Below are 57,671 nucleotides of genomic sequence, written 5' to 3'. Positions count from 1 at the left end.
CAATTTCACGTTGTCTGCCTGAAGCTTACGCAGATGCGCCGTCATGCCATAAAAGGAAATTGAAAGCAATAAAGGTAAGACCAGCCAGAAAAGCAGGCCCCACGCCACCGTGTCGGCATGCGTTTGGCTGACGTAGATGACGATCAAAATCTGAGCAAACATAAACGCTAGGTTCAGCAACAACCCCGTGATAACCCCCCAAAAGTACGTGAATAAGATCAGACAGATGGTCACAGCTAAAAAGGTCACGTTGATCATCAGGTAGTGCGTCTGCGTGGCGGCCATTCCCAGTGCCAGGCCACTGACCATCATCAAAAAAACAATCAGATAAATATCCGTGAGCCACGTTTCCCGATTAGAATTTTTTGCACGATTAGTCATGCCGTGCCCCCTTTCGCCGGCGATGCAAACTGCCATGCTTCCACAGTAGGAGCAATAGCGCAATCGTCACGACCATAATCATGATGAGCCCCAGCCCCAAGTACAGCAATTGTTGCGAATGCCGGCTAATGGCCTGTTTCGTGTTCAACGCCGTATTGATCAACTTATTTTTCTTAAATCGATACCCATTGTGATTATTGTCAGGATCGACCACAATGGCATCCCCCGTGTATTGGGCGATGTTACGCTGATAATTGATCTGCGTCGAAGCCAGATACGTTGCCGTGTCGGTGGCGCCCGTTACGACCAACAACCCCTTCTTAGCGTTGTACGGCGACCGCAATAACTGGGCGCTTCCAATCGTCTGGCCGTACTTCTGTTCAATGCTCAGCTTTTCATTCGACAAGAATCCGGTCTCTGCTGCGTTGTATTTAAAGTATAGCTGATGATTCAATCGATGAATCACCTCGTTACGCCGCGGTGTCCCAAAGGCAATCACATTAGCATCGGCCATGACCGCCTTGCTGGGCTGATGCTGATAAAAGGTGATCTTTCCCCGGTTATTCTCCGCATAATTGCCAATCAGATTGAAAATATTGGTCAACGTCTGGTAGTCCGTCGCGGACATCGTCTGCGGGCGGACTACCGCCAAATCATCGTAGGTCGAATTCTTCAAAAATAAATTCGGATAGTTACTAAAGAGCAGGTCATTGCCCGGTGCCGATTTGATTCTGGCAACCGAGTCGGGCTCGATGCTGGCCCAGGGCGTCTGATTATTATTTTGCGTGGTCGCCGAGCCTTTTAGCGGTAGGTCTAGGGCAACCCGAACGGTGAAGCTATTGCCCAAGGCCATCCCTTTAGGCAACGCCACCGTCAGCGTATCGTTGTCCGCCCGGGCGGCGCTTAACCGCTCACTCCCCACGGCCGTATCATTCACATATACCGTGGCCAGTGAATTTTTAAAATCCAGATTACGGGCATAGCGGAAATGAATGCTGATGGTCGATCCATCAGCATTATTGCGATCGACCGGGAGGCTGACAAAATACTGCCGTTCCTGATGATCCGCGCCAGTGATTTTATCCGCGCTGGTCGTCAACTGATATTTGCCATCATAGTTCAGCGTTGACGTAAAAGTCTGTGTTGCGAGGGTAATCCGCTCTGTTGGATGCTTAGACTCTTTCATCAGCTCGGAATTAGCCACGAACCGCGCGGCTTTTTTCAACAGTGCCCCCGTCGTCGCCGTGACTACTAAGTAGTGTTTATGCTTCAGGTCAACTCGCTTGATTTGCGCCGCATTTTTCAGGTCAGCGGTCCGAAATAGTCTCTTAAATCGTGTCGGCAAATGTTGGTACTCCGCCATCACCAGTTGGTAATCGGCTTTTTGCCCATCCGCGCTACTGAATTGGACCACCGGAATCTGTTGATTTTCCGTGGTGATGACCCGTGATTCCCCCGTTAACGCGTACATACTTGCAGCTAGTTCCGCATTGTTAGCAGCGTTAGGCACTGTAATATAGGCATTCCGGTTCACGATAGTATCCGGCCCCGAGAAATGATCATAGAAGGAATCGATGTTACGCGTCGGTGCCTTCAAGGCGTATTGAAAATTCACGTCTGAACGATTATCTACTGTCAGCCAGTTGGCCGGCGTCTGCGTCAGCCGATAATCTTGTTTGCCGGCACGATTCAACACCTGACCACTGATTTTCAGTTCATTTTGACCGGCCAAGAGCCGCAACGGGATGCGAATCGTCTTGGTCTGCAAGCCCGTTTGTTTTTTCGGTCGAAACGAGGCAAATTTCACGCCACCCAAAGAAACCGTGATATCCGATAACTGCCGACTAGAAAGTTGTGACACCTGATAATTCAGATTCAATGTCGCTTTTTTCACGTCCCAATAGTCCATTTTGATAAAGTACGTACTCATCTCAACGGACTGACCAGACAGACTAGTGGTCGTGTTTTGAAACGGCTGCGTGTAGGTCTTTAACGCCGCTTTGGCACTGGCAGTCGTCGTGGTGCCTAACACCCCACAAGCCATCAGAATAAAGAGCATACCGGCTAAAATCACCCGGCTACTGATAGCGCTTGGTCTTATACCATTTTGCTTGTTGATGAAAGACTTGTTCACGAATATACCCCACCATTCCATAAGCAGCTACCGCTAGCCACATTTGACTATAAACGACGTACATAAAAATAATAACTAACAAGTTTCCCAGTGTCATTTCCCCTTTCTCAGTGGTAATTGTCACAAAGGTACTAATGACGAACAACAGAATCGCAAAGGCCCACAGGAAGTTATTGAATCCCAGAAGATTGGAATGCGCCACCCCGGCAACCGAAAGAACAAACACCGAATCGGAAAGAATCAGTGAAGTCATTAAGAGAAAGTAGACCGACAGAAAATACAAGAGATCAAATCGGATTCGCCGGCCACTCTTACGAAAAATCAGCGGCAAGTTCTTCAAAATCACGTAAATGTTGCCCTTGACCCAGCGTGTTCGCTGATGAAACCAAACGTCTAGTGTTTGCGGCTCCTGTTCCCAGGTAACGGCCTTGGGTTGAAAATAAATTCGGTAGCCCAAGCGATACACCCGAAAGCTGATTTCGGTGTCCTCGGCTAAGGCCTTGGTGTCCCAACCACCAATTTTATCTAGCAGTGACCGGCGAATCACGTAGTTGGTCCCGGGAATCGTACACAGCTTAAACAATCGTAGACGACCGGCCTGAGCCATCCATTGAAATGAGAGGGTCTCGACGTTGATGAACCGCGTCAACAACGAAGCATTCTTGTTACGCGTCCGAAATTTACCAATGACCGCACCGTATGTATCATCTTGCATCAACTCAGCCACTAGATACCGTAATGCTGGCCGCTCCGGCGTATTGTCCGCATCGTAAACAGAGATAATGCTGCCCTTGGCTTGTTTCAACGCAATATTTAGGGCATTGGATTTACCCTTGCCCCCCGTGACCTTGTCTGTGTTGATGACTTCCAAATTACGTTGCGGGTAGGTGGTTTGAATCTGCTTGAGTAAAGTCGCCGAGTTATCACTGGAGTTATCATTGATCACAATAATTTCGTACCGGTCATGGGGATAATCAAAGTTCAGTAGCGACAAGACCGTCTTCACAATGACGATACCCTCATTGTGCGCGGGAACCATTACCGAAACGAACGGTACTTGGGTAGGCAACTGCGGCGCTGGCGTACGCGCGTCCTTCAAGTACTGCGTGTACCCCGCCATCGTTAAAATCAAATTCACCACCAAGATGCCCCAGATGATTAAAATTGCAGCAAAGACAAAGTAATCTAAAATGCTCATGACACACCCTCTTTTCTTAACAACTAAAGGTTGGAAGTAGCATTAACGCGGTAATTCCCGGAACAACAGTGTTCTGTCCACTAAAATTAGCGAAACCAAGAGCCTGCGTCTGCCAGAGATTACCAACACCATTGTATTGGCCAAAGACTGGTTGCCAAATTAGCTGCTAACTGGGGCTAAGCTGACTTCCACTGGTACGCACTCTTGTAGCCGGGAGTCTGCCAACTATGGGTTCAGCCGCTTAGGCAACTGGCGTCTTTGAGACGCGATTCCCGGCTCAAAGCGAGGCCGAGACCGCTTCTCAGGATCGGTCCGGTCCGCCCACCGCGTTCCAACCCATAGTTGGCGGACGGTAGGCGACCAGTACCCACTACGAAGCTGTAAACGACTCATTTTTACATCATGAGTCACCTGGTGACAATAGTCATAACCCAATTTCCATCAGCTAACCCGTCAACGCTTGCCGGCAAGCTTACTTACGCCGAAACATTTGGCGATAGATTCGTCGCCCCAGAAATAAGAAGACCACCAATACAATCGTAGTTATCGTAAAGAAAACGAAGAGAATATTTCCTTGAACCTTGAAGTAGCGATCTAGTGCCACATGCCGGGTTTGGGAAAAATGATAGTTCGGTACGCCAGTTGCCTCGGTGCCCACAGTGACCGGACTGCCGTTCAGATAATAGATACCGTCACGGTACCCAAACGTGGCCGATCCGCTGGTGATTTTGGCCCGCAATTGTGCCTGCGGCTGATACCAGCCAACATCTAATCTCGTGACCTGTCTGAGCATGGCGACTAATCGTTTCTGGTTAGTTGGAAAGGCCACGGTCAACGCTGTTCTGACGGGAAATTTCAACTGATTAACGGCAATCTGCTGGCCATTTTTAACCGTCAATAAACTGTGGAGACTGAGCCCCGTCCACGTCCGGGGATACGTGGCGCCCCGATTATCTTGGGCCGCAAAAGTTGTGGTATCCGGATTAGGCAAAAATAACACGTTATTAGACCGCGCTAAGCCGTAACGCCGAAAGAGCCTATCTTGATTCCAATAGATTGGTGCACTGATGCCCACCGGTATGACTTGGCGTTGCCCCAACTGATTAAGTTCTTCAACCATTGTTTGTTCCAGCAACGAGCCGCTTTGACGATTAGCTGCGCCAACGATGGGAACCTGCAAGAAAATGACGCCTTGGTTGTTTTCCACGACACGCAACGCTTTGGTGAACCGTGAAAAGGCCCTTAAAGACGTGTTGTCAGCAACCGACGTGGTACTCACGGCAAAGGGAATCCCCGCTGCATTGAGTTTGATGGCTAGTTTGGTCAGCCGCGCCAGATTACTATAAGGGGTTACTCCCGTAATGGTCAATAATGGCCGTTGCTGAGGAGCCCGCCCAAAGAGTTGCGCAATCGTTTGGCCTGCCAAGACTTGGCTAAACCCACTGGCTTCAAAGTAGGGCAGATAGCCAGCGTGACCGACCACCGTGCCATAGGGGTAATGGCCGATGCCTTGATTTTGCGGTTGCAACTGCCCAAAATGACGGGCGCCGCGTTTCACGCGCAACACGGTGATGTCCTCACTAAATGGCAGTAATTGCCGCTGGCCTCCCGCCGTCACTGTCAACTGTTGGTGATAAATATTGTGCCGAACGGCATGTAATTGGCGGGCTTCCGCGCGACTCAGTTGCTGGCCAATATGCAACTTCTGACCCGCAAAGGCCTGACGATCCCGGGTAAAGGCCGCATTGTGCGACTCTCCCTGAGGCCAATTAATTAAGGTGACCACCCCCGCATATTTTTTGGTCGTTAACTGTCCCGCATAATAATCGCTCAGTTTTTCTGTCTGCGTTGTCGCCCCCGTACTGGCTAACAGTTGCTGAAGGCCTGCTAACTTCTGTTGCCCGTCAACCGTTGGATTTAACGCGTCATAGACGATCAGAACTCGCCTACTCGCGCCCTGGGCCGTTACCGGCAAAGCCCCCAGAAGCAAGCCACCTAGTAACATCACCATGAATAGGAATAGTCGTTTTTTCACGCTTCATCCTCCTCAATGTTTCCATCCGAATGCCACAGCCGATGATTCAACAAGTCGGCAACAAACATGACTAAGATCAAGTCCAAGCTGACCGGCACCATAAATAAGTGCTTTGCCAAATCAGCATCGCCATCCCCAATGATGGAAATGATCGGGACGAAGATAAAGACGGTCAATAACCCCATGACCAAGAAGAAGCGCACAACATTGGCTACCCGCTTATGGACTAAATCGTTATAAGCCCCAATACCAAAGACGACCAATAAGGCAATGGTCAACAGAATATCAAAGGAGAACTTTTGCGGGAAGAAGGCTCCCGCTAAATTACTAAAACCAGTGAAGTAGGTCACCTGGGCGCCGGCCGGCTTACCACTCGCCTGCTGATAATCCCCTACCGCCTTGACCTGCGTAATCATCATATCCCCGGCTGCGACGTCCAATAGCGTATGAAATTGCGGATAATGGTGCAGATAATACCCCATGATCCAGCCAAAGCCTGTCCGATCATTGAGACCACGTTTGACCGACTTGGCACTGGGATTGATTGCCGCAAAGTTTTTCGGGTAATAGTCCTGATTACGCATCAGGGCGTACTGTTCGTCTACCCCCCGTTGGGCAATCTTTTTACTCGGGTCATCCGTATGTAAGAGCACCCCATGTGTAAATGCCTGATACTGATTAATATCGTTAAATTGTTGCGTAATGAGTGTGTACGTCAGAACTCCTGTCACCAAAATACCGGCAATGCCGCCCAGAATCCAGAGCCACTGCGCGCGCTTTTTAAAGATGAAGAATAAGCCAATGCTGGTGACGGCATAGCTCAGGGCCAAGGGGGCATTCTGCTGTTTATTAGCAATCAGTAGCATGATGCTGACAAAATAGACCACCGTCAAAACGCGCGGATGCCAGTCCGGTCGGCGGGCCACCAACATCAATGCGGCAAAAGCATATAACATCAAAATCAGCATGCCCGGTTCTGCAAAAAATGAATTGAAGTATAAAGTAAATGAAGAATCCGCAAAGACAAAGACAATCAGTAGCGCAATCAGATAGCTACGCAGCTTTCGGTAGGGTGCCGTCATGGCCGTAGTCAGTAGATAGATACTGCCCAAGTAAGGTAAATAGTAGACCAACCCCATAAAACGCAAGTCAAAAACCGTCTTGCTATAGACTGCCTGATTGAGCAGGATGGCCAATTTAACAAAGAGCGGCTGGGAAGAAAAGACGGCGGCAGTCGTATCGTTGTAATACTGCATAATTCCCAGCTTAGGCGTCACAAAATCCAGCATGCTGTAGCCCTTCAAATGATACAGACCATTGACAAATTGGGCACGGTAAAAATCGCCATTATCAGCCAAGCCGTGAAATGGCGGCACGAAAAGTAAAACACCCGCAATCACTGCAGCCAGTAACGTTGCCAGTAAGGCCGGTGAACAGTGTCGCGCCCACCATCCCCAAAAGTTTTGCCACTTTAGTTTGAGTCCATCGACGGTCACACTGCTCCTCCTTTCCACTCACCTAATCAGACGCGGCATTTAGCGCCGTCAAATTGCTGTAGGAATAACTCTGGTGGCTCTTAGCATCCCCGATACCGCCGCTGATTGGCGACTGTCCCGTCACTTGTCCGGCCCACACCAACCGCATGGCCACCCGATAATTGGCCTGATCTTTAGCGGCAGCAAAAATCATCGCTGCTAAGGCATAATTAGCCGTTGATTGGCCCCGATTAGTCACACTGCCAGCGGTTGAATAGCCGTTGTACAACTTCTTGCCCTTAACCTGCTGCGCTAGCCAGGTCCGGCTGGTCGCTTTTAACTGTCCGACCTCAGCCAAATGTAGGAGAACTTCCAACGCCTCTGACGTGTTCAGATTCTTAGGCGAATACGTTAGCGTTCCCCAGTTAAAGCTCGCCGCATATAGGGGGAAGACGTTGCCTAAGTATCCACCGCGCACGACCTTCAGTTGTTCGTTATAAGCCCGCCGACCAGCCCGGGTCTCCCGTTCGTAATACCGCAATGTTTTAAAGTCAAAATACGCCAAGCTACTCGTCTTCGCCGTCCGCCTAGACTGCGGATCATAATAGTCATAGAGCTTACCGTCCTTGAGTGCGCCGACTTTTAGGGCCGCGAAATGATCAGCTGCAGCTTGACGGTAATGTTTCGTATGCATCTGGGCATCATATAAATTTAATGCCCGAATAATTCGTAGATCATCCAGTGTCGCATTAACGGCAAAGCGCTTGTGACTACGCGGATCATAGCGATAACTAAATTGTCCGTGATCCCCAAAGGTCTTGATTGTGGCACGATAAAATGCCCGAAATTCCTTGTCCTGGTGACTTTGTGCCAAGTACTGTAGCCACATCCCTGCTGATTCGCTCAGTAGTTCGTGCCCCGTGGCTGTCCCACTTTGTCGTGTCTTGGTATCCACGTAGTTGGTATAAATTCCCTGTTTGTTCTGTAATTTAGTCTTGATAAACTGCGCCAGTCGCTGTTGATGGCGTTGGTCCGCCGCAGTATGCAGGGTTGGTGACTGAATAAATCCGGTCGGAGAGGTCGTCGGCGGTGTCATGGTCGCGGGCTTGGCTTGGCAACTACTAAGCAGTAGCGCCACGAAGCCGACTACTAGCACCCACCAATGTCGTTTCTTCATGGTCCTCTCTCCCCTCCGCGTTGGTACTTTCACTGGTCAAACGCACCTTCATATTACCATGATTTTTCGCCAAAATTATACTGATCATGTATAAAACTCAGCATTTACATCATTACCTATCATTATTTAACATATACTGTCGTCGGCACTGTCTAACGACTGGTTTTTAAGCAGCCAACGGTCACGCAAAAAGCAGCCAGCCGAATGGGAACCGTCCCTGCGACTGACTGCTTGCTTGTTCATTTGTAAAATCATAAATGCCTTAATCACTAAAAGCTACTGGCCGGATCACCATACTGACTAGTCCCGGTACTGTAGTTGATTTTGACGCCCGCTTGGATATTGAAAATATAAACGTTATATGAGATACCCGTGTTCTTCACGGATTTGGCCTGCATGTGAACCCCACGCGCGACCAACTCGTTGCCACGAAAGACCGGTTGGACCTGGTAACGTACGTAATCGTTGGGGTGGCTCTTCAGGTAGCTGGCGACCGGATTTTCATACGCCGTCATCCCCGGATCGTTGAGCGACCGTGTGCCCGTCATCAGGTTTTTCAGGTTGTTATTTTGCCCCGTCAGCTGATAGCCGATCAAATGGCTGCGGTTGTATAAATACCCCTTCTTGCCGTTGACGGTGTATTCCTTATTCTTCCAGCCGGTCGGACTGACGTACAACGGCTGCCGCTTGGCCGTGGGCATGGTCCCCTTACTCAGCAAAGCATTGGCCGTGGTCACCCGGTTCAAGCTGTCCAGGTCGCCGTACGTGGCCCAGGCGCCCTTCTTAGTCGACAGTTCTGCCGTGGTAAAGGTCGGCTTGTTGTGGTTGACCGCCACGATTTGCGTGCCCGTGTATTTCTGCTCAGCCAACGCCTTGGTGGCAACTGACTGCTTGGGTGTCGTCGTGGTGGACCCGGCATGCTGACTGCCACTGGAACTCCCCACCAGACTAGTCGCGACGTCCGTGATTTTCCGAGCCGTCGGATTCCCCTGACTACTTAGCGCGCCCACGGCCCCAATCAAAATCACCGCAATAGCCGTATAAATGGAGACTTTCCCCCGGCGACGGCCCCGATAACGTTTGCTCATTTTTCCGCTTCCTCTCATCTCTTCTAAAGTGATAGGTCTAGTTTACCAAAAGAACATACGTTTGTCTTCTTTTATTAGTTATTAATAATTATATTTTAATAACTAATAATGATTGTTACTGGCTGTTACCGCAACTTAACACTTTTTTAACTGGGAGAAGGCCCCTTGCCCGCGGCCCCATGCTATACTATCAGTGGATAGAAGTAGGCGGTTTGTGTGTCTCGCATAAAACTGTTATTATTTTGGATGAGGTGATTGAGATATGAAGAAATCCCGTATTATTGCCGCCGCTCTGAGTCTCGTGGCCGTCATGGCTGTGGGCTTAGCCGGTTGCAGCTCGAGTAGTCAATCGGGGAGCAATCAACAAGCTAGTTTTAAAAACAAAACGACGAAAAAGTCAGACGTGAAGTCCACGTTAACTAGTTCTAAGCAACTCTGGTACGTCACGGGTTCCGTGAACGCCAAGAGTAATTCCGGCCTGGAAGCCTACCGTTTCAACAGCAACGGCAAGGCCACGGTCTACAACGTCAACAAGATCTACAAGTCTTACAGTGCCGCCAAGAAGGACAATGCCTTGAGCAAGGTCGGAACGTTAAACACGACCTTCAAGACTAAGGGTGACGATACCGTCATCAACTTCAAGGGTAAGCTGTCTGACATTCCTATGACGCAAAAGTTTACCGTCAAACAGACGTTGACGGGTAAAAATAACGCCGCTAAATTAAAGGTTGCCGGCTACCACATCAACCGTGATGTTGATGACGACGTTACGAAAGCTGTTTTGGTTAAGGTCGCTGAATAACCTATCCACCCAACGGTGCCGGAATTTTCGGTGCCGTTTTTTCTTGGAGGAAAACTGATGACTAAACACTTACTACCGTGGGGCGGCGGCCTGCTAGTGCTCGGCGGCGTCTTACTTTACCAGCAACATCGTCATCTCAGTGGCGTCGTCATCTTAGAGACCGGCCTGCTGGGTATCGCCGTGATCCTAGGACTCCTACACCTTTGGAGTCTGTGGCGCCACCGTCGCTAGAAAAAACCGTTCGTTACTGACAGCGCTTTCCTTTTGGGGTATGATAGGGCCAAAGGAGCGTGATGAATATGTTTAAAGACAAATTAGTGACTCCGCAATTGTCGGCCGAAGAGCTGCAAGAACACCGTGACCGCTTTTCCGCCCTGATTGCCGAATACCCGTGGCTGATTCCTGCGACCGTCTCGCTAGAAATCATCCCCGTTACCGTGATGATCCACGGCTTCTGGAAGAATCGGCAACTGAAGAAACAACTCCTGATTGAAAAGGAACATACGAAGCAACGCCAACTCGGAGGTGGCTGCCACCACGGCCATGGCGGCCATTGCCATCACCATCCCGGCGGCAAGCCCCAACTACTAGCCGGTCCACACCACGGTCATGGCCATCACTTAGACTAGGCCAACTTAGCTGAAAATAATTAAGACATTCAAATGGACTGGGCGATTGCGTGCCCAGTCCATTTTCTTAATAAAATCTTAACTTTTTAAGTTATAGTTTAAATGTTATGCATTCCATTAGAAATATAAAATTTGTTCAATATAAATCCCTAAATATTACGGAATTCATATAAAAATACACCTTAAACGATTAGAAAAAAGTAATCCAACCCCCTTTCAATTCCCAAAATCACCGAAAACGGCTAACCGTTTAGGTAATTCTGATGGTAACTATTACTAGTATGTAAATATTATTCACACTTTCTTCACAATTACCAGCTAGGATACAAGCATACCAATAAAAACCTATTAACCAACCTTTTTTCATTTTATTCACCAAATAAAATGAACGACTTGCCCTAACCAAGCGAGTCGCCGCCGTCCTCTAACCAGGGACGGCTTTTTTTGTCATCTAACCAGCTAAAGAGTTTGGGATAAAACCACCCAAACTCTTTTTGTGCACCAACTTTAAATGGCTGAAACCTGCGCCAAAAGGCAGCTAACCGCCTTTTGTCCCACTCGCCCACTTGCTGTGCTTATTTAAAAATCGTTAACAATTCGCTTGGTGTCTGCAACAAGTACGTCGGCTGTTCTGCCTTTACGGAAGCGGGATCGGCGGCGCCCCACATTGCAGCGGCCGTGGCGATGCCCGCGTTATTGCCCATCTGCATGTCATACTTGGCATCCCCGATCATGACGCTTTGCTTGGCGTCTAAGTCGAAGCGCTGTAGCAAGCTTAAAATGCCATCCGGCGCCGGCTTGTAGTGCGCCACGGTATCCGAGCCACTGATGGCCTCAAAGGTCTGGCCCAAACCAATCTGATCCAAGTTCCGCTGTAAAGGAACCGAATGCTTACTGGACACGACGAACAACCGCGCTCCCTGATTCTTTAGCGTGGCTAAGGTCGCCCCCATCCCGGCAAACAAACTGATGCCCAACTTCTCCGCCTCGTGATACTGCGCGCGAAACTCCGTGTATAGGTCGGTCAGTGCCGCCTCACTCAGAGACTCCGTCGCCATTTTGGCAAAGGAGACCTCAATTGGCACTCCCATGTAGCTCACCACGGCTTCGCGGCTAGGAATCGCTAAGCCCTTAGCTTCATAGGCCTTCTGGGTAGCCATTACGGCAACATCGCGGGTATCCGCGAGGGTACTATCAAAATCGAATAAAAAGTTATGCATGCCATCACCTCATCAGTTTGTCTTGTCAGCGTCTGGTCTAATTCTACGCGTAAGCCCCTGGTGATTACCAGCCCTAACATCTTTTTTAACGAAATTTCCGCGCGGATGTTTCACATGAAACATTGGTTGAACCCATCAAAAAGCCTGGGACAAGCCATCCCAGGCTCCGCGTACATCTATTTTAACTAGCCGAAACGTGCGCCACGCTCTTCACTAAGATAATGAATCCCACGGTGCCAATTCGTGTGGTTCCGTGTTTAAGAGTTCGCGTTGGGCCGGCGTCAAGAAGCGCTTGTGCACCACGACCTCGTAAACGAAATCATCGAGCCATTCGTCGGTCATGACGAAGTACCCCTTGTCGCCATTCTTCTCACCCCAACTGTTTTCGACCTTCCAGCGGTTCGGTTGGTCATCAACCAGGTTGACGCCGGTCAGCGTCATCGCATGGGACACGCTGGCCTCACCTGTGGCTAACCGTTGAGCCTTGGTCAAACTCAGGTCAACGCCAAACAAATCACTGACTTGGAACAAGTGGCTGTCCAAGAAGCCGCGTTCCCGACTCATTTGTTGGAGCACGTCATTGCCGAACCAGACCGCTTCACCACTTTGGAGCTGGGCCACGGCGGCGCGTTTCATATCGGCCAATGGCAAGTTCAAAAAGGTAATGTGCTTGCCACCCACGATATTTTCCTCGCTAGCCAGGCGGTATTGCCGATCAAAGGCCTTGTCTGGCGAGTTAGAAACGACCACGTAATCGTCCAGATCCACGTCAAAGTAATCGTGGAAGAAGCCCTGCGGCGTCAAACCTGCGGCCCGGTGGAGCTTGTGGTCGTCATCCTTAAATTCCAGGTCAAACGTTGCGGGCGGTTCACCAAACGCGTAGGCCGCCATCCGGTAGACTTCCTTTAAGGCTTGGGCCCGCGTCGCCGCAATTTTTTCTTCATCGGCCCCGTCGGCCACCAATTGCCGTAGCGCCAGCGCATCCTTGCGTAATTTCAAATTCAACGCCGCCCCAATCCCGGTGGTGTCATTACTGTTAAAGGATTCTGGCATGGCACTGGTGGGAACGACGCCGTACTTTTGGACCAATGCTGCGCCCATCGCCCATTGGCCGCCGTCATCGTCTGGACTCTCTAAAATATCGGCGACTTCCCGGTCATCTAAGGGGCGGTCGGCCGTCCGTAAGATTCGGTCGTAGAAAATGTTGGCCCGTTCAACGCGGTCCCAGAAAAATAAGTAGTTCTGCGACAACTCAAAATCCTTGACGTGGTACTTGGCCGCAAACTGATGGCGAATCACATTCAGCGTCGCAAAGAGCCAGCAACGACCGGAATGCTTTTGGTTGGCGACCTTGCCGGTTGGCAATTCCACGGAGAAGGTCCGGTTCAACCGCACGGCGGCTTGCGGGTCCTCGGACGCCGCAAGTACCCCATTTTTAATGGTCGCTCGACTGATAACTTGGTGCGCCGGCTGGGCCTGTAAATCGGCCTGTAACGCCGCAATCTCGGTAGTGGTTAGTTCATGATCTAATTTTGTTTCTGGCATAAAACGAACTCCTTTCCGGTACCCTCATGAGAATTCTCATTGTAATCTCATAAATTAGTTGATTTCATTCTAGCGCTTTCGCTAGCTAAAGGCAATGCTTGTTTTAGCTTACCAAACTGTAGCCAGAAAAAAACGACTCCCGCACGCAGCAGGGGTCGTTAAGCAGGTCACTTGGCATTTCCAGCCACCTACTTTTTGTAGTAGTAGAAATGGATGATCTTATTTTTAATTGGGTTAAACGCATAGGACTTCAAGGCCTTTTTCCCATGGTGCTTAACTGGCTTGAATCGTTGTGGCATATCACCGGATGCTAGCCCCAACATGTAGTAGCCCGCCTTCGTTTTGCCCTTAACACAGAACTGACGATCTCGATTCTTCGTCTTCATTGACAGCGTACTGCCACTCTCTTTTTCCGTATACTTAGTCAGCTTCAAATAGACGGGTTTTCCCCAGTGCTTCGTGTACCAATTCCCGCGCAAGGCCGTTGGTACCGCGCGGTAGGTCTTCATCTTAGCATTGGCCGTCTGGCCACCAAAGTTTAGCCCCACCAACACCGTCAAGGCAACGAGCCCTAACATTAACCACCGTTTCATTCCTTCGTTCACAGCAACCACTCCTAATTTCCCAGATGACTTAAGTATAGCATACGCTGCTCTGCTAAATTGGCTGAAAGTGATTTACGCTGTTGGCGTGGGGGCCAAGCCCTGTTCTAAGAACTGGATCATTAATGGGCCCACCGTGGTGATCGGTTCGGCCGTGAGACTACTGCGGGTGAACTGGCTGAGCATGGTCCCAATCATGAACTGAGCAATGCGGTCGTTGGGCCAATCAGGGAGCTCATCATTGGCCTTGAGTCGGTCTAAAATTGGGTAGAGATTGGCTTGAATCATGGGCACTGCGCGGGCTAAGAACTGTTCACGCAGGTCCGTGCGCACCAGCAATTCGGTAAACAACACCCGCATGACCTGGCCGTTTTCCTGCAAGAAAGCCAACCGGTCCGTGATGACCGCCGTGATCAACGCGTGGCGCGTCGCGTACTTTTTCCGTACGACCTTGGCCGCAAATTCCTTGACCAACTTCGGCAACACCTCCGTGGTAAATGGGGCGAGCACCGCCGCCAGTAGCTCGTCTTTGGTCTTGTAGCGGCGGTAGACCGTGCCTTCCGCGACACCGGCCCGCGCCGCAATCTGCTTAGTCGTGGTATTGGCGAAGCCCTGTTCGGCAAACAACGCCAAACTGGCCGCCAACACCTGTTGCTGTTTCGGGGGAATCTCCCCGCTGGCCGCCATCACTTCTTGAAAAGCAGCCTGAATCGACATTTCTGTAGCCATGTTATACCCTCCGATAACGTTTCATTCCGACAACATTTAAAATCGTAAATAAGACCGTGAAACCTAGCAAGATGCCCAGTTCCCCGGCGACGCCACTGAGGGTCACCCCTCGCGTCGCCACGTCCATCAGCGCGTTGCCGCCATAGTACAACGGGAAAATGTGGGCGATCCACTGCAGCCACGTGGCCATCTGGTCGACCGGAATCAGGCCCGAGAAGAAGACCTGCGGCACGATGAGGATGGGAATGAACTGCATCATTTGAAATTCCGAATTGGCAAAGGTCGACACGAAGATCCCCATCGACAGCGCCACCAAGGCCAGTAAGAAGTTAATCAGTAAAATCAGCCAGACGCTACCCAGCATGTGAATCTTGAAGACCGTCAGCGCAAACGTAACCGTGATCAGCGTTTGGACCAGGGCAAACAGGCCGTAGCCCAGCAGGTAGCCGCTGATGATCTCGCCGCGACGAATCGGCGTCGCCAGCAATCTCGTCAGAGTGCCCGTGGTCCGTTCGTTGAGCAATGAAATGCCAGAAATCAGAAAGACAAAGAAGAAGACGAAGAACCCGAGCAAAATTGGCAGGAACGTATCAAAGAAAGTTGAATCCGAACTGCCGTAGAGATAATGGCTGGTCACCGTGTAGGTCTTCGGGGCCTTGAGTTTGGCCGTTGGACTGGTCGTGGCGTTCGTGGCGCCGCGTTGGCCCTGAGCCGCCATGACCTGCTTTTGCTGGGCCATGACTGTCTTTAAGGCCTTTGCTTGCGCCGTCAACGCCTGTTTCTGGGCGTTGGTCGCGGCCACCAACGCCTGAACTCGCAGCTTAGTCAACCCACCCTGCAAGGCCTGGCGGACCAGTGCCGAATCGCTGGGCTGGCTGTTTTGGTAGGTCACCGTCAGCTTACCTGACTTCTGCTGGATGAAGGCCGCCAAATTATCCTCCCGTACCGCTGTCTTAGCCGTCGTCGTTTTGGCGTAGTAGTGCAGCTTGACGTGCTTGTTTTTCACGGCCTTGACCAGGCTGGCATCGACATTGCTGACACCAATTTGGGCCACGCTGGCCGAATTGGTATTAAATAAGAAATACATCAAAGATAAAATAAATAATGGTGCAATGAACATCAATGCTAACGTTCGTTTGTCCCGTAGCATCTGGCGAATGACCCGTTTAAATATCGCGATGACTCTCATCTTGTAGTCGCCCCGCTTTCAAAAAGACTTGTTCGATCGTTGGTACCGCATATTCCTGTTCCAAGGCTCCCGGAGTTCCCTGGGCCAGCGCAATGCCCTCGCGAATCAGCATCAGGTAATCGCACCGCTCGGCCTCGTCCATGACGTGGGTCGTCACCAGGATCGATTTCCCGGCATCCCGTAACTGATTGAGTTCCGCCCAGATCTGTTGGCGCAACTCAGGATCGATCCCCACCGTTGGCTCGTCTAAAATCAAGAGGTCGGGGTCTTGAACCAACGCGATGGCTAGCGACAAGCGTCGTTTCATCCCGCCAGAATACGCCGACACTCGACGATCCAGGGCCTCGGTCAAATTCACGACCGTGGCCGCGTGGTCGATGGCCGCCGTCAATTTGGCCTTGGGCACGCTCATCAACTCCGCAAAGAACCGAATATTTTCACGCGCCGTCAGGTCTTCGTAAAGGGCATCACTCTGGGCCATGTAGCCAATGCGCTGCATAATCTGGCGATTGGGCATGGTCGTGCCCAGGACTGTCGTTGTACCGGCATCGACCTTCTCCATCCCCAAAATAGCCTTTACCAGCGTGGTCTTCCCCGCCCCAGACGGGCCGATCAGCCCCATAATTTGGCCCACGGGTAACCGCAGACTGATTTGCTTCAACACCGGATTATCGCCAAAGGACTTGGCCACATCCGTGACTTCAATGGTATTGGTGCGCATGAGAAACCCTCCTTTGCAATAATGAGTGGATACTCACTCATTTATGCCTTTATCATAAGGCGCCTAACCGGGAAAGTCAACGCTTATTTGTTGGCGATTTCATTGTCGGTCATCTTTCACTGCCAGTTACTGCGCGCCGCCAGCCAAGATTCAGGCAAGTCGCTAGTAGCAGCACAGCCAACGCCCTTTTATAACCCGGGTTAATTTTCACACGGATTGAGCGGACGACAGGTGGCCAATGCGAAAAACGATTGGGCTTTACGCCATAAATCGCGTGGTGCCAATGGTTCTAGCTGATTTTCGGTTGCAACTTTCAGTGGGTGCACAAAAAAAGTTTGGGCGGTGATGTCCCAAACTCTAGTGATTTATCCTACTGCTAATTGGCCCGTTTAACCCAGGTTGCCAACCGGTGATGACTCACGCCTAGTTACTGATTTTTCGGTGCGGTCGTCCCCGGTGTCTCGTTAGCCACGGCGCGTAAGGCCACCTGGCGAATCTGGGCGACTAGCGCATCGTGGTCCGCGGCCGGCACGTCACTTAACAACTGGTCAGCAACCGCTTGGCGCAGCTTCACGATTTCCGGGTACAGGGCCTCGCCGCGTTTCGTCAGCGACAGTTCGTAAACCCGCTTATCCGCTTTGGACTGGCGTTTGCGGACGTACCCCAGGTTCACCAGCTGATTGACCGCCCGTGTCACGTTACTGGGATTCAGATACGTCAAGGCAATCAAGCGGTCTTGCGTCAAACGCGGCTGCTCATGAATCCGCAAGATGTAGTAGTACATGCTGGCGTTGAGCCGATACGGTTGTAAGCGTCGGTCCAATGCAATCCGGGTATAGCGATTGGCGATCGACAGCCATTTTAAAATGTCGGGATCATTACTACTGGTGACCATAGACACCCTTCTCTCCTAAAATTACGTGCGCAAGCATATACTATATTGATTTTATTGTCAAGCCAGCGTGACCCAGCAAAAAGGGTGCTCAAGCCAAAATTGCCTGCGCACCCTTAATCTATCATCTTTCACTAACTGAAGCTTTAGTAGGCCAACGAATTAACGTTTGCCCGCCGCGTCTTGTTGGAAGCCCAGAATGGCACCTTGACGACGCCTAAGACCTTGTCCTTATCAACGAAGCCCCAGTAACGACTGTCGTTAGACACGCTCCGGTGGTCCCCCAACACGAAGTACTTGCCCTTAGGGACGACCGTGGTGATTGCCTTGCCATCGTTCCACTTCTGCGTCTTTTGCAGGCTGGCTAACGTCCAGTTCCCCGTCCCCGAAGTCCGTTCACTTTCAGAAATGAAGTTTTGCTTGATCTTCTTGTGGTTCACGTAGATGTAACCATTCTTGCTAGACACGGTGTCGCCAGGCATCCCGATGACCCGCTTCACGTAATTGGTGTTGGCTTTGGCGGAAGGATCTTCACCGTGGGCATCGAACACGATGACGCTTAAATGTTTGACCTTCGCTTGTTTCCAGGCAAAAACCTTTTCGTTGTTTTGTAAATTCGGTTCCATGGATGGCCCGTCGACCCGCACCCGGGTGAAGACGAATGACTTAATCGCAAAGGCGATGGCTAACCCGATGATCACCGGAATGATCCAACTCATAACTTCCTTGATTGCTTTCATGCTGCCGCTCCTTAATATTCAAATATTCATATACTGCTATCATACACCCCTGCCGCGGCCAGGAAAACTTTTCGCCATCTAAGGGGTCGAGTATAATCTTACCATTTACTGACTGAAACGCCCACGTTTTCGCTAAAATTAATCCTGAAGAAATCTTGGTGCGCAATTTTTCCCGGCCTGGCAGTGATTAGCGGCAGTCACCTTAACCTTACGTTTTCATTACAGCCGCCAACGGTGCTTGCAAATTCTCCCGATTCCAGCAATAATAAGAAAACAATGAGAGCCAGTCTGCCTAGTTTCTCACTGACTCACCGTCATCATTTAACTTTATTCAAGAAAGGCTGACTGCTTTTGAATTCGACATTATCTCGGCGCCGGCAAATCTGGCTGACGCTGCTGCTGGGGACCGTGAGCGCGACCGGCCCCTTGGCCATTGACCTGTACCTCCCAGCGTTACCGCAAATGAAAGTCCAATTTGCCACCAACGCCTCGCTGATGCAGCTGAGCATCACCGCCTGCTTGATTGGGCTGGCGTTGGGCCAACTGATTGCCGGGCCCCTCTCCGACCAATACGGCCGTCATCGCCCCCTCATCATTGGCTTTGTGATCTTTGGCCTGGTGTCGTTAGCCATGGCCTTCATTCATTCGATCACGCTACTGATCATCCTGCGCTTCATTCAGGGATTGGCGGGGGCGACCGGCCAAGTCTTGGCCCGGGCAGTGGCGCGCGACCTCTTCTCCGGGAAAAAATTAACGCGCTTCTATGCGCTTTTGAACACGGTCAACGGGGTCTTTCCCATCATCGCCCCAATCATTGGGGGCTTCATGATCCACTACGTCGACTGGCAAGCCATCTTCATTTTGCTGGCCATCATTGGCTGGACCATTGCCCTTGCCGTGGCGTTTGGTCTCCACGAATCCTTACCCGTCGAGAAACGCCAGACTGGTGGCTTTGCTACCTCACTGGCTGCCATGGGCCAGTTGGTCGTTCAACCTGCCTTTTGGCCCCTGATCTTAGCCACTGGCCTGGTTTACGGTGGTTTATTCAGCTACATTTCAGCGTCGACCTTCGTCTTTCAAACGGGCTTTGGCCTGGCACCGCAAACGTTTAGCCTGCTCTACGCCTTTAACGGCCTGGGTATCGTGGTCGGTAGTAATTTGCCCGGCCAGTTGGCCAAACGGTTCTCCAACCGCCAACAGGTTACCAGCCTCTTGACCCTCGCGGCCGTAGTGAGTGCCGTCTTGCTAGTGACCCTCCTCTTCCCAGCCAACGTCTGGGTCGTCAGTGTGTTGGTCTTGGCGCTGGTCGTCTTGATTGGGGCGCTGCTCACATTGACGGTCACCATCATCATGGATCAAGCCACTAGCCATGCCGGTGGGGCCTCCGCGGTGATTGGTCTCGCACAAAATGCCTGTGGCGGCCTGGCATCTCCTCTGGTCGGGCTCTCCGGCAGCTCATACGCAGCCATGGCGACCATGTTATTGGTCTGCAACGTCGGGGCGTTGGGGTTGGTCCGCTTCCAAGCACACACTGTCCAGCAATAAGCGATTGACAACGTAACGTTGGTTAAGTCACTTCAGCTAACTACCGGGGTTTTTAGCCACTTTGACCTGACTGGGCGACTTTTAAATCGTCTCCCCCGCTAGTTTGTGAAAAACATGCTACACTACACGTACAGACAACGTTAAGGATACCGCCTCCTTCTTAGCACTCCCCCCACGGCGCGGTAACCTTATCAGCTTAAACTTAAAAACGTCCGGCACTCAGGTGTCCGGGCGTTTTGTTTGTCTGTCTTTACAACATTGCGTGGTGTTAGGTGACGCGTTACCAGCATCACCCAACACTAAGCCGTAGCGTTAACGGCCGCGGCCCCACTGCGTCAGCTGGGCGACGACGTTTTTCAAAATCTTAATGCCCAGCTGGTAGTCCGGTTCTGACCCCAACATGCGAAAGGCCAGCGTCCACGCGTCGTGGTACACGCTAACGGTCAGTTGGAAATGCGGCATCGTCCGGTAGGCGCCGGCAAAGTAGATCTGGCTGACTGCCGCCCCCGCAAACTGCAGGCGGGTGTGGTCGATGTGACCGAAGTTAGCAAAGGAAATCGCGGCTTGTGGCCGGTGTTTACCCGCTAAGCGCCGTACCAACTGCGGTGGCAACGCGCGACTCATTCGGTTGAGCTCGACTAGTGGTGGCAAATAGGCCAGTTCATCGCGCAACTGACTAATGGTCGCTTGCGTCCGCTGGACCACGTCGGCCAGTTGGTCACCGGCCTGGACAGTGATGGGAATCGGCATCTCGCTAGTCAGATTGGCGACCTGGACCACGTTGGTGGCTACGACCGGCCCGTGCAACCGCAGATCCACTTGATACGGGATGATTAATCGACTTTCACCGGTCAAGGCAAACAGCGCCAACGCGTAGGCCGACAACAGCACGGCGTTCATGGTCACGTTTTCCGCTTGGGTCCGCTGGCGTAAGCGGCGACTGACGACCCGCGGAATCGTGGCCTCGCCGCGGTGGTGGTGAACATCCCCTTGTAAACGCGGGAAGGTCTCATCGGAATTGCCATTCAACGTGGGCAACGCCCGATGGGGATGGCGGAGGTGGGCTAAAATTTTGCGCACGCTCCGCTCATTGGTAAAGTTCGCCAAGTCCTGGCCATCATAGGCCGCGGCGAGCAGGTACAGGTAGTGTTTGAACCCCTCACCATCCGTCAATAGCCGACTCATCGACAAGCGCAAGGCGTCGTAGTCGGGATGGTGGAGAACTTGAATCTTGAGTTGGGGCCCGGCCAAGACGTCTAACGCCGCGCGACCGGGGTCGTGGGCGGCTGTAAACTCTTCGATGACCTGGTCCAAAGCGTTGGCCTCGACTTCAAATCGATTCCAACGTAAATTGTAGCGGCCCAACACCTGTGGGACCACCGTTTGTGTCGTGGCAATCGCGGTCTTCAACCGAGCCACGTCAATGGGGTGCGTCAAACTCAGTGTACACTCGAGTAACGGATACGTTTCCGCCAAATCTAGCGTTGGCATCAAGTCCAACGGTTCGCCATGATAGATCATGCTAACACCCCTCCTTGCTAATTTACCCACAGTATAGCAAAGCTCGTCGCGTTGACCGCAGCATTTTACTCAGATATTGCGAAAAATTAATAAACCCGTAACTTACTATTTATGTCGCCGTTTTTCAGGGACTCTGTTAGAATGGGATCAGAAAAAAATGAATGAGGTGACCTTTTTGACAAATCAACTAGCGCCCGTTTCCTGCAATGCCACGCTTATCGTGACCAGCCACCGGGTGTTTCAGCCAGACTTAAACGAACACGACTCGGTCTTTGGTGGTAAGATTCTCTCGCTGGTCGACGACAGTGCCTCCGTGGCGGCCGTTCGTTTGACCCACAAGACCGTGGTGACGGCTTCCTTCGACCACGTCAGCTTTCTGCGGCCGTTTCACTTGGACGACTCCATGTTCTTAGAAGCCTACGTGACCGGTACGGGGACGCGGTCACTGGAGGTCTTCGTCAAAATCATTGGCGAGAACCTCACGACTGGCGAGCGCTTTGTCGGCTACACCTGCTTCATTACCTACGTGATCGAAGACCCCACGGCCAGCGACCCATTGCCAGATATGGTGCCCGTCACCGCCGAGCAGCGCTACATCTGTGCCGGCTATGCCAAACGAACGGCCCAACGCAAGGAACGCCGGGTGGAACAACGCGGGTTAAATGCCCACGTTACGGTCTCCTCACCGTGGCCGATGTAATTGTTTCATGTGAAACATCACGATTTTAACTTAAACACTGAAGGTTGAAAGTAGCATTAATACGGAAATCCCCGAAACGACAGGGTTCTGTCCACTAAAATTAGTGAGGCCAGGAGCCTGCGTCAACCAGAGATTCCACCTGCTCTGGGGGACACCTCCAGCCTGAGGAACGGTCTTCCGGTTCGCTTTGAAGCCTGGCACAACCCGCCAGTCTCCAAAGTCGCCCCACGCTGTAGGCTGAGAAAAAACCTCAGCCAACACCGTCGCCACAGCTGGCTGCCTCCGGCGGATTGGTCATTATCGGCAACGCCGTGTTAAGAATCTGTGCTAGATTGGCTGCCACCTGGGGGCTAAACCGATTGTTACCGGTACACTCCCTTGTAGCCGAGAGTCCACCAAATATGGATTCAGCCGTGGGAGTTATCTTAGCGGCGCGGGTTCATGCCGCTTAGATAACTGGCGTCTTTGAGACGTGTTTTTCGGCTCAAAGCGAGGCCGAGACCGTCCCTCAGGCTCGGTCCGGTCCGCCCACCGCGTTCCAACCCATAGTTGGCGGACGGTAGGCGACCAGTACACACTACGAAGTGGTAATCGACTAATTTTTCGCGTGATGCCGATGTTTCTAGCTGATTTTCATCTTTCAACTTAAACCTAAAACCAGGAAATCGGCCGCAAGTAACAGCCAGCTTCCTGGTTTTTAATTACCCAAAATCAAGCATTGGTCAGCGTCCACCGTATCTAATGCGCGACAAGATGAGCCGCCTCAACCACGTTGCCCGCCTGTATTTAGTCCAGCACCTGCGCACTCTGCCACTCGCGGTCCAAGATGCCATAACTGTAAAGGTCTAGCCAGCGCCCATCTTGGAACACGCCCTCGCGGTTAACACCTTCGCGCACAAAGCCGACCGCCTCGTAGGCGTGGATGGCGGACAAATTGTTGGCATTGACCTCTAGGGTGACCTTGTGCAGGCCCAATTCATTAAAGGCAAACGACAAAATCGTGTTCAACGCATCCTCACCAAAGCCTTGGCCCCGGTCACTGACAACGGGTAAGGCGATGCCTAACGTGGCCCGGCGATTTTTAAAATACACGTCATCGAGCACGACCCAGCCCAATAGTCCGTCATCGGCGTTGGCCCGAATCATGAAGAAAAAGCGCTCATTGTTATCGGGGTCCGCCGCCAGTTCACTGTAATCTGCGGCCGTCCACGGGTGAAAGGCGTCGGCCGCTAAGTTGCGCAACAAGCCCGCTTCCCACTGCGTATCCTGAAGCCACTCGGCATCCCCGTCCCGCATTTCCGTCAAATGAATCAACTCACCTTGAACAACATCCTTCATTGTGCTCGACCCCCTTGTTTGCTTCCTACTCTACCACAGGCCGCGGTCAAGCCAAAATAGTTGGCGGCCACCACCATCTAGCCTATACTGAACCCAGCTCTTAAAGGAGGAATTCCGTTTATGAAAATTATGGTAATCGGGGCCACTGGGATGGCCGGTTCAGCAGTTGTCGCCGAGGCTTTGCGACGTGGGCATCAGGTCGTCGCCGTGGCGCGCTCCGCGGAAAAATTAGCCGCGCTGGGCACCAACGCCCACCTCACCACTCAAGTGACTGACGCCTTTCAACTGACCCAAGCAGACTTAGCCGCCACGGATGCCGTGGTCGATGCCTTTGCGACCGCCCCGGCGCAAGCCTACCTGCACGTCGATTTAGCCGCGCACCTGGTCGCCCAATTACGGGAAACGACGACGCCCCGCCTGGCCTTTATTTTAGGGGCTGGTAGTTTGTTTACCGGGGCAGATCATCACCTGTTCGTCCGCGACCTGGAAAAGGACCCGCACGCCGCTGACTTCATTCAAGTGCCGCAAAACCAGCTCAAGGAACTGAATTTCTTGCGTGACGTCGATAACGTCAACTGGTTTGGCGTCTCCCCAGCCGCTGATTTTCACCCCGGCGAAGCGGTCCCGGCCTTGCTAGGGACCAACGACTTGCTGGTCAACGCTGCCAAGCAGTCTGGCACCAGTGCCGGCACCATGGCCGTGGCGCTGGTAGACGAGCTCGAACGCCCGCAACACCACCAGACGCGCTTCACTGTTGCTGATAAATAATCACACCACGCCGCCGTATCATCGTGCGGCGTTTTTTGGTATGCTAGTCACCAGAAAACTTAAATAGAAAGTTGCGATGACTTTGAAAACTAAATTAACTTGGCGTCAGATGCTCTTCATTGGCATGATGCTCTTCGGCCTGTTCTTCGGCGCCGGCAACCTGATCTTCCCGGTCTATCTCGGCCAACAAGCCGGTAGCCACGTGGGGGCCGCTGTGGTAGGTCTCTTACTGACGGGAATCGGGTTACCCTTACTGGGGGTCGCTGGCATCGGCATGACGCGCAGTGAAGGCGTTTTTGACCTGGCGACGAAGGTCAACCGGCCCTTTGCCTACACCTTCACGATTCTACTGTACCTCACCGTGGGCCCGTTCTTTGCCCTGCCGCGATTGGCCACGACGTCCTTTCAGATTGGCCTGGCGCCGTTCGTGCCCACCGCTCAACAAGGCTGGGTCCTGGCCGGTTTTTCCATCGCGTTTTTCGCATTGGCCTGGTGGCTGGCCCGCAATCCTGGCAAGCTAATGACCTACATTGGGAAATGGCTAACGCCGTTGTTCCTGATTTTACTGGGACTATTGATGCTCGCGGCCTTTCTCAAGCCGATGGGTGGCTTCGGAGCTGCCGCCCGCGGCGCTTACGTGGCCAGTCCGGTAGCAACCGGATTCACCGAAGGCTACAACACCTTGGATGCCTTGGCCTCACTGGCCTTTGGTATCGTGGTCATTGATAGCATTCGGGCGTTAGGCGTGACCGAGCCTGGTCAAATTGCCAAGGACGTGATCAAGGCCGGCATCATCTGTGTGGCCTTGATGGGCGTGATCTACACGTTACTGGCCCTGATGGGGACCATGAGTCTGGGCAAATTCAGTCTGGCCGAAAATGGCGGGATCACCCTGGCTCAGATTGCCAACCACTACTTCGGGACCTTTGGTAATCTCCTGTTGGCCTTACTGGTAATCGTGGCCTGCTTGAAAACGGCGATTGGCCTGATCTCGGCCTTTGGTGACACGCTGCACGGCATGTTCCCTCGGATTTCTTACGCTTGGCTGATTGCGCTGGCGAGTCTCTTGCCTTGTTTATTTGCCAACGTTGGACTGACCAAGCTGATCAGCTACTCAACGCCGGTCTTGATGTTCCTGTACCCGCTAGCTATCGTTTTGATTGCCTTAGCGGTCCTCTCCCCGCTGTTGGGGACCAGCCGTTGGTTGTTTGGCCTGGGGATGCTATTCACGCTGATTCCGGCCATTTTTTCCGCTGTTGCCGCGTTGCCCAGCGCTTGGCAGCACGCCAGTTGGGTCAAAGCGATTTTAGCCGTCAATGCCCACCTTCCGCTGGCGGCCCAGGGCTTCAGTTGGGTCGTTCCCGCGCTAATCGGCTGTCTTTGTGGCTGGTTAATGAGCACAATATTAGACCACAAAGCAAGTTAAACTAACAATTCTGGTCGTTTTTCATTTCATTTTATGAGAATATCTGATAAAATATAATTAATTTATAATTCTTCTCAGACGATTGTCAGATGAAATGAGGTGAACCGGATGACTCAAGAACGTTACCCTACGACCCCGCTCAAGATTGGCGTCACGATTCTAACGCTGGTCATGTTACTAGCGATGCTGCTGGTACCCGATCCCGTGGTCGTTGCCTTTCTATGTTTTAGCTCGCTGATTACAGCGATGATCCATTTCAACGTCTTCGAAAGCAGCGCGGACACGAACCCGCTCAACCGTATCGACCTGGCTATTCAGGTCACTTATCTCGTGGCCTCGGTCGCTAAGGCCTTCATCATTGGTGGCCACGCCTAATCACCCGCAAGTAAAAATCCCCAACGCAATCCGGCACCCTTAGGTGGCCAGTTGCGTTGGGGATTTTCGTTTTGCTTGTCACACCAACTGTATGCTAAACTCAGTAAAACATTTCTGAAAGGTGACCCGCATGAAAAAATACGCAATCTTTGACTTAGACGACACCCTCCTGGACTTTAGCCGGGGCGAAACCGAAGGCATCACGCAAATCTTCCAGGAAAATGGCGTCACGAATATCGCTTCATTAATGCAGACCTATCTGACCATCAACCATGATATTTGGCATCAGATCGAACAGGGCGCTGACCGGGGTCCCCTGCTGGACACGCGGTTTGCCCGGACGTTTGCGACCGTGGGGCTCAGCGTCGACAGCATCGCACTGGAGCGCGAATACAAGGCCATGCTCGCCCACAATTACTACACGTTACCTGGGGCCAGTGACCTGCTGACTCACCTGAAACAGGCTGGGATCACCATCATCGTGGCCACCAACGGGACCAAGTCGGTGCAAGAAAGTCGGCTGGCTGGGGCGGGGATCACGCCTTACTTCGACCAGGTTTTCATTTCCGAAGACCTGGGCTATGACAAACCCGATCAGCGGTTCTTCGCGCCCATCTTTGCCGCCTATCCCGAACTCACCCGCGCCAACGCCTTGATGATTGGCGACAGCCTGCGCTCAGACATCTTGGGCGCGCGCAATGCGGGGCTGGATAACGTTTGGTACAATCCGCACCAATTGACCAACACCAGCGCAGTCGTGCCGACTTACGAGGCCCATGACTTCACTGACCTCGCCCAGTTGCTGTTGGCTTAGCCCCACTCCATGCGGTCCATCGTCGTCCGTTCGAAGCGCCGCGGTGTCGGGGCCAGATGCGGCGGCAATGGCTGCTCCAAAAAGGCCAGTTGTGACAAGGCTTCCCACTCGCTTTTCGGCAAAATGACCGCGGCTTTAGCGTCGTCGCCGTCGGTCGGTGTGATCACTACGGTTTCTTGTAGCCGGTGAACGGCGGCTAGAATCAATTCCAGATCCTGTTGCGCGGCTAGCGGCGTATAGTGTTTCAAATGAACTCCCCCTTTAAAAATCCCCGTTTTCCCCGGGTAAACTAAACGGTCCCGTCAGACCAGCCGGCTAACCGGAGCAAGGTCCCCACCAGGACCAGACCTAACAATAATTGACTACTGACTAAATACTGTGCTTGGCGCTGCCACAAAATCCGACTGGCACTGGGGTACTGACGCTGACGGCGTTGCAGCCAGCCCATCACCAGCGCCATCACATCGACGAGCAGTAACAGGCTAACCACGCGGGCGTTGAGCCAGGCCGGTTGCCACACCCCCACTGCCACGTAGCCTAGACCTAGAAAAAATAGGCCATGATAAATCGTGCGGTTGCGGGCCCGTTGCCCGGTCAGGTGACCGCCGCGCTGGCGCAACTGCTGTAAGAGCCGCTGGTAGTGCCAGTGACTGATAATGGCCAAACTAATTCCCAGTATCAATAAACTTGTTTGCATCGGTCCACCTCTTCACAGGAACACCTGGCGTCCCCGGAAATAATCATCCCCTCAGCAGTTCTCAGAGAACCGGGAGTGACGCGAAATTTCCCAGCCAGCCGATTTCGTCAGCAGCGCGTAACTTCTCTTAAGTCTACCGAACCTACATGTCATTTCTGCAACGAATAGGTAAAGGTTTTGTATAATTAATTTTTATTCTTAATAATAGTTATTAGTAATTATTAGTAACAAAAAAGGGATGTGCCTGGGACTTCGTTGTCCCGGGCGCATCCCTTTTGGGTTGGTTAATCGACCTTGGCAATCTTTCCCTGCTCGATGTACACGCTCAAAATCGCGATATCGGCGGGATTGACACCACTAATTCGACTGGCCTGTGCCAGTGTTTCTGGTTGGATCTTCTTTAATTTTTGATGGGCTTCCGTGGCCAATCCGTCGATCGCATCGTAGTCGATCTTGGCGGGGATGGCTTTGGCCTCCATCCGCTTCAACTTAGCGACGTTGTCCTCAGCCTTCTTGATGTAGCCAGCATACTTCAAGGAAATTTCAATCTCCTCGACGATGTGTCGGTCCAGTGGTTGGGCTGGGGCGGGGATGAACTGCAGCAAGGTCTGGTAGTCCACGTATGGCCGCCGTAAGAAGACTGCGGCGACAACGCCATCTTGCAACGGCTTGTCCCCATGGCTTTCGATAAACGCATTGATCTCGGCACTTGGCTTGATTCGAATGCTGTTGAGCCGGTCGATTTCGTCCTTGAGGGCCGCCTTCTTGGCTAAGAATTCAGCGTAGCGTTCGTCGCTGATCAGGCCCAGTTCATGACCCTTGGCCGTCAACCGCAAGTCAGCGTTGTCGTGACGCAAGATCAACCGGTATTCGGCCCGACTGGTCAACAGCCGGTAAGGTTCGTTCGTCCCCTTGGTCACCAGGTCATCGACCATGACGCCGATATACGCATCAGAGCGCTTTAGCGTGAAGCCAGGCTTACCTTGAGCCCGTAAACCGGCGTTGATCCCGGCTAAGAGGCCTTGACCAGCAGCTTCTTCGTACCCTGACGTCCCGTTCGTTTGGCCCGCCGTAAAGAGATTCTTCAGTGGCTTGGTCTCTAACGTTGGCCGCAATTGGTAAGGGGAGACCACGTCATATTCGATGGCATAGCCCGGCCGCATCATTTGCGCGTCTTCCAGGCCCTTGATGGAGTGTAAAATCTTTTGTTGCACTTCTTCTGGCATGGAGGTCGACAACCCTTGCACGTACCATTCGTCCGTCTTACGGCCTTCTGGCTCTAAGAAGAGTTGGTGGCGAGGCTTGTCGGCGAAACGCACGATCTTGTCTTCAATGGATGGGCAGTAGCGCGGGCCGACCCCTTCGATCACGCCGGTAAACATCGGGGCGCGGTCCAAATTGGCCTTGATGATTTCATGAGTCTTTTGGTTGGTGTAAGTCAGCCAGCAAGACAACTGGTTTTTCAAGTCCAAATAGGCGCTGTCGGGGGTGGTGAAGCTAAAGTGGTTGGGTGCCTCATCCCCTGGCTGTTCTTCGGTCTCATCGTAGTGGATCGTGTTGCCATCGACCCGTGGTGGCGTCCCGGTCTTGAACCGTTCCAGGTCAAAGCCGTACTTAGGCAAATTAGCCGTCAGCTTAGTGGCTGGCTGGGAGTTGTTGGGACCAGAAGAATACATCAGTTCCCCGATGATGATCTTGCCTCGCGCCGCCGTGCCGGCCGCAATAACGACGGACTTGGCACTGTAGTGAGCGCCGGTATTGGTGATGACCCCTTTGCAGACGCCATCTTCGACGATCAAATCATCCACGATCCCCTGACGCAAGGTCAAGTTAGGTTCGCGTTCGATGGTGTGCTTCATTTCTGCGTGGTAGGCGTGCTTGTCAGCTTGCGCCCGCAATGCACGGACGGCCGGGCCTTTCCCGGTGTTGAGCATCCGCATTTGGACGTAGGTCTTATCAATGTTGCGGCCCATTTCGCCACCCAAAGCATCGATTTCGCGGACGACGATTCCCTTAGCCGGGCCCCCCACGGATGGGTTACATGGCATAAACGCCACCATATCCAGGTTGATCGTCATCAACAACGTCTTGTTACCCATTCGTGCGGCAGCCAAGGCAGCCTCACTTCCCGCGTGGCCGGCACCAACGACGATTACGTCGTAGTCCTGGCCGGGGTATGCAATTACTTCAGTCATGGTTCTTTCCCTCCATGTCTAGCCGCTAAACGGTTAAACGATCTCTTTTACATTTCTAAGTTTGTTAATTTCAACTACATTATGCCAGGCTGGTCGCCTACCGTTCGCCCAATATGGGCTGGAACGCGGTGGGCGGACCGAACGAGCCAAAGAGCGGTCTCGTTCTCGCTTTGCGCCGAAAATCACGTCTCAAAGACGCCAGGAATGGCGCCAGCTACGACGACGGTGTTGACTGCCGTTTTGGGGGCGTCTACAGCTTGGGACGTCTTTGACCCGTGACACTTGCGGAGCTTCAAGGCGAGATGGTAGCCCGCTTTTTGCCTAGAATCGTTCCCCATAGCAGGCAGAATTCCTGACAGCCGCAGGCGACCAGCTCACATTTCTGTTTCCCTGCTTATTTGCCCAGGCAGAATTGGCTGAATAGTTGGTCGAGCAGTTCATCTTGGTAGCTATCGCCGGTGATCTCGCCCAGTAGATCCCAGGCGCGGGTCATGTCGATTTGGACCAAGTCGACGGGCATCCCCGCCGCAATACCGCTTTGTACGTCCGTCAAAGCGTCACTGGCTTGGTGCAACAGCCCGATGTGGCGGGCGTTGGTGACCATCACCGTGTTTTGACTGGACTCGATTCCCTCATCAAAGAACATGTGGGCAATCGTCGACTCCAATTGATCCATCCCCGTACTCTGCAGGATGGACGTTTCAATAATCGGACTGTCCTTGGCTTCAGCCTTAACCGCTGCCATGTCTAGTTGATTTGGTAAATCGGTCTTGTTTAAAATAAGAATCCGTTGCGTATCCTGTGTCGCTTGCAACAGCTCGCGGTCCTCATCCGTCAGTGGTTCGCTGGCGTTTAAGACCAGCATGACCAAATCGGCCGTGTTGATGGCCTTGCGGGAACGTTCCACCCCAATCTTTTCGACCTTGTCTTGGGTGTCGCGAATTCCCGCCGTGTCGATCAGCTTCAGAGGCACGCCCTTGACGTTGACGTATTCCTCAATCACGTCACGGGTGGTCCCGGCCACGTCGGTCACGATGGCCTTATCTTCGTGGAGCAAGTGGTTCAACAAACTACTCTTCCCCACGTTCGGGCGGCCGACGATGGCTGTGGCCAAGCCTTCACGCAAGACCTTGCCTTGCTTAGCGGTAGCCAGTAAAACCTTGATCTGCTTTTGGACCTCTTGGGCCTTTTCCAACAGCATCTTCGTCGTCATCGTTTCCACGTCATCATATTCGGGATAGTCGATATTGACCTCTACTTGTGCCAGTGCATCTAGGATGTCTTGCCGCAAATTACGAATCAATTTAGACAAATCACCGTCTAGTTGGTCTAAAGCCACCTTCATTGACTTGTCTGTTTTAGCCCGAATCAGATCCATGACGGATTCGGCTTGGGTCAAATCGATCCGACCGTTCAAGAAGGCGCGCTTGGTGTATTCACCAGGTTCCGCTAACCGAGCCCCGTAGCTCAAGCACAGCTGCAAGATCCGGTTAGTGGCCACGATACCACCGTGACAGTTGATCTCAATGATATCTTCTTTGGTATAGGTCTTTGGTGCCCGCATGACGGTCACCATGACCTCATCGACCTCTTCATTGGTTTCTGGGTCGACGATGTGGCCGTAGTGAATCGTGTGACTGGCCACTTGCGTCAGGTCAGCCCCCTTAAACAACTTTCCGGCAACGGCAAAGACTTCTTCACCGCTCAACCGAATGATGGCAATGCCCCCCTCACCAGGTGGGGTCGAAATTGCCGCAATGGTATCAAATTCTGTGGTCGTGACTGCCATGAGCCATCCTCCTTTTTTCGTTTTACCCTCGCCTACGCGGCCGGCTTGCCGAACTCTGCCGTACAAACGGACCGGGCGTATCATTTAACGCCATAAAAAAAAGCACCTACTCCACGCCACCTAACTCTGCGTGGATAAAGTACTTTCACTACTTTATCGTAAACTTGATAAGAATGATTGTCTTCACTATAAGGGCTAACGGCCCATTTGTCAAACCTAAACTATGCTGGTTCAATCACAACCGCGCGGTGCGGCTCTTTACCGGCCGAATAAGTGCTGACGTAACGGTTCTTAGCCAGGACCGCGTGAATCTGTTTGCGCTCAAATGATGGCATCGGGTCCAAATAAATCGGCTTGCCGGTCGCCACGACTTCGCGGGCGGTACTCTCCGCCAGCCGGGTCAACGTCGCCGTCCGTCGTTCCCGATATCCCGCAACATCCAGTACCACGTCCACGTGGGCCGCGCCGTGATGATTCAAGTATAACTGGGCCAAACTTTGCAGGGCATTGATCGTCCGGCCGTGCTTCCCAATCAGGAGACCTTCCTTGTCGGTGGTAAAGGCCAGGTGAATCTGCCGGTGGGCCGTGTTCTCGACGTCTAACGTGGCGTCAATGCCCAGTTGGTCAACAATCGTCGCCAAGTAGTCCTGCACGCCTTCAATGGCCGCCTGACGCTGCTGACGGCGTTTGGCGGGGTCAACAGTTGGTTGGACCGGTTTAGGCGTGGCGGAGGCCGGTTGCGCCTTCACGAACGGCTTCGGCGTTGGCTGAGCCTTCACTACCGGCTTCTTCGGGGCGGGCTGCTGGGTCGGTCGCGCCATTTCCTTAGCGACCGGCTTGAGCGTGACGTCGACCATCGCATCGCGTTTACCAATGCCAAATAAGCCCTTACGCGGGGTAGCAACCACCTTCGTTATCACTTGGTCGCGGCTGGTGTTGAGCGCCGCCACACCTGCAGCAATCGCCGCTGCTTCCGTTTTCCCCGTGTAGATCGTCATCGTCCATTCCTCCATGTCTTTTTCGCTAAAATTTAGTATACCATACGTGGCCACTGACCAGTTGTGGTTTCCTTCACACTGACTAGATTTCCCGTTAAGTCTACCAGACCGCCTTACCGTTCGCTAGAGATGAGTTGGTCCGCTGCGGGCGTCGGTCCAAGCCAAAGGACGGTCTTGGACCTCAGCTTGAAGCCGAAAACCGCGTCTCCAAGTTGCCAGTTCCCTAAGCGCCGTGAACCGTGCCGCTAAGGGAACCCCCACAGCTGAACTCATCTCTAGCGAACTCTCGGCTACGGTGGTAGCTACCAATGAATACCTCTTCACCCCGAGACAACGGTACTCGGTCAACTGCACGTCCCGGACTTCCTCTTGAGCAGGCGATATCCTGGCTAATGCAAGTATTTTAGCCGATTTTAGGGGTTAGGATACTGGTATTTCAAGATTCAGCGAATTAGCGTTACTTTCAACCCGCAGCCAAAAACTAAGAAATCCTTAAGTCACATCGCTGACAGGTTACAAAAATCAATTTCATTTCGTTAGTAACAGTATAGCCATCTGAAAGGAGGTGAGCGCCACGACTAAAAAAAGCCGCCCAGCACATGGCCTGGCGACTTGAGAAATGCATTTTTTCAGGTATTACTTGCGTTTGCTTTGCTTGGCCCGCCGAATTGCTTTCTTAACGGCGCGGTCGTGCTTAGCCTTTTCCTTTTGTTTCTCATCACGTTCCGCTTGAATCTTCCACGGATTTTGGATGAGCAGGGTTTGACCCACTTGGAAAATGTAGGAAATCGTCCAGTACAACGACAAGGATGATGGGACGTTCAAGGCGGTAAAGAAGACCACCACGGGCATCCCCACGACCATCATCGTGTTCATGGAATTGGTTTCCGGTGCTGACTTAGTCGTTAACCACGAACTAGCGAACGTGGCCAAGGCGGCTAAGATCGGCAAAATGAAGTACGGGTCCTTGTGGCCCAATTGTAACCACAAGAAAGTCCCGGACCGCAGAACGGCCGTCCGCCAAATGGCCTGGTACAAAGCCCAGATGATTGGCAGTTGGACCAACGCTGGTAAACAGCCCATTAACGGGTTGATGCCGGCTTCCGAATACAGCTTCTGCTGCTCGGATTGCAGCTTGGCCATCGTTTCGCGGTCTTTAGACGAATATTTCTTTTGCAGAGCCTTAAGTTGGGGCTGGACCTCTTGGGTCTTCCGCATGCTACGCGTTTGGAAGATCATCAGTGGCATCAAGATCACCCGAATGATAATGGTGAACACGATGATACCGACACCATAACTGCCGCCGAACAAGTTGGCCAACCAGATAATCGCCCGCGAGAAGTTTAAGACGATCAGGCCGTCCCAGATCCCGGTACTTTGATTGGTGATTGGTTTATTGCTACAAGCGGAGAGGATAAACACCAGACTGACAATGCCCAGCATGAGTAGGGTACGTTTGTACTTTTTCACGTTTTTCACGTTTATTCCTCGCTATAATTGGAATCCAACAGTTTCGCTAACTTCAACACGTGGACCATACTGCTTTTCGCGTCGGGCATGCTAATGCCGTCAGCCCGGGGCCGAGCGATCACGAGGAAATCCACATCTTGTTTCAGATACGGCTTCAACTCGAGCAGGCTCTGGCGGATCCGGCGCTTCACCCAGTTACGGTGAACGGCGTTACCAATTTTTTTACCGACGGAAATGCCGACCCGAAAGTGTTTCTGGTCAGGTTTAGCCATTGAGTAGACCACGAATTGCCGATTGGCGACTGAGTTCCTGGTTTCAAAGACCTGCTGAAATTCCGCTTCTTTCTTAATGCGGTAAGATTTTCGCATGTGCATCTCCAAAGTTCTCGATTTTGCAGTCCGCGCGGGATTGGTGATCCAGTCTCCCCGCAGATAAAATAAAAAGACCACTGAAGCTTCAGCGGCCTATGCAGACAATACTTTACGTCCCTTTTGACGGCGACGTGCTAATACTTGACGGCCATTGCTAGTGCTCATCCGCTTGCGGAAGCCGTGGACACGTGAACGGTGACGTTTCTTTGGTTGGAAAGTGCGCTTCATCGTAAAATCTCCTCTCTTAACTATGACTATTTATTTTTTATCTGGGAAGCCCAGACAAATACTAAATGCATTTCCTGAACATATTAGCATAAAAATCCGCAGAATGAAACCTTAACTTGGGATTTCACGAAAAAAATTGTGGGGACAAAAATTTGTTTCATGCACTTTGCTTGTGGATAAGTTGCTATTTCAGAAAAAGTTATTCGGGAGTTGCCAACCGAGTTATCCACCGTTCCACAGGCTGTTTATTTTCTAAAATTGGGGAATGTGATTTCTGTGGATAACTTGTGAAACACTTGATACTGTCACGTTTGTAATCCACAGTAGCCTGTGCATAACTGATTTGACTGAAGATTATCCACAGATTTTCTCGTCCCTGTGGAAAACTCAATTCACTTTCTGTGAAACAATTATGCACAGGTCTAAATACCCTGTGGAAAACTTTTTTTCTTCATGCTACACTGGACTTACGTTTTCTTTTGGGCGGAGTCCGTCCAAAAGTTCAATGAGCTTTCTAAACTAAAATAGGGGGATACCTCAGTGCCAGATATGTTAACTTTGTGGACTGATATCAAAGCGTTGTTTGAAGAAAACAACTCAAAGACGGCCTACTCGACCTGGATCGAAACCGCCAAGCCGATTGCCCTAAACGGCAATAAATTAACGTTGGAACTCCCATCACCCCTGCATCGTGATTACTGGACCCATCAACATCTGGACCAGCAATTGGTAGAATACGCATACCAAGCCGCTCACGAAGATATTCAGCCCGTCCTCATCTTAGAGGGGGAACGCCAGCAACAAGCGACGCTCAAGGCCAAGACGGCCACCCCTGGAGAAACGGTGACGACTGAACCGACGCCGACCTTTATGAAGGAAACGGCGCTTAATTCTCGCTACACGTTTGACACGTTCGTCATCGGCAAAGGCAACCAAATGGCCCATGCTGCGGCCCTGGTCGTCTCAGAAGAACCCGGCGTGATGTACAATCCGCTGTTCTTTTATGGTGGCGTCGGGTTGGGCAAGACCCACTTGATGCACGCGATTGGCAACAAAATGTTGGAAGATCGCCCCGACACCAAGGTCAAATACGTGACTAGCGAGGCCTTCACGAATGACTTTATCAATGCGATTCAAACCCGGACGCAGGAGCAGTTTCGTCAGGAGTACCGCAACGTTGACTTACTGCTAGTTGATGATATTCAGTTCTTCGCTAATAAGGAAGGAACGCAAGAAGAGTTCTTCCATACTTTTAATGCCCTCTACGACGATGGCAAGCAAATCGTGCTGACGTCCGACCGGCTGCCTAACGAGATTCCCAAGCTTCAAGACCGCTTAGTCTCGCGGTTTGCCTGGGGATTATCCGTTGACATCACGCCACCGGACCTCGAAACACGGATCGCCATTCTCCGCAACAAGGCCGATGCCGATCAAATCGACATCCCCGATGACACGCTCAGCTACATCGCCGGCCAGATCGACTCTAACGTGCGGGAGCTGGAAGGGGCTTTGGCCCGCGTCCAAGCTTACTCCCAATTGATGCATCAGCCGATCACCACTGACTTGGCGGCCGAAGCGCTCAAGAGTTTGAATTTAGCCAACGCCAGCGATGCGGTCACGATTCCCGTGATCCAAGACCGCGTGGCCAACTATTTCAACGTCTCGCTCAAAGATCTCAAGGGCAAGAAACGTAAAAAGGCCATCGTCATGCCCCGGCAGATTGCGATGTACCTGTCCCGTGAACTCACGGAGGCTTCCTTACCCCGTATCGGCAACGAATTCGGCGGTAAAGACCACACGACCGTGATCCACGCCTACGACAAGATCACAGAAATTTTAAAGACCGATGCCCAGCTGCAAAAAGACATCGACAGCTTAAAAGATGAATTGCGGCACTAGGACGGTTAGATCGTCGCTGGTCACCCAGTAATCGGCAGACTCGCGACGGTCTTTTTGTGACCAGTTGCGGTATGATAAAAACAGGTGACCACAGCGTGTGTGGATAAATTTCGAAAAAGGTCAAAGTTTTCCACAAGTTATCCACAGGTGGAAAGTCTAATCTCACAGCCTGTTTCTCAAAGTTATCCACAGAATACACCGCTCTACTACGGCTACTATTTTTTCTTTTAATTAAGTTAAACCACACGCACCATGAAAAGGAGTGTCAGTTTATGAAATTCACCATCAACCGGGCCGCGTTCGTCAAGGAACTGAACAACGTCTCCCGGGCCATCTCTTCAAAGACGACGATTCCCATTTTGACGGGACTTAAAATCGTGGCCAGTGACGCTGGGTTACTTTTAACCGGGTCCAACGCCGATATTTCGATTGAAACGTTGATTCGGGCCGATGATCCTGACTTGGGCTTATCCATTGATGAACCCGGTTCGATCGTGTTAACGGCGCGGTTCTTCAGTGAAATCGTTAAACGCTTGCCCGAAAAGGAAATGACGGTCACCGTCAAAGACGGCTTCCAAACTGAAATCACGTCCGGGGCCGCCGCCTTTAACATCAATGGTCAAGATGCCAATAACTATCCGCATTTGCCAGAGATCGACGCGGCAGATTCCGTCGTCTTGTCCGGTGCTGTCTTCAAGGAATTGATTGGCCAAACGGTTATTGCCGTGTCCAACCAGGAGAGTCGGCCGATCTTGACCGGGGTCCACTTCGTCTTGTCCGACAACCAATTTTTGGCGGTCGCCACGGATAGTCACCGGTTGAGCCAACGGCAAATTGAATTGCCAACGCCTAGTGACGCAACGTTTGATGTCATCATTCCCGGGAAGAGTCTGACGGAATTGTCCCGGATGATCGGGGATGACGACGCCGACGTGAAGATGCAATTCTCCGAAAACCAAGTGCTGTTCCTGTTGGGCGACACGTCGTTTTACTCCCGCTTGCTGGAAGGTAACTACCCCGATACGTCGCGGTTGATCCCTAAGGAAGCGTCCACGACCGTTGAATTCGAAGCACCAGAATTGTTGGCTGCCGTCGAACGGGCCTCGCTGTTGTCTCACGAATCGCGGAACAACGTGGTCAAGTTAACGTTGACGCCAGCGGACAACCAAGTCACCATCTTCAGTAATTCCCCAGATGTCGGGAATGTGGAAGAAGACTTGGCACCTAAGGAATTGGATGGCGAGGACCTCGAAATCTCGTTCAACCCTGATTACATGAAAGACGCGCTCCATTCCTTTGGTCAAAGTACGATTCGCGTTGCGTTTACCTCGGCCTTGCGACCATTTACCCTGGTCCCAACCGAAGACACCAGCAACTTCATTCAGTTGATCACGCCGGTGCGGACGTTCTAGCAAATTTCACAAGCCATTTCACAAGCAAATTCACAAGCGTCGTGCCGAGTTGTCGGGCGGCGCTTTTTGTTTGGGCAAGACTGCCGAAAAGGGACACCACGGAATGGCAGGGAGCGGTGGTGCGCTAAGTTTAACTAGCCGCAGCCTGTTTTTACAGGCAATTAGCGACTTAATAGTTGCCGGTTAACCGCCTGTGACCCACTCTCAGGCCCCATAAACGGTTAACATAACAATTTTTATGAAAAATCCGGCTAAATTTTGGCGATTTCCGCCGTAACCGGGTTATTTTTGGCTCTGAGCAAATTTACTGGTTTTTTGGCAAAAATATCAAGAACGGCATAAATCGGCTGAGAGGCGAAAAATAAGGTAGTTCAACTGTACCTTTGCGGTAAAAAGCGGTATAATATAAGAGAAGAAAAATAAGGGGTGAAATTGTGAAAAAAGAAGTTTTCATTGAGACGCCCTACATCACTTTAGGCCAGTTACTCAAAGAAGAATCCGTGATCAGTACGGGCGGTCAAGCCAAATGGTATTTGCGGGAAAACACCGTAAATGTCAATGACGAGCCGGATAATCGGCGGGGCCGCAAGCTGTATCCAGGTGATACGGTCGCCGTACCTGAGGCAGGATTATTTTTTATACGCTCAAAGCAGGGTGAATAATGTATTTGCAGGAGTTGCAGTTGCAGCATTTTCGCAACTACCCAAGCGCTGATCTGCAGCTAGGCCGCGGAATCAACGTCTTGTTGGGCGAAAATGCACAGGGTAAAACCAATCTATTAGAGGCCATTTATGTGTTGGCGCTAACGCGTAGTCACCGGACGGCCAACGACCACGATCTCGTCAACTGGCAGGCCAAAACGGCCAAGGTCAGTGGCAAAGTGGTCAAGAGTGCCGGGACGGTGCCGTTAGAGCTGACCTTTTCGCGTCAGGGCAAACGAGCCAAGGTCAATCACCTGGAACAGGCCCGCTTGTCGCAGTACGTGGGGCAGCTCAACGTGATTTTGTTTGCACCGGAAGACTTGGCCATCGTCAAGGGCGCACCATCCGTGCGTCGGCGGTTCATGGACATGGAGTTCGGCCAGATGAATCCGCGCTACCTCTACAATCTGAGCCAGTATCGGACGTTGTTAAAGCAGCGGAATCGCTACTTGAAAGATCTGCAGCACAAACAGAAAAAGGACCTCCTTTTTTTGTCTGTACTGTCTGATCAGTTAGCGGCTTACGGGGCGGAGATCATTGCTCAGCGCTTAAATATGCTACAGAAATTGGAGCATTGGGCCCAGGCGATTCACGCCGAGATCTCGCAGCAACGCGAGGAGTTGACGTTTCACTACGCCACACAGGTCCCCGACGACCAGTTGACGGATGCCAAGACCATTTGTGCGGCGTTAACAGCGCTGTATGCCAAGCAACGCGATAAGGAGCTTTACCAGGGGACGACCCTGGTGGGGCCCCACCGCGACGACTTGCATTTTCAGGTCAACGGCAAGAACGTGCAAACGTTCGGGTCGCAAGGCCAGCAGCGGACCACGGCGCTCAGCGTGAAGTTGGCCGAGATTGATTTGATGAAAGAAGAGACCGGTGAGTATCCCGTCTTATTGTTAGACGACGTGCTCTCCGAACTCGACGATGCCCGGCAGACCCATCTGCTGACGGCAATTCAGGATAAAGTCCAAACGTTTATTACCACCACCAGTCTGAGCGGTATCACCCGCCAGCTGATCAAGGACCCGACCATTTTTCACGTGGCCGCGGGGTCCGTGGTGGCCGACGCGTCGGCAAACGACGCAGCAACAAAGGAGGATTAGGCAGTGGCTGATTACGAACACGAAACCAAAGCAGAACAGGCACGGGAATACGATGCCAGCCAGATTCAAGTCTTAGAGGGCTTGGAAGCGGTCCGGAAACGGCCCGGGATGTACATTGGCTCGACGAGTGCCCAAGGTCTGCACCACTTGGTCTGGGAAATTGTAGATAACGGGATCGATGAAGCCTTGGCGGGCTTTGCCGATGAGATTCACGTGACCGTTAATAAAGATAATAGTGTGACCGTGACGGATAACGGACGGGGGATTCCCATCGATATCCAAAAGAAGACGGGCAAGCCCGCTTTGGAAACGGTCTTCACCATCCTGCACGCCGGGGGTAAATTCGGCGGTGGCGGGTACAAGGTCTCTGGTGGGCTGCACGGGGTTGGTGCGTCCGTCGTGAACGCCCTGTCGACCGAACTGGATGCCCAAGTCATCCGGGGCGGCAAGAAGTACGGCATCACCTTCAATCGTGGCCACGTGGTCACGCCGATGCGGGTGGTCGAAGAGGGCTTACCCGAAGACCAACACGGGACCATCGTGCACTTCTTACCAGACCCAGATATCTTCCGGGATACGACGACGTTTGATATCAAGACGTTGACGACCCGGATTCGGGAACTGGCCTTCTTAAACAAGGGCTTACGCATCACGATTCGTGATGAACGCCCAGAAAAGCCCACGGAAGACGACTTCCTGTACGAAGGTGGGATTCGCCACTACGTTGATTATTTAAACGAAAACAAAGAGACCCTGTTCGAACCCCCAATTTACGTGGAAGGGCAAGAAAACGGGATCACGGTTGAAGTGGCCTTACAATACACTGACGATTATCACAACAACCTGTTGACGTTTACCAACAACATCCACACCTATGAAGGTGGGACCCACGAAGAAGGGTTCAAGCGGGCGTTGACGCGGGTCGTCAATGACTATGCCCGCCAAAACAAGCTGATGAAGGATAACGAAGCCAACCTGACCGGGGATGATGTCCGTGAAGGGTTAACGGCCGTCGTTTCCGTCAAGCACCCGGATCCTCAATTCGAAGGACAGACCAAGACCAAGTTAGGGAACTCAGATGCACGAACGGCCGTGGACCACACGTTTGCCGACCACTTCATGCGTTTCTTGATGGAACACCCTGACGTGGCCAAGAAAATCGTCGACAAGGGGAACTTGGCATCTAAGGCTCGGGTCGCTGCCAAACGCGCTCGGGAAGTCACCCGTAAGAAGAGTGGGTTGGAAATTTCGAACCTGCCGGGGAAATTGGCCGATAACACGTCCAAGGACCCGGAAATCTCCGAACTGTTCATCGTCGAAGGGGACTCCGCCGGTGGGTCAGCTAAGCAAGGCCGTTCGCGGTTGACGCAAGCCATCCTGCCGATTCGGGGGAAGATTTTGAACGTTGAAAAGGCCTCTATGGACCGGATCTTAGCCAACGAAGAAATTCGTTCGCTGTTTACCGCCATGGGGACGGGCTTTGGTAATGATTTTGATGTGGCCAAAGCCAACTATCACAAGCTAATCATCATGACCGATGCCGATGTCGATGGCGCCCACATTCGGACGCTGCTCTTGACGCTGGTCTACCGCTACATGCGGCCATTGCTCGATGCCGGGTACGTTTACATTGCTTGTCCACCACTGTACCGGGTGCGTCAAGGTAAGATGCAACGGTATTTGGACACCGACGATGAATTGAAAGAGTTGCTCGGTCAATTGCCACCAGCACCGAAGCCCCAGATTCAACGGTACAAAGGGTTAGGTGAAATGGATGCCGAACAGCTTTGGGACACGACCATGAATCCGGAGAACCGCCGTTTGCTACGGGTCGACGCGGATGATGCCATCAACGCGGACCAAGTCTTTAGCATGTTGATGGGCGATAAAGTGGCGCCCCGCCGTGAGTTCATCGAGGACAATGCCACCTTTGCTGAGTTGGATGTTTAGTGAGTGTTAGGGAAGAACGGAGGGTAAAAATTTGGCTGATGATCAAAATTATTTAAGTCGGATTACCGACGTTGACCTGTCACAAACGATGCGCTCATCCTTCTTGGATTACGCAATGAGTGTGATTGTTCAACGGGCGTTACCGGACGTGCGGGATGGCTTGAAGCCAGTCCACCGCCGGATTTTGTACGATATGCATGAACTGGGGATTACGCCCGACAAGCCATTCCGGAAATCAGCCCGGATGGTCGGGGATGTCCTCGGGAAATATCATCCGCATGGGGATTCCGCCGTGTACGAATCCATGGTGCGGATGGCGCAAGATTTCTCGTACCGCTACATGTTAGTCGACGGTCACGGGAACTTTGGTTCTGTCGATGGTGATGGGGCCGCCGCCATGCGGTATACCGAAGCACGGTTGAGTAAAATCGCCATGGAAATGCTGCGGGATATCAACAAAGATACGATTGATTTTCAAGATAACTATGATGGGTCCGAACGGGAACCCGTCGTCTTACCATCACGCTTCCCGAACCTGTTAGTCAACGGGGCTTCCGGGATCGCCGTGGGGATGGCGACCAACATTCCGCCACACAACCTGACGGAAGTAATCAGTGCGCTACACATCTTGATGAAGAACCCCGATGCCAGCTTGGCTGAGTTGATGGAGGCCTTACCAGGTCCCGACTTCCCAACCGGTGGGATTGTCATGGGTAAAGCGGCCATTCGCCGGGCTTACGAGACCGGGAAAGGCACCATCACGTTGCGGGCCAAGGTCGATATCGAAGAAGAAAAGAACGGTAAGCAACGAATCGTGGCCACGGAAATTCCGTACATGGTCAACAAGGCCAAGCTGATCGAACGGATCGCTGAATTGGCCCGGGATAAGCGAATCGAAGGCATCACGGATGTCAACGATGAAACCGACCGGACCGGGATGCGCATCGTGATCGACGTGCGCCGGGATGCCAGTGCCGAGGTCATTTTGAACAACCTGTACAAGATGACGTTGATGCAGACGTCATTTGGGATCAACATGTTAGCCATCGTTAACGGTGCGCCTAAAGTGCTGGGCTTAAAGGCCATCTTACAGTACTACTTGGAATTCCAGCTGCAGGTCATCAAGCGTCGGACGGCCTTTGAATTGCGGAAGGCCGAAGCCCGGGCCCACATCCTGGAAGGGTTGCGGATCGCCTTAGACCACATTGATGCCATCATCACGATCATTCGTCAGTCCCAAACGGCGGAAGTCGCGAAGAATGAATTGATGACTCGCTACAGCCTGTCAGACAAGCAATCACAAGCCATTTTGGACATGCGGTTGGTTCGGCTGACCGGTTTGGAACGGGAAAAGGTCGAAAAGGAATACAACGATGTCATGGCGAACATCAAGGACTACAAGGAAATCTTGGCCTCCAAGGAACGCCAACAAGACATCATTTACCAAGAATTATTAGACATTCAAAATAAATTTGGGGATGCTCGTCGGACCGAATTGATGGTCGGCGAAGTCCTCAGTTTGGAAGACGAAGACTTGATCGCCGAAGAAGACGTCGTGGTCTCCTTGACGCACAACGGCTACATCAAGCGGTTACCAACGTCTGAATTTAAGGCCCAAAACCGTGGCGGTAAAGGGGTCCAAGGCATGGGCGTGCACGATGATGACTTCATCGAACACCTCGTGGCGACCTCCACGCACGATATGCTGCTGTTCTTCACCAATACCGGGAAGGTCTACCGGATGAAGGGGTACGAAATCCCTGAATACGGCCGGACTGCCAAGGGGATTCCGGTGATCAACCTGCTGGGTATCAACAATAACGAACACGTTCAGGCGGTTATCAACGTCGCCAATCCGGGCGAAAACGGTAAGCGTGACCTGTTCTTCACGACTGTGCAAGGAACGGTCAAACGGACGCCAGTCGATGAGTTTGCCAATATCCGTAGTAATGGTCTGAAGGCCATCAACTTGAAGGAAAACGACGAACTGATCGACGTGGACATCATCAATGCCGATGCCAACATGATCATTGGGACCCACTTGGGGTACGCCGTCAGCTTTGCGGCGCAAGACGTCCGCTCCATGGGGCGTTCAGCCACGGGTGTCCGCGGGATTCGCCTGCGGGACAGCGACTACGTGATTGGCGCCAGCGTCTTGAAGCCCGATAGTCGTGTGTTTGTCATTTCCGAAAAGGGTTATGGGAAGCAAACGGCCGCTAGCGAATACCCAATCAAGGGCCGTGGTGGTAAAGGAATCAAGACGGTCAACGTAACGACCAAGAACGGGCCGTTAGCTGGCTTGACGACCTTAGACGGTGACGAAGACATTATGTTGGTCACCGACAAAGGGGTTATGATCCGCTTTAGCGGCAGTGACGTTTCCGAAACGGGCCGGGCAACCTTAGGGGTTCACCTGATTCGCTTGGCAGACGACACCAAGGTCGCAACGATGGCTAAGGTCGACAAGGAAGATGACTCCGCCGATGACGATGCCAACGCAGATAGCAGTGCCGCCAGTGAGACGGCACCGGCTACTGCGCCGGACAACGCCACGACGACGCCGGATTCTGATGCGCCGGAAGATTAATTAGATAACGTGTTTTAAAAATTCCTACCAGGTGATTTGAGGTAGGAATTTTTTTGTCTACGTAAATGCGTAAATGATTGAAAGTAAAACGATTAACCCTCAGCGATTGACACAACTGAAAACCCGAAGTATAGCCATTTTCAGCTAGTATTTCCCCAGTAAAAGTTTGGTGTTTCATGGCAACCAACCGGATACATTGCCGGTTTAAAATGACCCGTTGATTTTAATTTAAAAAGGAATTGTTTGTAATAATTTTCACTGATACGCTGAAGATACGGCTATTTACTAGCCACTAGATTTTCAGGGAGGTATTTTTGTTATGGGTAAACATCATTGGCAACATGTCCTAATGGGCACACTGTTAGTGCCAGCATTGATTGCGGGGAGCGGGGAGTTCTCAACGGTCACGGCAAATGCTAAGGCGGTAAAGGTCACGACTAAGACGGACCGTTACGCCGCGCCAACCACACAACCAGGGTATCGTTCGGTGCCGAAGAAATATAAGCAAGCAATTCCGATTCAAGTTCTCGGAATCAATGACTTGCATGGGGGCTTGGAAACGACTGGATCCGTCAATATTGGGACCAAGACCTACGAAGGCGTGGGAACGGTCACGCGGTTAGCGGCGGGTTTAGATCAAGCACAAAACCAATTTAAAAAAGTCCAACACTCTAAGAATACCTTCCGGGTAGAAGCAGGGGACATGGTCGGGGCCTCACCGGCGAACTCGACCCTGTTGGCCCACGAATCAACAATGCACGCGCTAAAAGCCATGAAATTTCAAATCGGAACGTTGGGTAACCACGAATTTGATCATGGCTTGGGCGAGTTCAATCGTATCCTAACGGGGAAGAAGCCTGTAGCGACAGCATCTTCTTTAATTCAGAAGTATCCACACCAAAATTCTAAGATCAAGCTAGTGGTCGCCAACGTGGTCAAGAAGAGTAATCATAAGCGACCTTACGGGTATAAGCCTTACGTGATCAAGACGGTCAAAGCTCACGGTAAGAAGGCTAAGGTGGGGTTCATCGGCATTGAAACGACGGACCTGCCTAGCCTGACGCTCTTGCAAAACTATCAGGATTATCAAATCTTAGATGAAGCGCAGACCATCAAGAAGTATGACCGGATTCTCAATAAGAAGGGGGTCAAAGCGGTGGTCGTCTTAGCCCATACTGGGGTCTCGACTTATGGCAAGCAAACCAGTGGCTCAGCCGTCGATATTTTAAAGAAGGTCAACCAAACCGATCCTAAGAATAACGTCGGACTGTACGTGGCCGGGCATTCTCATCAGTATGCAAATGCGACGGTCGGCAAGACACGGGTCGTTCAGGCAGTCTACACGGGCAAGGCGTACAACAATACGCAAGGGTACATCAATCCCAAGACTGGAAAGTTCATGCGTCTAGTCTCTCACGTATACCCCGTGCTACCGAAGAACCAAGCGCCTAAGGTCAAGGACAACGCCAAAGTCTCGGCTATCGTAGCAGATGCTGATAAACGAGTTGCGCCGCAAGTTAACGCAGTAATTGGCCAAGCTGCGGATGCCACGACGATTACGGGCCGACTCAATAATTCCAAGACGATGGAAAATGCGGCTGGTGAATTGGTCGTTGACGGGCAACTGTATGAGGCTAATAAATTGGGTACCAAGGCTGATTTTGCAATGACCAACAACGGTGGTGTTCGGTCTGACTTAGTCGTTAAACCTGACAAATCAATCACTTGGGGTGCGGCGACAGCTGTTCAACCATTTGGCAATATCTTACAAGTCGTTGAAATGACGGGTCAACAGATCAAGGATGCCTTGAACCAGCAGTATGATGAAAAGCAAGCTTACTACTTACAAATTGCCGGATTACACTACACGTATGCAGACAATCCTGCTGGCGGAGTAGATACGCCATATCAAGTGACAGCAATTACGCAAGCCAACGGGGAGCCGTTAGACATGAGCGCGACGTACAACGTCGTCATCAATGACTTCTTACATGGCGGTGGTGATAACTTTGCGGCCTTCAAGGACACGAAGATCGTTGCCTCAGTTGGCACGGATACGGATACGTTTGTCAATTACATCAAGGATATGACTGCAGCAGGGACACCAGTCCAAGCACCTAAATTAGACCGGAAAGTTTATTTGGGCAGTCATTAAGCAACGGAAAAGCAGCCTGGATGGCTGCTTTTTTGATGGTTGCGGTTAAAAGCCGAGTCTAGCGACTTCTCATACGGTTAGAATTGTATCAGCTTAGCATGGTTTAATTTATAAACGTTATTGCTGGCATTTCCGCGAGTGACTGACTATACTTGGTCTAGACCAAGATGGTCGACAGGTGGTGTCGATGTTGCGCTTAGTTGTGGGTATCATCCGGAATAAGGATAAAGTGTTAAGTTAGTTAACTGATAATTCAGCAAAGAATGAGTAAATTTATAAAAATGCGGCTCTTTACCGAGTAAAGGAGGAAATCATGCAGAGCAAGTGGCGGTTCAAAAGCAATCAGATTGCGTTTGTTTTGAAACTGGGACTAGTTGTAGGAGTGGCGTTGTGTAGCTGGGAATGGCAGGATAATCAGCCCGTGTTGGCAGTTAAAAATGGTCATGCGGTGACGACAACGACCAGAATGTGGGGGATTCGAGCCTCGGGGTATTCTGGCACTAGTAAATGGACGCTTGCCGATGGGGTCCTTCAGATAGGGGCTGGTAAAATGACTAGCCAGCCTTCTTGGCGCAAGTATTCAGCCAATATTCAAGAAATTCAGATTTTAGGACCAGTCCAGCTACCGCCAATGTGCGACCGCTTATTTGAAAATTTAGATCAGTTGGAGCGAATATGGGGAATAGACCTGCTAGATACCAGTCATGTCACCAATATGATGAGCATGTTCGCTGAGGACCATCAGCTTGAATATTTGGATTTAGATGCTTGGGATGTCAGTCATGTCACCAGTATGTGGAATATGTTTTGGGGGGATAGTTCCCTGTATGAAGTGGACGTTGAAAACTGGCAAACGCCCAGTTTAAAGTTCATCAATGGCATGTTTGCTAAGACGGCAATTCAACAATTGGATTTGGATCATTGGGACGTGAGCCACGTGACGAACATGTCGTATACGTTTGATGAGATGGAAAGCCTGCAGCATCTAGCAATCAGTACTTGGCAAACGGGGCAAGTTACAAACATGGGAGGCATGTTTAATGGTACGCCGGAACTCTCCCAAGTGGGGATCGAAGACTGGGATACCCGTCAGGTTACGAGAATGGACGACATGTTTGGCGGTAGTGGCGTGGAGCGACTAGATCTACACCGGTGGCAAGTTGGCGCGGTAACCACGATGGAATCAATGTTTCGCCTGTGTCGGTACCTAAATTACTTGAATGTCAGCGGCTGGCAGACGGGACGCGTCACGGACATGGAAATGATGTTTCAGTCTGTGCCGGCCAAAACCCTTGCGCTAACGGATTGGGACGTTGGGCGCGTGACCCGGATGCAGCAGATGTTTCGTGATGTGGGCGCGGAATCATTGGATTTATCGCATTGGGATGTCCGCCACGTGAGAAACTTTGAGCAGATGTTTGGCAAAGCCCATACGACGACACTGAATGTGCGTGGATGGCAAACAGATGATGCGGGCAGTATGCAAAAAATGTTTGATTATTCTGCCGTAAGAAATCTAGATATTTCTAGTTTTGACATGACCCACTTTGATTACAGCTCTGACGATCCCTTCTTTTGGACGGATGGGCGGGCTGAGGAAATGTTGGCCAACATGTCTAATCTGGAGACCTTACATTTGGGCGCAAAAGATATCTTGCTGGATCAGCATAATTATACGGTGGGGCTGGATGTTTCCGACAATGCTAGTCGGGCCAAAAGTCAGTGGCAGGCTGTAGGTACGGGGACAATCGACCAGCCTCAGGGACGACTGTGGTCAATTTCAGACCTGGAGCACAACTATGGCCCGGCGGTGGCGGACACCTATGTACGGAAGCCACAGATGTCTGAAATACAGATTGACTATGAAGACCAGGCCACGCACGCGACGCTGGCACCGTCACAAGTAAGACGAGGAGAACTCAGTACCAATTATTCCCTGACGCCACCGATGATTCCGGGATATGAGTTTGTGCGGAGTAGCACGGGCAACCTGTCCGTGGAATTCACAGAGGAGCGGCAGTCTGTCAAATTGTATTATCGGCACTTACCGGTGACGCCTGCACCGGGGCCTGACCCTGACCCTGACCCTGACCCTGACCCAGAACCGAGCCCAGAACCGAGCCCGAATCCAGGGCCAAATCCGGAACCAAATCCGGAACCAAATCCGGAACCGAACCCAGGGCCCAACCCGGAACCAAGCCCAGAACCAAGCCCAGAACCAAGTCCAGAGCCGAAACCAGAACCCAATCCGGAGCCGAATCCGGAGCCAAACCCAGAACCGAATCCAGGGCCAAATCCAGCGCCAAACCCAGCGCCAAACCCAGAACCAAATCCGGGGCCCAACCCGGGCCCAACCCCGAGACCAAATCCGGAGCCAAACCCAGCACCAACCCTCAACCCAAACCCTCAGCCGAAACCGACACAACCCAGCAAATCTGGGTCTGCAGCCGCACAAGTCACACCGCAGCCAGATCAACCAGTGCATACGGGGAATTCTGCCGATACGATTGATTCGCCAAAACAGCCGGGTAAACCTATCTCCCAGCCAGTACAGCGAAAACGTCCGCGGCAGTCAGCAGGTTCACCGGCAAGACACCCACGAGCGCAGTCTACAGCAGCTCAGCCCACGAATCGACAATTACCCGCAACGGGTGAACAGCTGTCTCAGGTAGCCCTGATTTGGGGCAGCCTGATGCTAGGAGTCTTAGGATGGTATTGGTGGCGTCGACGGTAAATACTTAAGTAATTTATACAGTGACTAATCGTTTTGCGAGTTTAGCTGTTTAGTGATGATATTATATCGAATAGGATGGTCGTTGATTAATCCTGGTATAATCAAAATTGTTTAAAATATTTAAATAATTGTATATGATTTAATCTGTTTACTTTCTCTTTACCGTTTGGTATCTTAGCATTAACAACTAAATCGAGAGTAGGGGGAAGGACGATGACGGGAGAATCTGTCGGCAGTTATTTACATCAGTGTCGCCAACAACAAGGCGTGGCGCTGGCCGCTTTGGCGACGCGTTTGTGTCCACTGAATGTGTTGGCAGCAATTGAACAGGGGCAGCAGTCGCCGAGCGTGGCACAGTTGACGCAACTGTATCAGCAATTAGGCATCGTGCGCAATCAACCACTGCCGCAGAGCTACCCCATTCACCGTCTGCCAGCGTTTAGTCGGCAGCTACAATCTTGGTGGCAGCATCAGGCCTACGGGCAACTGGTGGCTAATGTGGCCGCTGGTGATGTGCTTCATCAGCTGACGACCGACACAGATCGCCAAGCCGTCTTGTATTACTATGGACGGTCGTTGGCGGCAATTGGGGATGTGGAGGCGGCCCAGCTGCATTTGCGGGCCGGACTCATGTTCATGACACCGCAGTATCCCCAGATCTACCGCTCGCTGGACCTGCTATTACTGGCGGCGGAAAATAGCGTCAGTGGCCTTGCGTCGGCTGACCCGGACCTGTCGGGGTTTGACCGCGCCGTGACCGTTATGCGCCAGGGCCGCGTACGGGATGCTTCGGCAAATTTAACACTGGTCTTTTACCAATACGCCCAAACGCTTTTAAACTTAAACCGCCCACAAGCAGCAATTCAGTATTTACGAGAAGCCATTGCCTGGGACGAACAACAGCAGAGTACGTATTTATTGCCAGATTGTTACCTGTTATTGGCGCTGGCACTGAAAATGACACAGCCGGAACGAGCAGCGTTCTTTCGGTTGGCAGACCAGCCAGAATAATTTTAAAAAAAGTTGGTCTGGCAAAAAATATTCGTGGATTTTTTACGGAGTTGACCTATGTAACGTAAGTAAGCAACCCATCGGTCGGCCCCGATTTGCTTCAGCAATCAATCTATGCTATACTACTAGCTTGTGAGTATCTGGCTTACGCTAGTGTCTCTCCTTGCTTCCGCATTGCAGCGGGGGCCTGAAGTCCATAAGGAGGTGTAACATTCATGGAAACTACTAAATACGAAATCACCTACATCATTCGTCCAGACCTTGACGATGCCGCAAAGACCGCTTTGGTTGAACGCTTCGACAAGTTACTGACTGACAACGGTGCAGAATTGATCAACTCGAAAGACTGGTCAAAGCGTCGGTTCGCATACGAAATTGGTGGCTTTAACGAAGGTATCTACCACGTTATCACGTTAAACGCAACTAATGACGAAGCCTTAAACGAATTCGACCGTTTATCCAAGATCAATGACAGCATCTTACGTCACATGATCGTTAAGCGCGAAGACTAATTTAAACTTTAACTTTTTGAGAGGAGTTATTCAGCAATGATCAACCGAGTAGTACTTACTGGCCGACTGACACGGGATGTTGACTTACGCTACACCCAAGGCGGTGCTGCTGTTGCCACCTTCACGCTGGCCGTTGATCGGCGGTTCACCAACAAATCTGGTGAACGGGAAGCTGATTTCGTAAGTTGTGTCATTTGGCGCAAATCTGCGGAAAACTTTGCCAACTTCTTCCACAAGGGTTCCCTTGTTGGAATTGAAGGGCGCATCCAGACCCGGAATTACGAAAATCAACAGGGCCAACGTGTTTACGTTACCGAAGTTGTTGTCGAGGACTTTTCGTTCCTTGAACCGCGTTCACGCAACGCGAACAATAACGCCGGTGGTAACTACAATGGCGGTTCCATGAATAATAATGCTCCTCAGCAGAATCAGAATCAAAATGCCAACCCGTACACGAGTGGTAATCCAGCACAGTCTGGTCCTACTCAAAATACGACACCTAATCCCGGAAACAACAATCAGGGGAATGCTGGGAACAATAACTCAGCCGATCCGTTTGCCAACTCCGGTGATTCAATTGACATTTCCGATGATGATTTACCGTTCTAATTTCTAAATACGAGGAGGGAATTTCCTATGGCAGGACAACGTCGTGGCGGCCGTCGCCGTCGTAAGGTTGACTTTATTGCAGCCAACCACATCGAATACATTGATTACAAAGATACTGACTTATTGCGTCGGTTCATCTCTGAACGGGGTAAGATCTTACCTCGCCGGGTTACTGGTACTAGTGCCAAGAACCAACGTAAGTTAACTATCGCTATCAAGCGTTCACGGATTATGGGCTTAATGCCTTTCGTCAGTGAAGAAGGTTAATCCTTCAAATAAAAGAGACCAACTACAGTGATGTGGTTGGCCTTTTTTTGTTACGGCAAAAATGTTTCATGTGAAACATCACCGGTTAGTGGGCGTCTTGTAAAATGATGGCGACCAGCGTTTTGGTCGCGTTGGGTAAGCCGACCCGCTCATTATAATACTGGGCGAAGCGGTCATCGGTTAGATACAGTTGAGCCAAGCCACGGTGGGCAACTGCTGAGTAATTGTTCCACGTGAAACATAGCCACTCGCGATGCAAATCGTAAACGCGGTGGGCTGTGGCGCTGGTTAAATCGCCGCTACGAGTCACGGTTTTCAAGGCTTGCAACAGCTGCTGCTCGGTAGCCTGCATGCGGCGATAGTCGGCTTCGCTAAGGGCAGCGAATTTTTGCTGACTGGCGGTAAAAGTGGCTTCACCGTACCGGTGACGAACCTCGTCGCCAAATTGCTGGTCATTCGTAGTGAGCTGCTCGCGTTTGAATGCGGCAAATTTTTCTGAATCGGTCATGGGCAGATCTCCGTTTCTGGCCGCTAATGTGCGGTCTAAAGTGGTCAGCAGGGCCGTGAGGTGGTCACGTTGCTGGGCTAATTGGGTGCGTTGTGCGGTGAGGGCGGCCGTTTGTGCTTCAGGGGATTGCGCCAAGAGTGCTTGAATCTGGGCTAGCGTGAAGCCAAACAACTGAAAGTAGCGAATCAGCTGTAATCGATCCACGGCGGCTGGCGAATATGTCCGGTAACCGTTGTGGGGGTTCCGAGTGGCTGGCACCAAGCCGATTTGGTCGTAGTAGCGTAGCGTGCGGGGACTGACGCCGGCAAGTCTAGCCAGCGCCTGAATCGTGTAGGTCAAGGTGACCACCTCCTGTCTTGCTTACAACCTACTATAAGGGTTGTCGTGGCGTCAAGGTCAAGCACTTTTAGACTGAAAATCAGGTCCCGTAACATTTCCAAGCAAGCCCGTCGTGACGCGGTTTTTAAACCAGGCCAACGTTTTGTCCTGACCCCGAAGTGTGCTAAAATAAAGGTATTATTTGTAACTTTCTGACCCGGCGGCAATCGCTCGGGTAACCATAACTTTTTCGATGAAACAGATGAGGAGCAAGTATGAATAAAATATTTTCGCGAGCCAATGTGCCTGAATTCTTACAGAACCGGCGGCTGCGGGGAATCGCGGTGCTGATGGCACTGTTGGCGATTCTCGGCATTGTACTGTCGTTTCTGTTGAATTGGATTTTTGGCCTCGTCATTTTAGTGCTGGTGGGCATCTCGATGCTATTGGTCTTTAACACCATGGCAGAAATCGGGGCCGACACCACGCAGTACATTTCCGACCTGTCGTTTCGCATCCAGCAAGGCGAGCAGGAGGCGCTGATCCGCATGCCGCCGGGTGTCATGATTCTGGGCGACAATGATCAGGTTGAGTGGGTCAATCCTTACCTGCAGCACTACTTTGGGGATACTGACGTGTTAAATCGACCGCTCAACGATGTCGATGAGGACCTGGCTAAGTTAGTAGCCTCAGTAGAGCCGCAGACCATGACGACCGTGCGTTGGCGAGACTATCGCTTCACGCTGTACGTCCAACCGGATTTCCACGCGGTCTACCTGTACGACATCACGCATTATCAGCTGATTCAAGAGCAATACGATAATGAAAAGATTGCAATCGGCCAGATTTTCTTGGATAACTACGATGAAATTACGCAGTCGATGACCGACCAAGATATTTCTAACCTACGTAATTACGTGACCAACGAGTTGTCCGCTTGGGTCCAGCAATTTGATATGTACCTGAAACAACTGGATGACGACCATTACTTCGTGTTGGCCTATGCGAAGTCACTGGCGGCCATCGAGGCAGATAAGTTCAAGATCCTTGATACGATTCGGGAGAGCACGTCGAAGCAAAACTTCCCGTTGACCTTGAGTATGGGGATTGCGTATGGCGATGCCAACCTGAACAAACTGGCCGATCAAGCCCAGAGTAATTTGGACCTGGCCCTTGGTCGGGGTGGGGACCAAGTCGTCGTTAAGGCGGCCGACCAAGAGGCCCGCTACTACGGCGGTAAGACCAACCCGATGGAGAAACGGACGCGGGTCCGGGCGCGGATGATTTCCCAGGCGCTCCAGGAACTGATGAGCGAGTCCGACCAGATCTTCGTGCAAGGGCACACGCAACCGGACATGGATTCGCTGGGCGCTTGCTTGGGGATTCGTCGGATCGCCAAGATGAACAACAAGACCTGTTGGATTGTGCTCGACAAGGAGACCGTCCACTCCGACGTGCAACGGCTGTTGGATAATTTGAAGGCCTATCCGGACGTGGATGCGGCCATCATTTCGCCAGCAGAGGCCTTGGAAAAGGCGACCGACCAGAGCATGCTCTTGATGGTCGACCACTCGAAGCCGTCCATCTCGATTTCCGCGGAACTTTATCAACGCCTGGAAAACCGGGTCATGATCATTGACCATCACCGGCGGGGCGAGGAATTCCCTGAAAATCCACTGCTGGTCTACATCGAACCGTATGCCAGCTCGACGTGTGAGTTGATTACCGAAATGTTTGAGTACCAGTCCCAAGAAAGCGAACCGATCAACAAGCTGGAAGCCACGGCCATGTTGACGGGGATCTTCGTGGATACCAAGCACTTCTCGTTGCGGACCGGGACCCGGACCTTTGACGCCGCCAGTTACTTGCGGTCAGCCGGGGCCGATGCTGTGGAAATGCAGCAATACATGAAGGAAAATGTGGATAGTTACCTGCAACGCAATCATTTGATTGAAATGGTTGAGTTCGTTAATGAAGATATGGCCTTGATCACCGGCGAAGAGGATCAGACCTACGATCCCGTGACGGCAGCGCAGGCGGCCGATGACCTCTTGAATATGTCGGGCGTGGATGCCTCGTTCGTCATTACGCGCCGGGCGGACGGCCGTGTTGGCATTTCCGCGCGGTCGCTGGGTGAGATCAACGTGCAGCTGACCATGGAAGCCATGGGCGGCGGTGGTCACCTGTCCAACGCGGCCACGCAGATCAGTGACAAGACGGTCGCCGAGGTCAAGCAAGAACTGTTAGATATCCTGAATCACGCCAACGAGCCCGAACCGGCGACCACTTAGTTAATTGCTTCTGGGCGTGAGGTGGCGTAGGATAATATTTAGATATGGAATAAGTGAGGAGTGAACGACGTGAAAGTTATTTTTGTGAAAGACGTTCGCGGTAAAGGTAAGCGCGGGGAAATCAAGAATGTTCCCGATGGCTACGCCCAAAATTTCCTGATCAAGCGGGGATTGGCTAAGGAAGCCAACCAATCCGCCATGAGTCAGTTAAATGCCGAACGTAAAGCGGAACAACGCCGCGAAGCTGAAGAATTAGCCGAAGCTAAGGAATTGCAAAAGCATTTGGAAGCCGATAAAACGGTGGTTGAAATCGTGGCCAAGGCCGGGGAAGACGACCGGTTGTTTGGGTCGATTCCTAGTAAGCAAATCGTTCAAGCCTTACAAAAGCAATTCGATTTAAAGATTGATAAACGCAAAGTTGAGCTGCCTGAACCAATCCGGACTTTAGGCTTCACCAACGTGCCAGTGAAATTGCACAGTGACGTGACTGCCAAGATTCGGGTTCACGTCGTGGCTAAGCAAAAATAAATTCAAGGGAAGGTCGTCCGTTCTGGGCGGCCTTTTTGCGCGAAAATAGCCAGGCACTAGATTCGCTCGTGACCCCATTCCATGGTAAAATGGAAGTCTAGTTTCTGTCGGTGATTTTTCTAAAGAGGTAATCAAACAGCATGGATAATAACGTTCTAACAGATCACACACCACCACAAAGCCTCAGCGCCGAAAAGGCCGTCTTAGGGGCGATCTTTTTGAGTACCGACGCGTTGGTGGATGCGCTGGAATACCTGGCCCCAGAGGATTTTTACCGCCGGGAACACCAGATTATTTTCCAAGCGATGATCGATTTAAACGACCGGGATGAAGCCATTGATGTGGTCACCATCACCGATCGGTTAACGTCGAAAAATGAGTTGGACGACGTCGGCGGGGTCACCTATATTGCCGAACTGGCAGGGTCCGTGCCCACGGCGGCCAACGCCACGTACTACGCAAAAATCGTTCAAGAAAAAGCCATTTTACGGCGACTAATCCAAACGGCGACGAACATTGCCACGCAGGGTTATCAACAGGATGGCGACGTAGCGGACCTATTGGACAACGCCGAACGCGACATCATGGGTGTGGCGGAGACGCGCAACCAGTCGGGCTTCAAGCCGATTCGCGATGTCTTGAACAGTTCATTTGAAGAAATCAATAAATTATCGGAACAAGGCGACGTGATCACCGGGTTATCGACCGGGTACGCGGAGCTGGATAAGATGACGACCGGCTTGCATGACGACGAGCTGATGATTTTAGCCGCCCGGCCAGCCGTCGGGAAGACCGCCTTTGCCCTCAACATTGCGCAAAATGTCGGGACCAAGACGGACAAGACCGTGGCCATTTTCAGTTTGGAAATGAGTGCCGAGTCGCTGGTCAACCGGATGCTGTGTGCGGAAGGCTCCATCGACGCCAATCATTTGCGAACCGGGCAGCTATCCGAAGAGGAATGGCAAAACCTGATCGTGGCGATGGGCAGTTTGGCCAAGGCCAGCATTTATATTGACGATACGGCCGGTAACAAGATTACCGAGATTCGGGCCAAATGTCGGCGATTAGCCAAGGAAAAAGGAAACCTGGGCCTGATCGTGATCGATTACCTGCAGCTGATCGAAGGGACCAACCACGAAAGTCGGCAACAAGAAGTGTCTGATATTTCGCGGCAGTTGAAGAAGTTGGCCAAGGAATTGCACGTGCCCGTTATCGCGTTGTCCCAGCTCTCACGGGGGGTGGAACAGCGACAAGATAAGCGGCCCGTGCTGTCTGATATTCGGGAATCCGGTTCGATCGAACAAGATGCGGACATCGTGTCCTTCCTGTATCGGGATGACTACTACGAACGAGAAGGTGACGAGGACGGCGGTGGCGACAACGACAGTGACCCCCGTGAAGAGGGCGACCAAGATGTCGGCGAAGTCGAAGTCATTATTGAAAAGAACCGGTCGGGTCCGCGGGGAACGGTCAAATTGCTTTTCGTGAAGTCATTTAACAAGTTTTCCTCGGTGGCCTATACACCGGGACAGTAATGCAGAACGTGCGGAAGCCCAGACGGCTGTCCGCGGCCGTCTGGTTCGACGAGTTAGAGTTTGGCGGGCTGAGCCAAACTCTTTTTTTGTATAAAATTTTGAATAAACCGCTTACGGCTGCATAAGTGTCAAAAATCAGCGAAATTTCCGGGGAAAAATGGGGAGTTTGTTAAAATTACTTGCGTACCAAAACCCTTGGGGCACTAAGGTTATAATGAATTCAATAGTACACATATTTAAAATTCATAAGAGTGTGCCAGAAAGTTCACAGTTTCATCATATTTTCCCATTAGTATATGAAGCATAGAAGTTAACCAATCGGTTGCTTCTACCAAAGATTAACAATCTTTTTTCATGTACTCCTCCTCCCCTGGAATAATGAAAAAATAGTTAACGTCATTCTTATATAATGACGTTACCCCTACTCCGATGACCATCGCTTTCCCCGAGCGGTGGTTTTTTTATGCGCGTAAAGGCACATATGACAAAAATAGTTCTTGACGTTTGTGCATAAAATCCGTTATGATGTAAGCGTTACCAAAAGTGAAAAGGAGTGGCGAACAAATGGCAAAAGAAGTGCAAGCAGCAGTTGTTGAAAAACGAAACGATCCCTTCGTTGTAAAAAATGTGTTGGTGGACGACCAACCAGGGCCTAAGGAGGTTTTGGTCCACATTGTTGCGAGCGGAATTTGTCACAGTGACGAAGCCGTGCGGGTCGGCGATGCCGGCGATTTACCATTACCCATCGTCCTG

Annotated in this window: 51 protein-coding genes (2 of these 51 cut by a window edge); 25 read left to right on the top strand and 26 right to left on the bottom strand. The window is 51.7% G+C overall.

Going from position 1 to position 57,671, the window contains the following annotated elements; all coding sequences use genetic code 11:
- The 7 genes from EKM83_RS00750 to EKM83_RS00720 all read right to left on the bottom strand — a co-directional run.
- A protein-coding gene (locus tag EKM83_RS00750; RefSeq protein WP_125574737.1) for a GGDEF domain-containing protein crosses the window boundary here: on the bottom strand, positions 1–381 show its 5' end (the start). Its footprint begins 489 nt before the window's first position; only the first 381 of its 870 coding nucleotides appear in the window; the start codon lies at positions 379–381; its stop codon lies beyond the left edge, outside the window.
- Complete coding sequence (locus tag EKM83_RS00745) at positions 374–2,425, bottom strand: cellulose biosynthesis cyclic di-GMP-binding regulatory protein BcsB (protein ID WP_382337498.1); 2,052 nt, start codon at positions 2,423–2,425, stop codon at positions 374–376. The genes EKM83_RS00750 and EKM83_RS00745 overlap by 8 nt, the downstream gene beginning before the upstream one ends.
- A gap of 34 nt (positions 2,426–2,459) precedes the next feature.
- Complete coding sequence (locus EKM83_RS00740) at positions 2,460–3,713, bottom strand: glycosyltransferase (protein ID WP_125574735.1); 1,254 nt, start codon at positions 3,711–3,713, stop codon at positions 2,460–2,462.
- Between the two features lie 472 nt (positions 3,714–4,185).
- On the bottom strand, positions 4,186–5,748 hold the full coding sequence (locus EKM83_RS00735; RefSeq protein WP_125574734.1) for a hypothetical protein: 1,563 nt from the start codon (positions 5,746–5,748) through the stop codon (positions 4,186–4,188).
- The gene (wsfD, locus tag EKM83_RS00730; RefSeq protein WP_125574733.1) at positions 5,745–7,244 is read right to left on the bottom strand and encodes a glycan biosynthesis hexose transferase WsfD; all 1,500 of its coding nucleotides are present in this window, start codon (positions 7,242–7,244) and stop codon (positions 5,745–5,747) included. Before wsfD ends, EKM83_RS00735 begins: the two co-directional genes overlap by 4 nt.
- A gap of 22 nt (positions 7,245–7,266) precedes the next feature.
- Positions 7,267–8,400, bottom strand: coding sequence for a glycosyl hydrolase family 8 (locus EKM83_RS00725; protein ID WP_164505551.1), 1,134 nt, complete (start codon positions 8,398–8,400; stop codon positions 7,267–7,269).
- Positions 8,401–8,669: 269 nt separating this feature from the next.
- Positions 8,670–9,488, bottom strand: coding sequence for a DNA/RNA non-specific endonuclease (locus EKM83_RS00720; RefSeq protein WP_125574732.1), 819 nt, complete (start codon positions 9,486–9,488; stop codon positions 8,670–8,672).
- Between the two features lie 262 nt (positions 9,489–9,750).
- On the opposite strand from EKM83_RS00720, the gene EKM83_RS00715 reads away from it, so the two are divergent.
- The 3 genes from EKM83_RS00715 (at position 9,751) to EKM83_RS00710 (ending at position 10,919) form a co-directional block, all read left to right on the top strand.
- A complete protein-coding gene (locus tag EKM83_RS00715; RefSeq protein WP_125574731.1) occupies positions 9,751–10,290 on the top strand; it encodes a hypothetical protein in 540 nt (179 codons plus the stop codon).
- 57 nt (positions 10,291–10,347) lie between these two features.
- On the top strand, positions 10,348–10,521 hold the full coding sequence (locus EKM83_RS13225; protein WP_164505550.1) for a hypothetical protein: 174 nt from the start codon (positions 10,348–10,350) through the stop codon (positions 10,519–10,521).
- Between the two features lie 68 nt (positions 10,522–10,589).
- Positions 10,590–10,919 carry a hypothetical protein gene (locus EKM83_RS00710; RefSeq protein ID WP_125574730.1) on the top strand — a complete coding sequence of 110 codons (330 nt, stop codon included), beginning with the start codon at positions 10,590–10,592 and terminating at the stop codon, positions 10,917–10,919.
- Between the two features lie 575 nt (positions 10,920–11,494).
- On the opposite strand, the gene EKM83_RS00705 is transcribed toward EKM83_RS00710, so the two are convergent.
- From EKM83_RS00705 to lepB, 8 genes are all read right to left on the bottom strand, one after another.
- Positions 11,495–12,139 carry an HAD family hydrolase gene (locus EKM83_RS00705; RefSeq protein ID WP_125574729.1) on the bottom strand — a complete coding sequence of 215 codons (645 nt, stop codon included), beginning with the start codon at positions 12,137–12,139 and terminating at the stop codon, positions 11,495–11,497.
- 213 nt (positions 12,140–12,352) lie between these two features.
- Positions 12,353–13,684 carry a C1 family peptidase gene (locus EKM83_RS00700; protein ID WP_125574728.1) on the bottom strand — a complete coding sequence of 444 codons (1,332 nt, stop codon included), beginning with the start codon at positions 13,682–13,684 and terminating at the stop codon, positions 12,353–12,355.
- A 188-nt stretch (positions 13,685–13,872) separates the two neighbouring features.
- Entirely contained in the window at positions 13,873–14,289 is a 417-nt protein-coding gene (locus tag EKM83_RS00695; RefSeq protein ID WP_125574727.1) for a hypothetical protein, read from the bottom strand.
- A gap of 72 nt (positions 14,290–14,361) precedes the next feature.
- Positions 14,362–15,015 (bottom strand): TetR/AcrR family transcriptional regulator, encoded by a 654-nt coding sequence (locus tag EKM83_RS00690; RefSeq protein WP_125574726.1) that lies wholly within the window; start codon positions 15,013–15,015, stop codon positions 14,362–14,364.
- Position 15,016: 1 nt separating this feature from the next.
- Positions 15,017–16,204, bottom strand: a complete 1,188-nt coding sequence (locus EKM83_RS00685; protein WP_125574725.1) for an ABC transporter permease — start codon at positions 16,202–16,204, stop codon at positions 15,017–15,019.
- Positions 16,182–16,925, bottom strand: coding sequence for an ABC transporter ATP-binding protein (locus EKM83_RS00680; RefSeq protein WP_125574724.1), 744 nt, complete (start codon positions 16,923–16,925; stop codon positions 16,182–16,184). The genes EKM83_RS00685 and EKM83_RS00680 overlap by 23 nt, the downstream gene beginning before the upstream one ends.
- A gap of 427 nt (positions 16,926–17,352) precedes the next feature.
- On the bottom strand, positions 17,353–17,820 hold the full coding sequence (locus EKM83_RS00675; protein WP_125574723.1) for a MarR family winged helix-turn-helix transcriptional regulator: 468 nt from the start codon (positions 17,818–17,820) through the stop codon (positions 17,353–17,355).
- A 143-nt stretch (positions 17,821–17,963) separates the two neighbouring features.
- Entirely contained in the window at positions 17,964–18,557 is a 594-nt protein-coding gene (gene lepB, locus EKM83_RS00670) for a signal peptidase I (protein WP_125574722.1), read from the bottom strand.
- A 351-nt stretch (positions 18,558–18,908) separates the two neighbouring features.
- Between lepB and EKM83_RS00665 the strand changes: the two genes are divergently transcribed.
- Complete coding sequence (locus EKM83_RS00665) at positions 18,909–20,102, top strand: multidrug effflux MFS transporter (RefSeq protein ID WP_125574721.1); 1,194 nt, start codon at positions 18,909–18,911, stop codon at positions 20,100–20,102.
- A 312-nt stretch (positions 20,103–20,414) separates the two neighbouring features.
- On the opposite strand, the gene EKM83_RS00660 is transcribed toward EKM83_RS00665, so the two are convergent.
- Positions 20,415–21,623 carry a condensation domain-containing protein gene (locus EKM83_RS00660; RefSeq protein WP_125574720.1) on the bottom strand — a complete coding sequence of 403 codons (1,209 nt, stop codon included), beginning with the start codon at positions 21,621–21,623 and terminating at the stop codon, positions 20,415–20,417.
- Positions 21,624–21,780: 157 nt separating this feature from the next.
- Here EKM83_RS00660 and EKM83_RS00655 point away from each other — a divergent pair, with 157 nt between their 5' ends.
- Positions 21,781–22,323: an acyl-CoA thioesterase gene (locus EKM83_RS00655; protein ID WP_125574719.1), complete on the top strand. Its 543-nt coding sequence runs from the start codon at positions 21,781–21,783 to the stop codon at positions 22,321–22,323.
- Between the two features lie 786 nt (positions 22,324–23,109).
- On the opposite strand, the gene EKM83_RS00650 is transcribed toward EKM83_RS00655, so the two are convergent.
- The gene (locus EKM83_RS00650; RefSeq protein WP_125574718.1) at positions 23,110–23,661 is read right to left on the bottom strand and encodes a GNAT family N-acetyltransferase; all 552 of its coding nucleotides are present in this window, start codon (positions 23,659–23,661) and stop codon (positions 23,110–23,112) included.
- Between the two features lie 120 nt (positions 23,662–23,781).
- Here EKM83_RS00650 and EKM83_RS00645 point away from each other — a divergent pair, with 120 nt between their 5' ends.
- From EKM83_RS00645 to EKM83_RS00630, 4 genes are all read left to right on the top strand, one after another.
- The gene (locus tag EKM83_RS00645; protein ID WP_125574717.1) at positions 23,782–24,429 is read left to right on the top strand and encodes an NAD(P)-dependent oxidoreductase; all 648 of its coding nucleotides are present in this window, start codon (positions 23,782–23,784) and stop codon (positions 24,427–24,429) included.
- A gap of 76 nt (positions 24,430–24,505) precedes the next feature.
- The gene (brnQ, locus tag EKM83_RS00640; RefSeq protein WP_125574716.1) at positions 24,506–25,855 is read left to right on the top strand and encodes a branched-chain amino acid transport system II carrier protein; all 1,350 of its coding nucleotides are present in this window, start codon (positions 24,506–24,508) and stop codon (positions 25,853–25,855) included.
- Positions 25,856–25,963: 108 nt separating this feature from the next.
- Positions 25,964–26,230: a hypothetical protein gene (locus EKM83_RS00635; protein WP_125574715.1), complete on the top strand. Its 267-nt coding sequence runs from the start codon at positions 25,964–25,966 to the stop codon at positions 26,228–26,230.
- A 130-nt stretch (positions 26,231–26,360) separates the two neighbouring features.
- Positions 26,361–27,044, top strand: coding sequence for a YjjG family noncanonical pyrimidine nucleotidase (locus EKM83_RS00630; protein WP_125574714.1), 684 nt, complete (start codon positions 26,361–26,363; stop codon positions 27,042–27,044).
- Here the strand turns inward: EKM83_RS00630 and EKM83_RS00625 are convergent.
- From EKM83_RS00625 to rpmH, 8 genes are all read right to left on the bottom strand, one after another.
- Positions 27,041–27,292, bottom strand: coding sequence for a type II toxin-antitoxin system Phd/YefM family antitoxin (locus EKM83_RS00625; RefSeq protein ID WP_191987386.1), 252 nt, complete (start codon positions 27,290–27,292; stop codon positions 27,041–27,043). The genes EKM83_RS00630 and EKM83_RS00625 overlap by 4 nt on opposite strands.
- Before the next feature lie 41 nt (positions 27,293–27,333).
- On the bottom strand, positions 27,334–27,741 hold the full coding sequence (locus tag EKM83_RS00620) for a hypothetical protein (RefSeq protein ID WP_125574713.1): 408 nt from the start codon (positions 27,739–27,741) through the stop codon (positions 27,334–27,336).
- 284 nt (positions 27,742–28,025) lie between these two features.
- Positions 28,026–29,936, bottom strand: coding sequence for a tRNA uridine-5-carboxymethylaminomethyl(34) synthesis enzyme MnmG (gene mnmG, locus EKM83_RS00615; RefSeq protein ID WP_125574712.1), 1,911 nt, complete (start codon positions 29,934–29,936; stop codon positions 28,026–28,028).
- 394 nt (positions 29,937–30,330) lie between these two features.
- A complete protein-coding gene (mnmE, locus tag EKM83_RS00610) occupies positions 30,331–31,725 on the bottom strand; it encodes a tRNA uridine-5-carboxymethylaminomethyl(34) synthesis GTPase MnmE (protein WP_125574711.1) in 1,395 nt (464 codons plus the stop codon).
- A gap of 221 nt (positions 31,726–31,946) precedes the next feature.
- Complete coding sequence (jag, locus tag EKM83_RS00605; RefSeq protein WP_125574710.1) at positions 31,947–32,723, bottom strand: RNA-binding cell elongation regulator Jag/EloR; 777 nt, start codon at positions 32,721–32,723, stop codon at positions 31,947–31,949.
- Between the two features lie 636 nt (positions 32,724–33,359).
- Positions 33,360–34,193, bottom strand: a complete 834-nt coding sequence (yidC, locus tag EKM83_RS00600) for a membrane protein insertase YidC (RefSeq protein WP_225418600.1) — start codon at positions 34,191–34,193, stop codon at positions 33,360–33,362.
- Positions 34,194–34,204: 11 nt separating this feature from the next.
- Positions 34,205–34,561, bottom strand: coding sequence for a ribonuclease P protein component (gene rnpA / locus EKM83_RS00595; RefSeq protein WP_125574709.1), 357 nt, complete (start codon positions 34,559–34,561; stop codon positions 34,205–34,207).
- Positions 34,562–34,657: 96 nt separating this feature from the next.
- A complete protein-coding gene (gene rpmH, locus EKM83_RS00590) occupies positions 34,658–34,792 on the bottom strand; it encodes a 50S ribosomal protein L34 (RefSeq protein ID WP_081624573.1) in 135 nt (44 codons plus the stop codon).
- 540 nt (positions 34,793–35,332) lie between these two features.
- Here rpmH and dnaA point away from each other — a divergent pair.
- From dnaA to rpsR, 12 genes are all read left to right on the top strand, one after another.
- The gene (dnaA, locus tag EKM83_RS00585) at positions 35,333–36,691 is read left to right on the top strand and encodes a chromosomal replication initiator protein DnaA (RefSeq protein ID WP_125574708.1); all 1,359 of its coding nucleotides are present in this window, start codon (positions 35,333–35,335) and stop codon (positions 36,689–36,691) included.
- 272 nt (positions 36,692–36,963) lie between these two features.
- Positions 36,964–38,103, top strand: a complete 1,140-nt coding sequence (gene dnaN / locus EKM83_RS00580; RefSeq protein WP_125574707.1) for a DNA polymerase III subunit beta — start codon at positions 36,964–36,966, stop codon at positions 38,101–38,103.
- 434 nt (positions 38,104–38,537) lie between these two features.
- Entirely contained in the window at positions 38,538–38,765 is a 228-nt protein-coding gene (gene yaaA, locus EKM83_RS00575; protein WP_125574706.1) for a S4 domain-containing protein YaaA, read from the top strand.
- Positions 38,765–39,913 carry a DNA replication/repair protein RecF gene (gene recF, locus EKM83_RS00570; protein ID WP_125574705.1) on the top strand — a complete coding sequence of 383 codons (1,149 nt, stop codon included), beginning with the start codon at positions 38,765–38,767 and terminating at the stop codon, positions 39,911–39,913. The genes yaaA and recF overlap by 1 nt, the downstream gene beginning before the upstream one ends.
- A 3-nt stretch (positions 39,914–39,916) precedes the next feature.
- A complete protein-coding gene (gene gyrB / locus EKM83_RS00565) occupies positions 39,917–41,863 on the top strand; it encodes a DNA topoisomerase (ATP-hydrolyzing) subunit B (protein WP_125574704.1) in 1,947 nt (648 codons plus the stop codon).
- 88 nt (positions 41,864–41,951) lie between these two features.
- Positions 41,952–44,450, top strand: coding sequence for a DNA gyrase subunit A (gene gyrA / locus EKM83_RS00560; RefSeq protein ID WP_125574782.1), 2,499 nt, complete (start codon positions 41,952–41,954; stop codon positions 44,448–44,450).
- A 319-nt stretch (positions 44,451–44,769) separates the two neighbouring features.
- Positions 44,770–46,605 (top strand): bifunctional metallophosphatase/5'-nucleotidase, encoded by a 1,836-nt coding sequence (locus tag EKM83_RS00555; RefSeq protein ID WP_125574703.1) that lies wholly within the window; start codon positions 44,770–44,772, stop codon positions 46,603–46,605.
- A 313-nt stretch (positions 46,606–46,918) separates the two neighbouring features.
- Positions 46,919–49,339 (top strand): BspA family leucine-rich repeat surface protein, encoded by a 2,421-nt coding sequence (locus tag EKM83_RS00550; RefSeq protein ID WP_125574702.1) that lies wholly within the window; start codon positions 46,919–46,921, stop codon positions 49,337–49,339.
- A 213-nt stretch (positions 49,340–49,552) separates the two neighbouring features.
- Positions 49,553–50,350, top strand: a complete 798-nt coding sequence (locus tag EKM83_RS00545; protein ID WP_125574701.1) for a hypothetical protein — start codon at positions 49,553–49,555, stop codon at positions 50,348–50,350.
- Positions 50,351–50,565: 215 nt separating this feature from the next.
- Entirely contained in the window at positions 50,566–50,862 is a 297-nt protein-coding gene (rpsF, locus tag EKM83_RS00540) for a 30S ribosomal protein S6 (RefSeq protein ID WP_125574700.1), read from the top strand.
- Between the two features lie 36 nt (positions 50,863–50,898).
- Positions 50,899–51,471, top strand: coding sequence for a single-stranded DNA-binding protein (gene ssb / locus EKM83_RS00535; protein ID WP_125574699.1), 573 nt, complete (start codon positions 50,899–50,901; stop codon positions 51,469–51,471).
- A gap of 27 nt (positions 51,472–51,498) precedes the next feature.
- On the top strand, positions 51,499–51,738 hold the full coding sequence (gene rpsR, locus EKM83_RS00530; protein ID WP_048733694.1) for a 30S ribosomal protein S18: 240 nt from the start codon (positions 51,499–51,501) through the stop codon (positions 51,736–51,738).
- Positions 51,739–51,823: 85 nt separating this feature from the next.
- Here rpsR and EKM83_RS00525 read toward each other — a convergent pair whose 3' ends face one another.
- Positions 51,824–52,585 carry a MerR family transcriptional regulator gene (locus EKM83_RS00525; protein ID WP_164505549.1) on the bottom strand — a complete coding sequence of 254 codons (762 nt, stop codon included), beginning with the start codon at positions 52,583–52,585 and terminating at the stop codon, positions 51,824–51,826.
- A 254-nt stretch (positions 52,586–52,839) separates the two neighbouring features.
- Here EKM83_RS00525 and EKM83_RS00520 point away from each other — a divergent pair, with 254 nt between their 5' ends.
- The 4 genes from EKM83_RS00520 to EKM83_RS00505 all read left to right on the top strand — a co-directional run.
- A complete protein-coding gene (locus EKM83_RS00520; RefSeq protein WP_125574697.1) occupies positions 52,840–54,855 on the top strand; it encodes a DHH family phosphoesterase in 2,016 nt (671 codons plus the stop codon).
- A 69-nt stretch (positions 54,856–54,924) separates the two neighbouring features.
- On the top strand, positions 54,925–55,383 hold the full coding sequence (rplI, locus tag EKM83_RS00515; RefSeq protein ID WP_125574696.1) for a 50S ribosomal protein L9: 459 nt from the start codon (positions 54,925–54,927) through the stop codon (positions 55,381–55,383).
- Positions 55,384–55,523: 140 nt separating this feature from the next.
- Positions 55,524–56,918, top strand: a complete 1,395-nt coding sequence (dnaB, locus tag EKM83_RS00510; protein ID WP_125574695.1) for a replicative DNA helicase — start codon at positions 55,524–55,526, stop codon at positions 56,916–56,918.
- A gap of 564 nt (positions 56,919–57,482) precedes the next feature.
- Positions 57,483–57,671 carry the 5' end (the start) of an NAD(P)-dependent alcohol dehydrogenase gene (locus EKM83_RS00505; protein WP_125574694.1) on the top strand. It continues 948 nt past the right edge of the window, so only the first 189 of its 1,137 coding nucleotides appear in the window; its start codon is at positions 57,483–57,485; the stop codon falls past the right edge of the window.

Source organism: Levilactobacillus angrenensis, from assembly GCF_003946085.1.
Classification (GTDB): Bacteria; Bacillota; Bacilli; order Lactobacillales; family Lactobacillaceae; genus Levilactobacillus; species Levilactobacillus angrenensis.
Note: the sequence above shows the minus strand (reverse complement) of the source record. Positions and strands in the feature narration are given on the sequence as shown.

What these genes read in the sequence shown, in the direction of transcription:
- EKM83_RS00745 (WP_382337498.1), bottom strand. Translation starts at nt 2,425, where the DNA reads ATGGCTTGTGGGGTGTTAGGCACCACGACGACTGCCAGTGCCAAAGCG.
- EKM83_RS00740 (WP_125574735.1), bottom strand. Translation starts at nt 3,713, where the DNA reads ATGAGCATTTTAGATTACTTTGTCTTTGCTGCAATTTTAATCATCTGG.
- EKM83_RS00725 (WP_164505551.1), bottom strand. Translation starts at nt 8,400, where the DNA reads ATGAAGAAACGACATTGGTGGGTGCTAGTAGTCGGCTTCGTGGCGCTA.
- EKM83_RS00720 (WP_125574732.1), bottom strand. Translation starts at nt 9,488, where the DNA reads ATGAGCAAACGTTATCGGGGCCGTCGCCGGGGGAAAGTCTCCATTTAT.
- EKM83_RS00715 (WP_125574731.1), top strand. Translation starts at nt 9,751, where the DNA reads ATGAAGAAATCCCGTATTATTGCCGCCGCTCTGAGTCTCGTGGCCGTC.
- EKM83_RS13225 (WP_164505550.1), top strand. Translation starts at nt 10,348, where the DNA reads ATGACTAAACACTTACTACCGTGGGGCGGCGGCCTGCTAGTGCTCGGC.
- EKM83_RS00710 (WP_125574730.1), top strand. Translation starts at nt 10,590, where the DNA reads ATGTTTAAAGACAAATTAGTGACTCCGCAATTGTCGGCCGAAGAGCTG.
- EKM83_RS00705 (WP_125574729.1), bottom strand. Translation starts at nt 12,139, where the DNA reads ATGCATAACTTTTTATTCGATTTTGATAGTACCCTCGCGGATACCCGC.
- EKM83_RS00700 (WP_125574728.1), bottom strand. Translation starts at nt 13,684, where the DNA reads ATGCCAGAAACAAAATTAGATCATGAACTAACCACTACCGAGATTGCG.
- EKM83_RS00690 (WP_125574726.1), bottom strand. Translation starts at nt 15,015, where the DNA reads ATGGCTACAGAAATGTCGATTCAGGCTGCTTTTCAAGAAGTGATGGCG.
- EKM83_RS00685 (WP_125574725.1), bottom strand. Translation starts at nt 16,204, where the DNA reads ATGAGAGTCATCGCGATATTTAAACGGGTCATTCGCCAGATGCTACGG.
- EKM83_RS00680 (WP_125574724.1), bottom strand. Translation starts at nt 16,925, where the DNA reads ATGCGCACCAATACCATTGAAGTCACGGATGTGGCCAAGTCCTTTGGC.
- EKM83_RS00675 (WP_125574723.1), bottom strand. Translation starts at nt 17,820, where the DNA reads ATGGTCACCAGTAGTAATGATCCCGACATTTTAAAATGGCTGTCGATC.
- lepB (WP_125574722.1), bottom strand. Translation starts at nt 18,557, where the DNA reads ATGAAAGCAATCAAGGAAGTTATGAGTTGGATCATTCCGGTGATCATC.
- EKM83_RS00660 (WP_125574720.1), bottom strand. Translation starts at nt 21,623, where the DNA reads ATGATCTATCATGGCGAACCGTTGGACTTGATGCCAACGCTAGATTTG.
- EKM83_RS00655 (WP_125574719.1), top strand. Translation starts at nt 21,781, where the DNA reads ATGAATGAGGTGACCTTTTTGACAAATCAACTAGCGCCCGTTTCCTGC.
- EKM83_RS00650 (WP_125574718.1), bottom strand. Translation starts at nt 23,661, where the DNA reads ATGAAGGATGTTGTTCAAGGTGAGTTGATTCATTTGACGGAAATGCGG.
- EKM83_RS00645 (WP_125574717.1), top strand. Translation starts at nt 23,782, where the DNA reads ATGAAAATTATGGTAATCGGGGCCACTGGGATGGCCGGTTCAGCAGTT.
- brnQ (WP_125574716.1), top strand. Translation starts at nt 24,506, where the DNA reads ATGACTTTGAAAACTAAATTAACTTGGCGTCAGATGCTCTTCATTGGC.
- EKM83_RS00635 (WP_125574715.1), top strand. Translation starts at nt 25,964, where the DNA reads ATGACTCAAGAACGTTACCCTACGACCCCGCTCAAGATTGGCGTCACG.
- EKM83_RS00630 (WP_125574714.1), top strand. Translation starts at nt 26,361, where the DNA reads ATGAAAAAATACGCAATCTTTGACTTAGACGACACCCTCCTGGACTTT.
- EKM83_RS00620 (WP_125574713.1), bottom strand. Translation starts at nt 27,741, where the DNA reads ATGCAAACAAGTTTATTGATACTGGGAATTAGTTTGGCCATTATCAGT.
- mnmG (WP_125574712.1), bottom strand. Translation starts at nt 29,936, where the DNA reads ATGACTGAAGTAATTGCATACCCCGGCCAGGACTACGACGTAATCGTC.
- mnmE (WP_125574711.1), bottom strand. Translation starts at nt 31,725, where the DNA reads ATGGCAGTCACGACCACAGAATTTGATACCATTGCGGCAATTTCGACC.
- jag (WP_125574710.1), bottom strand. Translation starts at nt 32,723, where the DNA reads ATGACGATCTACACGGGGAAAACGGAAGCAGCGGCGATTGCTGCAGGT.
- rnpA (WP_125574709.1), bottom strand. Translation starts at nt 34,561, where the DNA reads ATGCGAAAATCTTACCGCATTAAGAAAGAAGCGGAATTTCAGCAGGTC.
- rpmH (WP_081624573.1), bottom strand. Translation starts at nt 34,792, where the DNA reads ATGAAGCGCACTTTCCAACCAAAGAAACGTCACCGTTCACGTGTCCAC.
- dnaN (WP_125574707.1), top strand. Translation starts at nt 36,964, where the DNA reads ATGAAATTCACCATCAACCGGGCCGCGTTCGTCAAGGAACTGAACAAC.
- recF (WP_125574705.1), top strand. Translation starts at nt 38,765, where the DNA reads ATGTATTTGCAGGAGTTGCAGTTGCAGCATTTTCGCAACTACCCAAGC.
- gyrA (WP_125574782.1), top strand. Translation starts at nt 41,952, where the DNA reads ATGCGCTCATCCTTCTTGGATTACGCAATGAGTGTGATTGTTCAACGG.
- EKM83_RS00555 (WP_125574703.1), top strand. Translation starts at nt 44,770, where the DNA reads ATGGGTAAACATCATTGGCAACATGTCCTAATGGGCACACTGTTAGTG.
- EKM83_RS00550 (WP_125574702.1), top strand. Translation starts at nt 46,919, where the DNA reads ATGCAGAGCAAGTGGCGGTTCAAAAGCAATCAGATTGCGTTTGTTTTG.
- EKM83_RS00545 (WP_125574701.1), top strand. Translation starts at nt 49,553, where the DNA reads ATGACGGGAGAATCTGTCGGCAGTTATTTACATCAGTGTCGCCAACAA.
- rpsF (WP_125574700.1), top strand. Translation starts at nt 50,566, where the DNA reads ATGGAAACTACTAAATACGAAATCACCTACATCATTCGTCCAGACCTT.
- ssb (WP_125574699.1), top strand. Translation starts at nt 50,899, where the DNA reads ATGATCAACCGAGTAGTACTTACTGGCCGACTGACACGGGATGTTGAC.
- rpsR (WP_048733694.1), top strand. Translation starts at nt 51,499, where the DNA reads ATGGCAGGACAACGTCGTGGCGGCCGTCGCCGTCGTAAGGTTGACTTT.
- EKM83_RS00520 (WP_125574697.1), top strand. Translation starts at nt 52,840, where the DNA reads ATGAATAAAATATTTTCGCGAGCCAATGTGCCTGAATTCTTACAGAAC.
- dnaB (WP_125574695.1), top strand. Translation starts at nt 55,524, where the DNA reads ATGGATAATAACGTTCTAACAGATCACACACCACCACAAAGCCTCAGC.